The sequence below is a fragment of the Arthrobacter liuii genome, assembly GCF_014639275.1.
GTDB classification, from domain to species: domain Bacteria; phylum Actinomycetota; class Actinomycetes; order Actinomycetales; family Micrococcaceae; genus Arthrobacter; species Arthrobacter liuii.
The window spans coordinates 1-56,472 of record NZ_BMFW01000022.1 but is presented as its reverse complement, the minus strand read 5'-3'; the positions used below and the strand labels follow the sequence as shown (position 1 = coordinate 56,472).

Sequence of the window (56,472 nt, the reverse complement as noted above, 5' to 3'; positions counted from 1 at the left end):
CGAAGGACAGTAACCGACATTGAACAACTGTTCAATACTTTTTTGAACGCTTGTTCAATGTTAATTTCGGGCTGCCGTTTCTTGCGGCAGCTGTTTTACGGCTTCTTCGCGCTGCCGTCCCCGCTGTTGCCAGCCGGTGCAGGGGCGAACGCAATGTCCTCCGTGCGGGCTATGCTGTGCTGGATCGCGGCCTTGTCCACCCCAAGCAGGGATGTCAGCCACATGCCGTTCTGGATGACGACGATGTCGGATGCCCGTTCCCTGCACCCGTCCCAGGAGAGCTCGGGTTTGGCCGCGGACACCAGTGCCGCGAGCCCGTCGATGTACCGGTCGAAGGCTGCCGCGTTGATCTGGGCGTAGTCCTCGTCCGCCTGGGCGAGGGCCCAGAGGTGCAGGCGCAGGGACAGGTAGCGCGTGGTCAGCAGGTCAGCGCCTGCCACCCGCCGGAGGGCTTTGCGCAGCTGTTCCTCCGGGGCCACCGCGGGGTCCGGGGCGACGAGTAAAAGGTCATGCTCATCCACACGGCGCAGGGCAGCGCGGATCAGGGTGGTCTTGTCGTCGTAGTAGTAGTTGACCAGGCCCAGCGCCACGCCGGCTTCCCGCGCCACGGCACGCATGCTCACTCCCGAGATGCCGTGGCGTGACAGCAGATCCATTGCCGCCTCGAGAATGCGCGTCTGTCGGTCAATCTGTTCGCCGGAGTTCACGGCACTGGTCCCCATCTGGCCAGACTATTGCCTAACCGGTGGGGAGTGCACTTTACATGTCTGGGGGAGACTGCGATGGGGTTTCAGCCGCCGTGGGTTCGGGGCGGCTGCCACCACTTAGCCAGCCGGGCACGTCAGGGTTCAATTGCTGTCAGGCAAGTACTTTGTCCTTGATCCTGTCGAACTCATCGGTGCTGATGGTTCCAGAGGCCAGTAGAGCCCTGGCTTTGGCGATCTCCTCGGTTGGGCTCGCTGTAGCGACGCTGCGGATGTACGAGTCCGCGGCCTCCCTGTTCATCTGCGCCCGTTGCATGGACCGCTCGGTCATGCCCTTACCGCGTGCGATCAAATAGACCAGCAGGCCCAAGAACGGCACAAAGGCCAGGAAGACGATCCAGAGGGCCTTCCACCAGCCATTCAGCTTGTCATCGCGGAACAGGTCCCCAAAGACGGCGAACAATGCCCAGAGGAAGGCAAAGAACGCATAGAAACAAAAGAACCACCACACAAGGTTCCAGAAGTTTTCCCAGAAACTCATTTTGACTTCCCTGCTTTCAATTGAAGCGTCTGGCGCGGAGCGATGGGGGTGCTAGGCCAGATGCGTGTTTTTCCGGAGGTTTCCGGGTCTTAGCACTTGGCCGCCGTCTGAAGGTCGCTGAGCGCCGCCTGGACGTTAGCTGCTTCATCCCGCAAGGAGTTGACCGCCTGGGCCAGGGTGGCGTCGTCCGGAACAGCTTTGACTGCGCGGACGAACTTGGCTTCGGCCGCCTCAACGGCATTCACCTCGTCCTTGGTGACGTCCTGGCTCGCCTTGATTAGATCGTTGTAAGTCTTCACGACCTGATCCTGGGCCGAATTGACCTGACCCACCGTGGCATCCGGCTTAAGCGTCTGCTTGAAGTTTGTCAGGGCTGCGGCATAGGCGCTGGCGGCAGCACAGGCCTGCGAAACGTTCTTCTCCGCTTTGGCGCTGCTGACGCTCGTGCCGGGGCTGGAAGGACTGCAGCCCGTGAGCAGTGTGACAGCTGCCCCGAGTGCGATCGATCCTGCCAGGATCGGGTGCGGTCTCGACATTGGAGCCTCCTTTCCGAAAATAAGTACCTGCCAGTGGCCCTGCCACCGGCAGGTACGACCATTTTGTGTCCGAACCGGGGGCGCGGACCTCATTCGGAAAAGATGATCCGTGGGGGCTAACACCGGGATCTAACCGCCATAATTTGCGTGCCCGCGCGGGACCCGCGCCAGCTTCCGGTACCCGGCCTGGGCCTGCTGCCGGTGCGCCGCGAGCCGCGGACCGGTCACCCGGTGCGGGTGAGGCGCCGCACCCCACCGGGAGCAGAGGATGGAATTGTGGCGGTCCGTCCGATCGCCTTGTCCCAATGAGAAACGGAGGTCATCAGCATGGCTGAGACGATGGATGAACTAGGGCCGTGGACTGGCTCGTCGTGGAGTTTCCCGGGCCCGACTTCGGCAAAGGCCAGATCGCGCCATTTCTGGAGGACCTGGTCAACCGTGAGCTGATCAGGGTGCTCGACATGGTGTTCCTGCGGAAGACCGAGGACGGCACGCTTGAAACGGCGGAGATCTCCGACCTCGATCCGAGCGAACTCGGCGAGTTGCGCACGGCCGAGGCGGACCTGGCCCTGGTGCTCTCTGAGCAGGACGTCATGGACCTGGCCGAGACGATCCAGCCCGGCCACTCCGCCGCCGTGCTCGTCTGGGAGAACCAGTGGGCTGCCCCGTTCGGCACGGCCGTCCGCAAGGCCGGCGGCCAGCTCGCCACCCAGGCCGTCATCGCCGCCTTCGAGGCCGACGCCGGCGCCGAAGCCCAGTCCGCTTAAGGAATGAAGGAAGGAACCTGACATGCCACTGGCAGCACGACGCAGGCGCAGGACCGTCGCCGCAGTGGGCGGGGCCGTTGTAGTCGCCCACGGGATTAACCGTCGCATGGACCGCCGGGAAGACCGGCGGGACGACCGCGACGAGCGCCGCGAGGAACGTCGCGACCGCCGCGACTGAAGACCACGGAGCCGGATACCTGCTCTCCACCGGTGTGCATGACCCTGTGGGGGTCATGCACACCCAAAGCCCCAAGACCTCTTGATGAGCGCCTGCGTCGGCAGCTTGTTTACTTCTTGGGCAGGCCCGCCGGGTTCAGTTCGGACTTCTGGATGGCCTCGGAGGAGAGGCCCCAGCGGTCCAGGATTTTGGCTTAGGTGCCGTCGTCAATCAGGTGGTTCGGGGCGGCCTGCGCCGCGACGGCCAGGCCGTTGCCTTTCTTGGTGGTGAACGTGATCTGTGCCGTCAGCGGCCAGCCACCGTTCAGGGTGCCTACCTGCTTTGTCTTTCCGTCCTGCGCGGCCTTGTACGCGGCGGCGGCGTTGGCCCCGAAGGTCAGGTCCGCCCGCCCGGACTGAAGGACCAGGCCCGAGGCGGAGTCGTCGTCGTAATACTGGAACTGGACTGCGACGGTCACATTCCGGCGGCATCTTACGGACCGCCTCAGAGGCGTGCGTGGTGCGTGGGCTCCAGCAGGCGTGACACTCCGTAGCCGAGGACCAGGCCCCAGAATGCCGGATGGATGTTGAACAGGCTCAGGCCTGAGATGGTCACCACGAACGTCACCAGCGAGCCCAGGGTGAAGTCGGTGGCGAACGCGGACACGAAGGCCTGCTGGAGTGCCCGCAGCATGGCGATGCCACCCAACGCGAGGATGAACTCCTTGGGCGTGGCGAGCATGAACCGGGTGAAGGTGGGGGCCAGGAGGGCAAAAGCCATGGCAAGGAGGCCATAGACGGCGGCGGCCGTGTACTGCCGCTGCCTCCTGCCCGAGGCGGTCATCAGGGCGTTCGTGGGGCCCGTCACGCACGCTGAGACGGCTCCGCATGCGGCATTGACGAGGGAAAACACGCCCGAGACGATGGCGAAGGCGTTGACAGGGGGCCGGTGCCCGGCGGCACGGAGGACGGCGATGCCCTGGCCGTTCTGGACGAACAACACGGTGAGGGCCAGGGGAATGACAAGTTCCACCTGCGCGGCCCAGGTGAATTCCGGCATCGTGAACACCGGGGTGGCCAGGACGGGGCCGGCTTCCCCCAGGGAGAACTGCCCGCTGGCCGCCACGGCGATGCAGCCCACTACCAGCGTGCCCAGCACCGGGGGAAGGAACCTGCCCAGGGCAGGCACGGCGGTGAGGAGCAGGAAGGCTGCCACCATTGGCGCCGCCACCACGGGATCTGCCTGGGTCGCGGCGACGATGTCGGTGCCGAATTTCAGGAACACGGCCGCCACCATGGCCATCACGATCGGCATCGGGACTAGCGCCATGGCCCGGCGGACAAGTCCGCTGGCGCCCAAGGCGAGGATCAGGAGGCCGGACGTGAAGAAGGCCCCCACCACCTCGGGAAACGACAGGTGCTGCAGCGAGGGGCCCAGGAGGACGGTGCCCGGAATTGACCATGCGAAGCCCAGCGGCTGGCGATAGAGCAGTGACATCAATACCGTGGCGGCTCCGCCCGAGAACAGGATGCCGAACACCCAGGACGCGAGTTGCCCCTGGGTCAGTCCGCCAGCCGCCCCCACGGCAAGCGTTACCGCGATGGGGCCGGAGGCGGCAAAAATCAGGCCGATCAGGCCGTTGGAAACATAAGGCAGGCCAGCATCATGGAAGAACCGGCGCGCCGTGGCGGGAGGAAGCTGCGGACGCTCCAGGAGGGGCTGTGGGGCCGTGGCCACGGCAGCTTCCGGAAGGGTGGATGGGTCCTGGCGTGGTTGCGGCATGGGGGCTCCTGGCAAGTGGCTGCATCAGTATAGGCGTTCCGGGTTTGCACCCGGAACGCCTATTTGCCGGGCCGGTACGGCCGCCGGCACTGCTGAACGGGAAACGCCTACTTGTGCTGGCCTTCCTTGGCAAGGACGTAGTCGTAAGCAACCTCTTCGCCTGCGCCGCCGTCCGTGCGGGGCCGGGGGTCCAGCATCAGTTCAGGCTTGACGGCCGAGGCGATGTCGTCAGCGTTGTGGGGGTCGCCGGGGAAGTACAGCTGCTGGGTGACGGGCTGGTAACCGGGCGCGGACACCTTGATGTGGATGTGGGCCGGCCGCCAGGCGTGCCACCCTGCAGCGTTGATGAGCTGGCCGCAGGCCCCGTCCGTGGGGATCTGGTACGGGGCCGGGCGCATGGTGTTGATTTCGAACCGGCCATCGTCGCCTGCCTTGACGGTGGCGCGGAAGAGCCATTCGGGCAGCCCGGGGGCGTACTGGGAGTAGAACCCTGCGCTGTCTGCGTGCCAGATCTCCACCTGTGCACCCTGGATTGCGTTGCCGTCCGTGTCAGTGAAACGGCCGCCGAAGCGCAGGGGAGTGCCCTCCTCGTCCTCGCGCATCTCCACGGTGGCGGGCGTCTGGAGTTCCGGGGAATTGGGAACGTAGTAGGGGCCCTCAATGGTGCCCACGGTGCCGGGGCGGTCCTGGGAGTTGACGTCCTCAACGGTGTGCTCAATCCAGACGTCAAGGAACAGCGGCCATTCGCCGTCCGTCCCAACCTTGATCAGCCAGGCTTTGAGCGCGTTGTATTCCTCGTAGGTGACCTGGTGTTCCTCGACGATGTCGTTGGCGGCCTTGATCAGCGCTCCGGCAAGCAGGCTCACCCGTTCCTTGGGCACTTCCACCTTGGAGAGCTTGCCCGACGCTGCGAACCGCTCGGTTGCCTTGGTCCCTGCTTCGACGGCGGTGCCTTCGTTTTCCGTGCGGCTGTCCGTTGGGGTTTGGGTCATGACGATTTCCACCTTCCTCATTGAATGGGGACAGGAAGGGCTCCTGTACCCGACGCGGGCTGCGGGGCCAGTCGTTGTGTCCTGCGCCGCACCGCGTGATGTCGGTCTCAATCGTAGGCCCCGGATAAGGACGCTACAAATATCAACTAGGCATCTTTTGAGTCATTATCGGTACATAAAGACACCCTTGGTGAAACCTAGGTATTTACCTGATGTGAGGCCAATCACGAGCGGCAAGAATTGCTGGACAACGTCCGCTGCCGAAGCCTCTTCCCGAGTGGACCTCCGCCCATCCGTCCAGCAATCTCCAATGAGGGAGCACGCCATGACCGAGAACCTGATCCATGCCCGCGAGGTCCTTGCCGACGCCGTGATCGACGACCGCGAGAACGGCGTCATCCGGGCAAAGCGCGAGATCTTCACCGATCAGGAGATCTTCGAACTCGAGATGAAGCACATCTTCGAAGGCAACTGGGTGTACCTCGCCCACGAGTCGCAGATCCCCAACGTGGGCGACTACTTCACCACCTACATCGGCCGCACCCCCGTGATGATCACCCGGGACAAGGACGGGAAGCTGAACTGCCTGGTCAACGCCTGTTCGCACCGCGGCGCCATGCTGTGCCGCCGCAAGACGGACAACCGCACCACCTTCACCTGCCCGTTCCACGGCTGGACCTTCAAGAACTCCGGGGAGCTGCTGAAGGTCAAGGACTCCCGGAACGCCGGCTACCCCGAGACCTTCAACAAGGAAGGCTCGCACGACCTCACCAAGGTGGCCCGATTCGAGTCCTACCGCGGCTTCCTCTTCGGTTCGCTGAAGGCCGACGTGCTCCCGCTCGAGGAGCACCTGGGCGATGCCACCAAGGTCATCGACTCGATCGTCGACCAGTCACCGGAAGGCCTGGAAGTCCTGCGCGGCTCCTCTACCTACACCTATGACGGCAACTGGAAGGTCCAGGCCGAGAACGGCGCGGACGGCTACCACGTCACGGCCGTGCACTGGAACTACGCGGCCACCACGGCCCGCCGCAGCGCCGGAGACTCCGCCAACAAGACCAAGGCCATGGATGCCGGCAAGTGGGGCAAGGTCAAGGGCGGCTTCTACTCCTACGACCACGGGCACCTGCTCCTGTGGCAGGAATGGACCAACCCCCAGGACCGCCCGCTCTGGGACCGCCGCGACGAACTTGTGGCCAAGTACGGCGAGGAGATGGCCAACTTCATGATCAACATCTCCCGCAACCTGTGCCTGTACCCGAACGTCTACATCATGGACCAGTTCTCGTCGCAGATCCGCCACTTCCGGCCTATTTCCGCTGATCAGACGGAGGTGACCATCTACTGCATCGCCCCCAAGGGGGAGTCCCAGGAGAACCGTTCCAAGCGCATCCGCCAGTATGAGGACTTCTTCAACGCCACTGGCATGGCCACGCCGGACGACCTTGAGGAATTCCGCTCCTGCAACAAGACCTACTGGGCCACCAGCGCCCCGTGGAACGACATGACCCGCGGCTCCACCCACGAGATCGTCGGCCCGGACGAGCAGGCGCAGGCCCTGGGCATGACCCGGGTGATCGCTTCCGGCGTGCGCACCGAAGACGAAGGGCTCTACCCCATCCAGCACGGGTACTGGAAGGAAGTCATGGACCGGGCCCTGGCGGAGCAAGAGGAGCGTTCGGCGCTGGAATCCGTCCCCGTCACCGCCTGACAGAGCCCACCCGGAACTACAGAGAGCGCAGTACCCATGACCAACCTGACCCACACCGCCCCGGTCCCAAAGACTCCGGAGGACATTGCAACCCTCGAAACCGTCCGGGCGTTCCTTTACCGGGAAGCCCGCCTGCTGGACGACCGCCAGTTCGATGAATGGCTGGAGTGCTACCACCCGGACTCCGAATTCTGGATGCCGGCCTGGGACGTGGATGACCAGCTGACGCAGGATCCCCAGAACGAGATCTCCCTGATCTACTACGACAACCGCGGCGGCATCGAGGACCGGGTGTTCCGGGTCAAGACCGACAGGTCATCAGCCACCTCCCTCCCGGAGCCGCGCACGGGCCACAACATCACGGACGTCGAGGTTTTGGCGAACGACGGCGGAAAGGTGGAGGTGCGCTTCAACTGGTTCACGCTCTACTTCCGCTACAACACGACGGACACCTACTTCGGCACCAGCTACTACACGGTGGACCTTTCCGGTTCCCAGCCGGTGATCCTGAAGAAGAAAGTGGTCCTGAAGAACGACTACATCCACCATGTGGTGGACGTCTACATGATCTGACCTGCCTGCAGCCGGCGCCCAGGACGTACGGGCGCCGCACGGCAGCTCCCACCCCGTGCCCGCCGGGCACGCCACAACTTTTACCGGGACGCGACGACGCGCCCGGCCAGTCAGGAGGACCCCATGGGCCACAAAGTAGCCCTCAGCTTCGAAGACGGCGTCACCAAAGTCATCAAGGTCGGCGACTATGAGACCGTCATGGACGCGGCCTACAAGGCGCGCATCAACATTCCGTCGGACTGCCGGGACGGCGCCTGCGGCACCTGCAAGGCCTTCTGCGATTCCGGCTCCTTCGACCCCGGTGACTACATCGACGACGCCATGACCGAGGAGGAGCTTGAAAAGGGCTACCTGCTGACCTGCCAGGCCGTTCCGGAGTCCGACCTGGCCATCCAGATCCCGGCCACGTCCGAATCGGCCAAGACGGCGGCCGCCACCTTCAGCTCCACCATCAAGGAGCTCAACCGGCACACGGACACCACGGTGTCCTTCACCCTGGACGTGGCCAACCGGGATGCGCTGGCTTTCCTCCCCGGACAGTACGTCAACCTCAAGGTTCCCGGCACCGACGCCGAGCGCTCCTACTCCTTCAGCAGCGGCCCCGACGTCCAGGACGCATCCTTCATGGTCCGCGTGACTCCGCAGGGCGCGATGTCCGAATACCTGCGCGACCGCGCCGCAGTCGGCGACGCCATCGAGTTCACCGGCCCGTTCGGATCCTTCTTCCTGCGCGAACCGAAGCGGCCCCTGCTGCTCCTGGCCGGCGGCACCGGACTGGCCCCGCTGCTGTCCATCCTGGAAAAGCTCGCCGAAAACCCGCCGTCCAGCCCGGTCCACCTGATCTACGGGCTCACCCGCGAAGCCGACATCGTGGGCCTGGACTGGCTCCGCGCCTATGAGGCGAAACTGCCGGGCTTCACCTGGGACTACATCGCCTCCGAACCCGGCACCTCCGCCCCGCACACCGGATACGTCACGCAGATCATCGAACCGAAGCACCTCAACGACGGCGACGTGGACATCTACCTCTGTGGCCCGCCCCCCATGGTCAACGCCGTCTCCAAATGGCTGGACACCGAAGGCATCAAGCCCGCCAATTTCTACTTCGAACGTTTCGCGCCGAAGGAGACCACCGGAGGCGACGCCGAAACCGGCGCCCCGGCACCGGCCGGGAAGATCCAGGCCGAAGGCGACACCATGACGCGCGGCGAGGCTGTGTCCTCGCTGGAGACCGGCCGGCTGGATTTCCGCAAGGAGGACAGCTTCGCCCAGCTCGATGCCCGCATGGGCCTGGAGCTTGCGGTCAGCGAACTGCTGCTGGGAAGGCTCAGCGAGGAGCAGCTGCGCCAGTTCCGCCGGCTCGCGGAGGCCACCACCGGTTCGGTACAGGGCGGGAACATCACCGATCCCGACGTGTTTGCCCGCACCAACGAGGAATTCCACGAGTACCTCTTCACGATCTGTGACAACCCGATGCTCCTGGAGTCCTACCGCCGCCTGGACGTCCACGCCCAGATGGCCGCGGCCTTCGAAGCCGGCACGCCGATCTTCGAGCGCGTCACGCAGGACCACCTTGACGTCGTCGACGCCTTTGAACGCGGGGACAAAACCAGGCTGCGCGAAGTCATCATGGCCCACGCCCAGGATGCCAAGGGGACCATGGTCGGTGCCATCGACGCCAAGGCCGCACACTGATGGCTGCGCCGTACGCCGGGCAATACGTGACCCCGGGCAGGTTCGGCGGCAAGGTCGCCGTCGTCACCGGTGCCGCCCAGGGTATCGGCCAGAAAGTGGCCGAACGCATCGGGGCCGAGGGCGGCGCAGTGGTCCTGGTGGACCGCGCGGACCTGGTCCACGACGTTGCCCGCGGCATCGACCAGGCCGCCAAGGTGTCGGGTTCGGGCGGCTCGGCCACGTCCGTGACCGCGGACCTGGAGACCTTCGCCGGTGCCACCCGGGCCGTCAAAACCGCGCTCGCGGCCCACGGGCGGGTGGACGTCCTGGTCAACAACGTGGGCGGGACCATCTGGGCCCGGCCCTACCAGGAGTACGACGAGGACAAGATCGAGAAGGAAATCCGCCGCTCGCTCTTTCCCACGCTCTGGACCTGCCGGGCGGTCCTGCCGACCATGATGGAGCAGGGCTCCGGCACGATCGTGAACGTCTCCTCGGTAGCCACCCGGGGAATGCACCGGGTGCCCTATGCCGCGGCAAAAGGTGGCGTGAACGCCCTGACCCAGTCGCTGGCCATGGAGGTGGCCGGGCGCGGCATCCGCGTGGTGGCCACCGCCCCGGGCGGCACGGAAGCCCCGCCGCGCAAGGTCAAGCGCGGGCCGGAAGCCGAATCCGCCACCGAGAAGGACTGGTACCAAACCATCGTTGACCAGACGGTGGAGTCCTCGTTCATGAAGCGCTACGGCACCCTGGACGAGCAGGCGGCGCCCATCGTGTTCCTTGCCTCGGACGAGGCGTCCTACCTGACCGGCAGCATCCTCCCGGTGGCCGGCGGTGACCTGGGGTAAGGGTCTGTGCTGGACGCGGGGCGCCCGCGCCGCTCCGGTAGGATTGCGGCCATGACAGCGGGCTCCACCCAGGGCGAAATGGCGGAGGACTTCCCGCTGGCGGGCCGGGCCGCGGCGTTCGAGCAGCTGCTGGAAATCCTCCGCACCGTCCGCAAGGGCAAAGTGGGAACCGTGGTCCTCTCCGGGCCCTCCGGCTCCGGCAAAACCGCGCTCCTGGAACTCTTCCTTGACCACTGCCGGACTGCCGCCCGTGGCGTCCGCGTGCTGTCCGCCATGGGGGACGACTGGGAGGCGCAGTTCGCCCTGGCAGGCTACTCCCAGCTCATGCGGACCCTGCCGCTCCGGACGGCAAAGGATTACGACGGCGGCCCGGCCCTGGCGCCGGGGCCCGTCGCCTCCCTTACCCCGGACCAGGTGGTCAACTACGCCTCCACCCTTAGCACCCATCTCGAAGGCCTGCAGACGCACGGCAGCGTGGTGGTCGCCGTCGACGACGTCCACAAGCTCGACGAGGCGAGCCTGCGCATCCTCACCTTCGTCATGCGCAGGCTGCACGACAAGCGGGTCCTGTTCCTGCTGACCCTCAACCCTGTGGACGCGCCCCGTGTCCCCGCCGGCGTGCTCGACTTCCTCACCGGCCACCAGGTGGTCCGCATTCCGCTGGAACCCCTCTCGCCGCAGCAGGTCCAGGACATGGCCCGAAACCTGTTCGGCCTGGACCTCAGCGCGACGGCGGCCCACGGCCTGGTGACGCACACCGGCGGCATTGCCCAGTCCATCGTGGAGCTGCTCCGCGAGCTGCCGCCGGAGACGTGGCAGTCGTGGTTCCCGTCCCTGCCGCCCACCTCCCGGGTGCGCGCCAGGGTCCGCAGCGTCTTGGCCGCCGCGTCCCCAGCCTTGGTCGCCGCCGCGGAGGCCGCAGCGGTGCTCGGGCCCGGCGCTGGCCTGGCTGAGGTGGCCACGGTGGGCGGCCTGGAATCCGCCATGCCCGCACTCGATGAGGGGCACCGTGCGGGGCTGCTCGGACTGTCCGTAGACCAGTCCCGCTCCGCCGTCGCCTTCCTGGAACCCGGAACCGCGGAAGCCGTCTACGAACAGATCGTCCCAAGCCGGCGCATCGCCCTGCACAGGAAGGCCGCCGAAGCCGTCCAGTCCGAGGGCGAACAGCTGGGCCACCGGGTTGCCGCCACCCCGGCCGCAGACGAAACCCTGGCCGCGGAACTGGAAGAGTTCGCGCGGCGGCAGGCCACGGTTGGGGCGTGGCAGGATGCCTCCACCGCGCTGTTCTCCGCCTCGCGGCTGTCCCCTGATGTCCGCGCCCGGAACCTCCGGCTCCTGAAAGCCGTCGACGCCCTGGTGGGCTCCGGCAATGTGGCGCAGGCACAGGCCTGGGCCGGGGCGGTGGATGCCCTGCCGCCGTCGCCCCTGCGCTCCTCGGTGCTGGGATACCTGTCCACGGTGTCCGGCCAGAACGACAGCGCCCAAAGCCAGCTGGAAATGGCCTGGCGCACCAGCAATCCGCAGCATGAACCCGCCGCGGCAGCGCAGGTGGCCCAGCGCTTCGTCCTCCACGGGGTGGCCTCCTGGGACGGTCCAATGATTACCGGCTGGGCCGAACGCGCCATGGCGCTCACGGAGCCCGGAACTCCGGCGCATATCGAGTCCGAGGCCATTTACGGCCTGGGTCTTTATGCCCAGGGCCGGATAGCGGACGCCGAGGCCTCCTACCAGCGGGCCTCCGCCCAGGCCGCCGAGAATGCCCAGAAGCAGCGCGTGCAGATGGGCGCCGGCTGGCTGGCCTTGCGCCTGGACAACGCTGAATTCGCGCTGGTGAATTTTGAGTCGGCCGCCCCTACCGAGTACCGCGGGGGATCGCTGCGGATCTCCCTGTGGGCCGAGGCCTGGCTGGCCCGCACCCACCTAGTGCTGGGCAACTGGGACGCCGCTGCCGCCACCATCTCCCGGGCAAGCGTCCGGCTGGAGACCTCGCGGATGCCGCTGATCCGGCCGCTGCTGTACTGGACGGCCGCCGAGCTGTGGTCCATGCGGGGCGACTGGGACCGCGCACGCTACTACGTCTCGCAGGCCGCGGTGCAGCCGGGAACCTACCGCGCCATGCAGGTCCCGGCCAGCCTGGCGCGCGCCCGCTTCCACGAGGCACGGGCGGACTACGAAAGTGCCCTGGCTGCCATGCAGCCGCTGGCGGAACTGGACCCCTGGACCGATCAACGGGTGTCCTTCTGGCCCTGGCAGGACACCTACGTCAACGCCCTGGTCATGACCGACAAGCTGGATGCCGCCAATACGTTCCTCACCGCGTTCGAGGCAGTTCACCGCGAGCGGGAGGTCCCCTCCGACCTGGCCCGCGTGGCGTGGGCCAGGGGCCGGCTGCTGGCCGCGCAGGGGGACCCGGACATGGCAAGGGAGTACTTCGAGGCGGCGCTGGGGCACCTCCGCGGGCTCAACCGCCCCTATCTGCGGGCACGGATCAGTTTCGCGTTCGGGCAAAGCATGCGCCGGGCCGGAAAGCGCCGCCTGGCCTCATCGGTGCTGCGGGCGGCGCGGGACCTGTATGACACCCTTGGCGCGGCCACATACGTGGAACGGTGCGACCGCGAGCTGAAGGCCACAGGCCTGGACGTGGGGAACCTGCCGGACCCGGCTGACCCGGTGCTTTCTGCGGTGGGCAGCCACCATCAACAGCTCACGGCACAGGAACAGGCCGTGGCCGAGCTGGTGGCTGCGGGGGCAACCAACAAGGAGGCGGCCCGGGCCCTGTTCCTGGCCGAAAAGACGGTGCAGTACCACCTCACCAGGCTCTACCGGAAGATGGGAATCCGGTCACGCAGCGAACTAGCGGCCGCGTTCCGGGCCAAGGACTGAGCCGGCTACTTCACGTCCGAAGGGTGCTTGGCCAGCGGGACCACGGTGATGTCCATGTACGGGAACAGGGGAAGGCCCTGCAGGATGCCGTGCAGCTCATCGTTCGATTCGACGTCGAAGATGGAGTAGTTGGCGTATTCGCCTACCACCCGCCAGATCTCAGGCCATTTGCCGGAGCGCTGCAGTTCCTGGGAGTAGGCCTTCTCCTGTGCCTTGATTTCGGCGGCTTCTTCGGCGGGCATGCCGGCGGGCAGGTTGACGTCCATATGGACCAGGTACTTCATGGTGACCTCTCGGTGGAAGGGATGGGTGTCAGTCGGTGCGGTAGTGGGCGAGCTTGTCGTCGTCCACGTCGGTGCCCGCGCCGGGACCCTCGGGAACATGGATCCGGCCGTCCGTGATGGCCAGTGGCTGGGCCAGCAGGTCATCGGTCATATCGAGGTAGTTGGACAGCTCCGCCGCACGCTTGGCGGTGTGGGCGAACGCTGCGCCGAACACCACGGAGGCGACGGTGCCCACCTGGGTGTCGATCTGGTTGCCGATGTAGACATCGATGCCCATGCCCTCGGCCATGCCAACGATCTTGGCGGCCTCGGTGAAGCCGGACCGTGCGGTCTTGACGGACAGCAGGTTGGCCCCCCCGGTGAGGATTTCGCGGGCCGCCTCGCCCAGGTTGGCGGCGGATTCATCCGCGGCAATGGGAATGGGGGAGTTCGTGACCAGGCGCCGGCGGCCCAGGACTTCGCGGGCGTCGTCCGGTTCCTCAAGGAACTGCAGGCCGAGGTCGGCGGTGCGGCGCAGCACCTCGGCGGCCTCGTTGGCTGTCCAGCCGCGGTTGGCGTCCATGTACAGCTCGGCGTCTTCGCCCAGGCCTTCCCGCAGCACCCTGGCGGCCTCGATGTCCAGGTTCAGCGGACGGCGGCCGGTCTTCAGTTTGAAGGTGTTGATGCCGTAGGTTTCCCGGAACTCCAGGGCCAAGGCCAGGAGTTCCTTGGCGGGTTTGAATCCGAGCATGTGGGAGACGCGCAGCGAGTCGGTGTAGCCGCCCAGCAGCTTGGTCACGGGCTGCCCCAGGGTCTTGCCGATGACGTCCCAGACGGCAATGTCCACCGCGCCCTTGGCCGTCTGGTTGTGGATGGTCCGTGCCATCACGGCCTGGATCTTTTCCCGGTCAAAGACGTCAACGCCCACCAACTGCGGGGCGAAGACATCCTGCACCACCGCGACGATGGATTTCTGCGTCTCACCGTAGGTGTACGGGCGGGGCGGGGTGTCTGCGGTTCCCACCACGCCGTCGTCGGTGTGGACACGGACCAGGACGTGGTCGGCCTCGTGGACGGAGCCGGAGGCGAAATGGAGCGGGTGCCGGTACGGGATCGAGTAGGGGATCGCCTCGATGGCTGCGATCTTCATGATGGGAGGAGCCTTTCATCAGCGGGAGCGGGGGTGGTGGCATCAGCGGTTGCCGTGGCCACGATGTCCAGGAAGTTTTGCAGCAGTGCGGACCGGTGGCCGCGCAGCCACGCGACGGCGAGTTCCACAGGGGGAACATTGTCGATTTCCCGGTACGCGACGCCCTCGAGCTGGAAGGCGCGCACGCTGGACGGCATGACGGCGATGCCGCCGCCCGCGGCCACGAACGCCAGCATTGTGGAGGTCTCACCTACCACTTGCGTGATCCGCGGCTGGAAACCTGCCTGGCGGCAGAGGTCCGAGGTGATGCGGTTCAGCACGGACTCCGGTGCGTAGGCGATGAAGTCCTGGTCCTGCAGTTCGTGCATGGCCACGGGCCGGTCCACCGCCAGTGCGCTGAAGGAGGGAAGCGCGACGACGAGTGGTTCCTGGGTGACCACGCGGTAGTCGATCTCCTCGGACGCCACGGGGGGACGCAGCAGTGCCGCGTCCAGGGTTCCGTTCCGCAGGCCCGCTTCCATGGACGGCGTCAGCATCTCTCCGTTCAGCGCCAGCGACAGGCCGGGAAGGACCTGTTTCGTGAGCCGCGCGATCCGGGGCATGACGCCGTAGGTTGCCGAGCCCGAGAACCCCACCCGGAGGACGCCGGTGGCGCCCTTGCCCACCTGGTAGACATCCGCGCGGAGCGTCTCGACGTCGTTGACGATCTGGCGGCCGCGGTCCAGCAGGAGCTGGCCCGCCGCCGTCAGGTCCACCCGGCGGGTGGTGCGGTTGAGGAGCTGGACGCCCAGCTGGTCTTCGAGTTGGCGGATCTGCTGGGAGAGCGGCGGCTGCGCCATGTGCAGACGCTTGGCCGCCCTGCCGAAATGCCGCTCCTCCGCGACCGCAATGAAGTAGTTCAGCTGCCTGATCTCCATTGCGCTGCCACCTCTCCGACGTGCGGGTGAGGCGCGGTGCGGCCTCATTGATTCATAGAATAACCATAAAAAGCCTTACTTAGATACTTTTTCGACGTAATCTTGAGGCTCGTCGACGACGGGCAGGGCTTCCTCCAGCCGATGCTGGCGCGGTACCAGGATGGTGACGGCGCCGCCGAGCAGGGCCACTGCGCCGTAAATGTAGAAGGCTGTTGCCCCGCCGACCCCCGCCGCTGCAAGCCAGCCGCCGATGATCGGCCCCAGGACCCCGCCCAGCCGGCCCACGCTGGCGCACCAGGCAACGCCGGCTGCACGGGCATTGGTGGTGAAGAAGTTCGACTGGAAACCGTAGACCAGCACCTGGGTGCCCAGGGTTCCCACCCCTGCGGTGGCGATGAAGGTAAAGAGCAGCGGCAGCGGGAAGCTGAAGGTCATCAGTCCAAGGGAAATGGTGGCGAGGGCAAACGTGGCAGCGATAACCCGCTGCGGTCCGTTCCGGTCGGCCATCCGGGAGGCTACCAGTCCGCCCACCACGGCGCCGAGGTTCAGGGCCAGCGGGAAAAACAGGGCATAGGTCCGGCCGTAACCGTAGCCCTCCATGATCTTGGGCAGCCACGTGTTGAGGCCGTAGGTCAGGAGGAGCCCGCAGAAGGACATCAGTCCCAGCAGGATGGATGCCACGGCGAACTGGCGGGAGAAGACGGCGGCGAACCCGGATTTCCGGGGGGCGGCGCCGGCCTCCCGGGTCACCTGCTCTTCGGCGAGCGGCACCCCGGTGCGCCATGCCGCGGCCAGGGCTTCTTCTTCCCGGCCGCGGGCCAACAGCCACCGCGGGGATTCCGGAAGCTTCCGCCAGGCAATGGGCAGGATGACCAGGAGGGGCAGGGATCCGATGATGAAGAGGCCGCGCCAGCCGATGCTGTCCAGGAATGCGATGCCCAGGACGGAAGCCAGCACGCCGCCCGCGGGGACCCCGGAGTACACGATGGCGTTGTAGAACTGCCGCCGTCCCGCTGGTGCGAACTCGGCCATGGTGGCGCCGGCGCTGGCGATGACGACGCCCAGGCCCAGCCCGGTGGCAAACCGGAGGGCGCCGAAGGCAGTGACGTCCGTGGCCAGGGCGGTGGCGAACATGCCCAGGGAGAACCAGGCGATGCCCGCGAGCATCAGCCGCCGGCGGCCGAAGAAGTCACCGATCGCACCGCATGCCAGCGACCCCACCAGTACGCCGATGAGGGCCCAGGACCCCAGGAGCCCGGCGGTAGCTGCATCGAAATGACCGATTTGGCCCGCGTCTGCGAGCAGTCCCGGAAGGACGGTGCCGTAGACCACCAGGTCGTAGCCGTCGAACAGGAGGGCGGCGCAGATGACGAATGCCACCCAGTTGGCTGTCCGGGTCTCCTTTCCCGGGTTTCCGGAGATCGTGGATTGGGGGTGCGGCAGTGTCATGGCGCAAGTCCTTTCAGGGGGCGGGTGAGGAGGCGCCGCGGCATTCGGGTGGATCCGCGCCGGGGCCACGGCAACCCAGCCTGACAGCCAATGTGACGCGCGGCATATGAGGGAAATACCCGGTTTCCCGCCGGGGGTGCATTGTGCTGTTCCTGCGTATCAAAGGGGCAGATTTCGCGATGGATGCCGCAGTAGCAGGCCAAACGTGCCCGGAGGCAGGGGGCATTCCGACGGCGGTGGGACGGCGGGTCTTAGTCCATAGGCGGCCGGTATGAACCAGGCGGCCCGTAACCATAGCTGGGGAGATGGCGCCGCCGTTAGGCTGGCGTGATGATCAATCCAGCACGGCTGCACTCAGACCTGTCCCGCCTGGGCCGGGAGACGGACATGTTCCTGGCCACGGTATCCTCCTTGTCCGATGAAGAGCTGGCTGCTCCTTCGCTGTGCGAAGGGTGGACCCGCGCCCACGTCATCGCCCACGTCGCATCCAGCGGACGCGCCCTGGTGGGGCTGATCGACTGGGCCACCTCCGGGGAGGAACGACAGCTGTACGCGTCCCCTGAAGCGCGCTCTGAGGCTATTGGGGCCCTTGCCGCCCTGCCGCGGGAGGAGCTCCTGGCCGAAGTGCGGGACTCGGCCGCCGCTTTCGCAGGTGAAGCCCAGCGGCTGACCGGAGAACTTGCGGCACCGGAAGTAAAGATCGGGGGGCGGGACCTGCCGGCCACGTCGATTGTGGCGCTGCGGATTGCCGAGGTGGTGGTGCACCACCATGACCTGGAAACCGCCTGGACCATCGAGGAGGCCGACCCCGATTCGCTGTTGAACGCCATCGAGGCCGTGGTACGCGCCATGCGGGCCAAGGGGGCGCCCGGGATGACGCTGGTTACCGAGGAACGCGACGAGTGGGTCATCGGTGACGGCGGCCTGCGGGTTGAGTCGGACCGGGAGGGCCTCCTGAAATGGCTGGCACGCGGCGACGCCGAAGATGTTGAGGTGGCAGGCCAGGTGCCCGTGCTGCCGGCCTGGTAAAGCCAAAGAAGAATCCCCGCCGGGCACCCGGCGAATTGCTGGCACACCCGGCGGGGATTCCTTCGTCGGCAGGCTGTTTACTTCTTGGGCAGGCCCGCCGGGTTCAGTTCAGACTTCTGGATGGCCTCGGAGGAGAGGCCCCAGCGGTCCAGGATTTTGGCGTAGGTGCCGTCGTCAATCAGGTGGTTCAGGGCGGCCTGCGCCGCGACGGCCAGGCCGTTGCCTTTTTTGGTGGTGAACGCGATCTGCGCCGTCAGCGGCCAGCCCCCGTTCAGGGTGCCTACCTGCTTTGTCTTTCCGTCCTGCGCGGCCTTGTACGCGGCGGCGGCGTTGGGCCCGAAAGTCAGGTCCGCACGCCCGGACTGAAGGGCCAGGCCCGAGGCGGAGTCGTCGTCGTAATACTGGAACTCGACCGGCGCCAGGCCGTTCTTCTTGTTCTCCTCGTCCCAGCGGACCAGGATGGCTTCCTGGTTGGTGCCTGAGCCCACGATGATCTTCTTGCCCGCCACATCCTTGGCTTCCTTGATCTCACCGATGCCGGAGTCACTCTTGGCGTAAAAGCCCAGCAGGTCGTTGCGGTAGGTGGCGAAATCGAACTTTTCCTTGCGCGCCTCGGTGACCGTCACGTTGGAGAGCACGGCCTCGTACTTGGATGACTCGATGCCCAGCGGCCAGTCGGCCCACGCCACGGGAAGGACGTCCACGTCCAGTCCCAGCGACTCTCCCACGGCGTACGCGATGTCCACCTCGCTGCCGATCAAGGTCTTGTTGTCCGTGGCGAACAGGCTCAGCGGCGCCGCGCCGCCTGTGGTCACCACGGTGAGCTTGCCGTCGGCCTTGATTGCTTCCGGTACCAGCGCTGCCGCGGCAGGATCGGCTGAGACCTTGAAACGGTCCTGTTCCGGGGACAGGTTGAAGGTCTTACCGGCTGAGTTGGTGGCGGACGACGACGGTGCTGCCGCCGAGGCGCCGGGATCGGCGCAGGCAGCCAGTCCCAGCAGCGCTGAGATGGCAAGGGCCACGACGGCGGCCAGCTTGGTTTTGGGGGCCATGGTTCCTCCTTGAGGGGGGTGGGGATGCAGCGGAATGTGCGGCTTGCAGCAACTATCCGGCAGGCCCGGAGGGGGAATCAAAGGCCCGCGAAACCCGGAGATACAGGGAGTAACGGCGGTTCACCGGAGGACTGCGACGGTCATATTCGCCTGCCCGGGGACGTCAGGCCGACGGTGCTGTCACAAATTCAGCAGAAAGCGAGTACTCGCGCCAAAAAGACAAGTGGTGAGTACGCGTGTCCTCCCCGGGGGCCGGAACATACCGTTATCCAACGAGGCGGCCGGAGTTGGCCGCTGCAAGGTCTCACCAGGAGCTCGCATGCGCACTTCCCCGTCCAAATCCGTGCGGTCCCGCCGTCTCGCGGCTGCCGTTGTCCTTCCCGGTCTGCTCGCCACCAGCCTGGTGTTGGTGCAACCCGCGGTTGCCGCAACAACCTCCGCCACCGGCATCTGCAACGGCGTGGTCAACCAATTGGCGCACCGCGGCGCCGTCCAGGAGAACCTCCTCAAGGCCGCGGCCAGGAAGAACGCCGACGCGATCGCAGCCCTGCAGGCGGAGAGGGCCAAACTCCAGGCCCAGGCAGATGCGTTGGCCGCGCAGAAGGCTGCCGCGGACCAGGCGTTGGCTGACCTTGCCGCCCAGGAAACACAGCTGGACAGCCAGCAAGCCACGGCGCAGGCAGAACTGGACAAGCTGACTGCCGCCCAAACAAACCTGAACTCCCAGATTGACGCCGCGAACGCCGCCCTCACCGACCTCCAGGGTCAGCGGGCAAGCGTGGCGAGCCAACTGGCGCCGCTGCAGGATGAGCTGGCGGCGGCCCAGGCTGCCTCTGCAGCCCTCAAGGAACAGGCGGACACGCTGGGCGCAGAACTGGTAGCCAACAGCCAGGCCATTGCGGCCGCCCAGACCGAGCTTGCCGCGCTGCAGCAGGCAGCAGGGCAGGCTGCCTCCGACTTCGCTGCCAAAGACGCGGAGATCCGGGCAGCCAAGGACCAACTGGCAGCCCTGACCTCACAGGCCCAGCAGGCTGCCGATGCCGTGACCGCTGCACAGGCGGCAGTGACCGACGCCGAAACCCAGCTGAAAGCACTTCAGGACGCCGGAACCGCCGCGGCAGCACAACTGCAGGCCCAGAAAGACGCAGTTGCCGCCGCCCAGCAGGCGTTGGCCGACCGGCAGAACACTGCCGCTGCCGCAGATGCCGCAGTCACGGCCAAGAAGGACCAGATCACCACGGCGCAGGCTGCGCTCACCGGGCTGCAGGCCACGGCTTCCACCACCCAAGCTGCCCTCGACGCCAAGAACGCCCAGATCGCCGCAGCCCAAACGGACCTGATGACCCTCCAGGCCAGCGCTGCGGCAGCTGCAAAGGCCGTCACCGACAACAACGCGCAGATCGCTGCCGTGAACGCTGACATCACCAACCTCCAGAACCAGGTCTCGGGCGTTAACAGCCAGATTTCCGCCAAGCAAGCGGCGCTGACCCAGGCCCAAAAGGACCTGGCCGCGCTGCAGGCCCAGAAGGACACTTTGACTCTGCAGATTGCCGACCTGACCACGCAGATCGACGCGATCAACGGCAACTCCATCAAGAAAAGGAACCTCCAGGCCCAGCGCGACGGCCTCCAGGTCCAGTTGAACAGCGTGAACAGCCAGATCGCCGACAAGAACGCGACCATCTCCGGCCTCCAGGGCGACCTGAAGACGCTGCAGGGGCAGGTTGATGCGCTGAATTCGCAGCTTGCCGCAAAGCAGCAGGAAAGCAGCAGCCTGCAGCAGAAGGCAGCCCCGCTGCAGGCATCACTGGATGCCGCCAATGCAGCAGTAACCGCAAAACAGAACGACATTGCCACCCTTAAAACGCAGGTGCCCGGGCTGCAGGACGCCCTCAACCAGGCCAACGGGGCTGTTGCCGGCAAGCAGGCCGAACTCGCCACCCTGCAGGGCCAGCTCCCGGCACTGGAACAGGTGGCAAAAGACGCGGCAGACGCGGTGACGGCCCAGCAGCAGGTGGTGGCGGACCTCGAGGCCGCCATCCCGGGCCTCACCGAGAACGTGGCGCAGGCCCAGCAGGCCATTACGGACCAGCAGGCCGTCCTCGACGCGAAGAACGCCGCCCTGAGCCAGGCTCAAGGGGCGCTCGCCGCAGCTAACGCAGCAGTAGACGACAAGAAGGCTGAAATTTCAACGCTCCTGGATCAACTCCCGGCACTGCAGGCCACTCTTGATACCGCGAACGCTGCCGTTGCCACGAAGGCGGCGGAGATCGCATCGCTCAACCAGCTCGGCGACGACCTGGTGGCCCGGATCTCTGCGCTCAATGCCCAGATAGCCGACGCTGAAGCCAACGTCCTTGACCTGCAGGGACGGGTGAAGCCGTTGCTGGACCAGCTCAACAGCCTCAACGGGCAGATCAGCGCAGCAGAAGCCAACCTGGCATCCCTGCAGTCTCAGCTGACTACTGTCGACAGCCAGCTCACCGCTGCTCAGGAAACTCTTCGGACCCTCCAGGCGAAGAAGGGGAACAACACGGACGCGATCAAGGCACAGAAGTTGCTGGTGGCTGGCCTGCAAACCCAGCTGGCTGACATCCAGAAGCAGATCGCAGTAATCGATCCCACCATCGCGAAGGGGGGTTGCGCCGCCTGACTCCAACGCCTGGCATTAAGACCGGCGTCCAACGGCGTGCGCCGCAAGGAGGGGACCAGTTCATAACGAACTGGTCCCCTCTGTCTTATGCGGTTCGGAGTAGTGCGTGGGGACCTAGCCCAGGGCCTTCAGGACTTCCTTGGCCACGTCCTCGCTGGACTGCGGGTTCTGCCCGGTGATGAGGTTGCCGTCGCGCACCACGTTGGAGGTCCAGGCCGCAGCGTTTTCGACGACGGCGCCCTTCGCCTTGAGCGCGTCCTCCACCAGCCACGGGGTGTTCTCGCCGGTCCCGCCGCCAAGCTCCTCCTCGTTGGTGAAGACCGTAAGGCGCCGGCCCTTGAAAGCGAACCCGCCGTCGTCGTCCGTTGCACTCAGCAGCCCGGCGGGACCGTGGCAGAACGGCGCAATGATCTTTCCGCTCCGGTCCGCTGCCACCAGCAGGCGGCCCAGGTCGGCGTCCTTGTAGAGGTCCGCCATGGGGCCGTGCCCGCCGGGCATCACCACGGCGTCGTAAGCGGCGATGTCGACGTCGGCCAGGACCAGCGGGTGCGCCAGCTCGCCGTCGATCTTTGCGATGTAGTCACGGAAGCCCTGCGCGCGTTCCTCGCCGCCTGCCGACTCTGCGGCCAGGCTCACCTGGTCAACGGTGGGCTTCCGGCCGCCGGGGGTTGCGATGTGGACCGAGTTGCCGGCCTCGGTCAGGGTCTGGTGTGACACCACCAGTTCCTCCGCCCAGTAGCCGGTGGGGTGTTCACTGCCGTCCTTCATAGTGAGGGAATCTGCGGCCGAGACGACCATCAGGATGTTTGCCATGGTGTTGCTCCTGTCGTTGCTGACGTGAGTGGGGTGAAGCCGTTTGCTACTTGCCGGCCGCTTCGAGCTCGGCGTACGTGTCGTCGTCGAGCGTGATGCCGGCGGCGGCCATGTTCTCCTCGAGGTGCTGCACGGAGCCGGTGCCCGGGATGGGCATCATCACGGGGGAGCGGCGCAGCAGCCAGGCCAGGGCCACCTGGGAGGTGGTGGCCCCCAGGCGCTTGGCGGCCTCGTCCAGCGGTCCGCCCGGCTGCGCGAGTTCACCCGCCGAAATGGGCGCCCAGGGGATGAAGCCGATGCCGTTCTCCTCGGAGTAGCGCAGCACGTCCTCCGAGCTGCGGTCGGTCAGGTTGTAGCGGTTCTGCACCGTGGACACGGCGAAGTGCTTTCCGGCCGCTTCGAGTTCCGCCACGCTCACCTGCGACAGGCCCAGGGCGCGGACCTTGCCTTCGTCCTGGAGCTCCCGCAGCACGCCGAATTGTTCGTCGGCGTCCACCTTGGGATCGATCCGGTGCAGCTGCAGCAGATCCAGCGTGTCCACCTTGAGCTTGCGCAGGCTCAGTTCGGTCTGCTGGCGCAGGTATTCCGGCCGCCCGACGGGGACCCATTTGTTCGGCCCCGTGCGGGTGAAGCCCACCTTTGTGGCGATCTTCAGCCCCTCCTTGTACGGATGGACGGCCTGGGCGATGATTTCCTCGCTGATGTTGGGGCCGTAGGAGTCGGCGGTGTCGATGAAGTCCACACCAAGCTCGACGGCGCGGCGCACCACGGCCACCGCGGCCGCCCGGTCAGCGGGCTCACCCCAGACACCGTCACCCACAATGCGCATCGCACCAAAACCAAGCCGGTGCACGGTTCCCAGGTCCTTGAGATCAATCGTTGCGGACAGTTCCAGCTGCTTCGTTGAATCATGGCTCATAGGGGCGGCAACATCATCAGCCTGCTGAGTATTCCGTGAAAGAAGAAATAAGCCGGGGTCCGCTGCCGTTATGCATCAAGTGCCTGCCGTGATCCGGCCGGCGACTCTTACGAAACGTTCCTGAAAGGCCGGCACCCACGTGACTCTTCCGCTTTCCATCCTTGACCTGGCAACCATCGGCAAAGGCCAGACGGCGGCGGAGAGCTTCGCAGGCAGCGTGGCCATGGCGCAAAGTGCCGAAAAGCTGGGCTACCGGCGCATCTGGTACGCCGAGCACCACAACATGTCCTCCATCGCCTCCTCCGCCACCAGCGTGCTGATCGCCCACGTGGCCGCGCATACCGAAAGTATCCGGCTGGGTGCCGGCGGCATCATGCTGCCCAACCACTCCCCGCTGACCATCGCCGAACAGTTCGGCACCCTGGAAACCCTGCACCCCGGCCGGATCGACCTGGGCCTGGGCCGGGCGCCGGGCAGCGACCAGAACACCATGCGCGCACTGCGCCGCGACCCCATGTCCGCGGACAGCTTCCCGCAGGACGTCCTTGAACTGCAGGGCTACCTCACCGGCCCCACCCGCATCCAGGGCGTCGAGGCCACCCCGGGCAAGGGGACCAACGTTCCGCTGTACATCCTGGGCTCGTCCCTGTTCGGCGCCCGGCTGGCCGCGCAACTGGGCCTGCCCTACGCCTTCGCGTCGCACTTTGCCCCCGCCGCGCTGCAGGAAGCCGTGGCCATCTACCGCCGCGAGTTCAAGCCCTCCGCCCAGCTGGATGCCCCGCACGTGATCGCCGGCATCAACGTCATCGCCGCCGACTCCGCCTCGGAAGCGCAGGAGATGATGCAGGCCACCAAGCGCGCCCGCGTCTCCCTGTTCTTCGGCGGCGGCCGCGAATTCACCGACGACGAGGCGGACCTGATCCTGGACTCGCCGCAGGGACGGCACATGGCACAGATGATGACGTACTCCGCAGTGGGGACGCCCGACGTCGTTATCGACTACCTGGACAGCTTCGGCAGGCACGCCGACGCCGACGAACTCATTGTGGCGCACCAGAGCCCCGGCACCGGGGCCCGCCTGCGGTCCGTCGAGCTGCTGGCCGAGGCCGCAGGATTGGTCCGGGTCTGAGATGGCGGACGCAAAAGACGGTGTAGGGTTCCGGTCCGAACGCGGGCCCATCCTCATCGCCCTGATGCTGTCCACCGGACTCGTGGCCATTGACTCCACCATCGTGGCCACCGCGGTTCCGTCCATCGTCAAGGACGTCGGTGGCTTCTCCTCCTTCCCCTGGCTCTTCTCCGCCTACCTGCTGGCGCAGGCGGTGTCCGTGCCCATCTACGGCAAGCTCTCCGACATGGCAGGCCGGAAGCCGATCATCCTGACCGGTATCGGCCTCTTCCTGCTCGGCTCGGTGTTCTGCGGCGTGGCCTGGAGCATGCCTTCCCTGATCGCCTTCCGTGCCCTGCAGGGACTCGGCGCCGGCGCGGTGCTGCCGGTCTCCGTCACCATCGCCGGTGACATCTACACCCTGCAGGAGCGCGCCAAGGTCCAGGGCTACCTGGCCAGTGTCTGGGCCATCTCCTCGGTGGTGGGCCCCAGCCTGGGCGGTGTCTTCTCAGCCCTGGGCATCTGGCGCGGCATCTTCCTGGTCAACGTGCCGCTATGCCTGCTGGCGGCGTGGATGCTCATCCGCACCCTGCACGAAAACGTGGAACGGGCCAGGCACAAGGTGGACTACGCAGGTGCCGTGCTTCTCGCCGGCTCGCTTGGCCTGCTCATTCTCGGCGCCCTCCAGGGCGGCCAGGCGTGGGCCTGGAACTCGCCCATCAGCATTGGCGTATTCGTCGTCGGCGCAGTCCTGCTGGCCGCGTTCCTCCTGATGGAGCGGCGGGCGGCGGAGCCCATCCTCCCGGCCTGGGTGGTGTCCCGCCGCCTGCTGGCCACCACCGCGCTGGTGTCCTTCGGCGTGGGCGCCATGATGATCGGGCTGACCTCCTACGTGCCCACCTTCCTGGAGGGTGCGCTGTCCTCCTCACCCCTGGTGGCCGGCCTGGCGCTCGCGGCCCTGACTCTCGGCTGGCCGCTGAGCGCCTCACAGGCCGGAAAGTTCTACCTGCGGATCGGGTTCAGGTCCACCGCCCTGATCGGCATCGCCATTGCGGTGGCGGGCCTGCTGATCCTGTCGCTGACCGCCGCCTCGCCCAACGTGGCGCTGATCGCGGTCAGCTGCTTCGTCGTCGGGCTCGGCCTGGGCCTGCTGGCCACCCCCACCCTGATATCCGCCCAGTCCAGCGTGCCCTGGAACGAGCGCGGCGTGGTGACCAGCACCAACATGTTTGCCCGGTCCATCGGCAGCGCCCTGGGCGTAGCCGTGTTCGGTGCCGTGGCCAACTCCATCTACGGGGGCAGCAGTGGCGGCAACGCCGATGTGGCCACCGTGATCAGCGCGTCAGGGGCCGTGTTCCTGGCGGCGCTGGTGGCAGGGCTGCTGACCGTTGCGGCGGTCCTCGCCATGCCCGCCGTGAAAGCCGATGACGCTGGCCGGTCCGATGCACACCCGGTGCCCACCAGCGCGGAGGGCAGCACCAGCTAGCGGGACGCCCGGAAGATCGACGGCGCGGGCCTGGTCCCGGTGGCGAGGTCGGCCAGGATCCGCCCGATCACGGGTGTGAACTTGAAGCCGTGCCCGGAGAAGCCCGCGCCGATCACTACGGGTCCTATGCGGTCCAGGATGAAGTCCTCGTCCGGGGTGGTGGTGTAGGTGCAGCTGATGGCCTCAAAGGAATCAGGGTCCACGCCGGGCAGCCACTCCCGGGCGTACTCCTGCAGGGCCGCGAGCTGTGTTGGTTCCGGCAGGAAGTCGCGGTGGTCCGGGTCCACCACGGGTCCCAGTCCGTGCCAGCCGGCCTTGATGCCCTCGCCGGGGGTCTGCATCCCATAGACGGGGGAGTACCAGCCCCGGTAGTCCGGTCCCGGGTAGTGGTTGAAGCCGGGCCACACTGCACCGTCGTCAGCCATCGCGAAATGTGCCGGCTGCTCTTGCGTGACCCTCAGCTTCGGGATCCTGATTGCGGCATCGTTTGTGCCTGTGATTCTGGCCAGCAGCTTGTCCGTCCAGCCGCCGGTGGTCACCACTGCCTGGGCTGCGGTGACCACCTCGGTACCCGCAGCGGATTCGAGCGTCAGCCGCACGCCGTCGTCGAACACCTGGAAGTCCGCCACCCTGGTGTGGTGCCTGATCTCCACGCCGCGGGCCGAGGCCAGCCGCTGGAACGCTGGAAGCGCGGCTTCCGGATTGAGCTGGCCGCCGTCGGGCATGTGCAGGACCTGCTGGTCGAACCGGATGCCGCGCCACCGTTCGCCGGCCTCGGCCGGGTCCAGGAATTCGGCGCTGATGCCCGCATCGGTGAGGGCCGCGGCGACCTTCTTTAGGTCGCCGCCCGGGCCGTGGTTAACGATGCCTGTGCGCGCCAGGAGCTGTTCCCCGCTTTCCTGCTCAAGCTCCTCCCACAGGGCCAGCCCCTCGGCCAGCATGGCCACGTAGTCCGGCCGGTGGTAGCCCGGGTTCAGGTTCCGCGTGGCACCGTGGGATGCGCCGATCGCGTGGCCGGGGCCGAACTGCTCCACCAGCGTCACCTGCCGGCCGCGGCGCGAGAGCGCCCATGCCGCCGCAGAGCCCATTGCTCCGCCGCCGATCACCACGGTGTCAAGAACAGTATTCATCAGCCCTCCAGGGTGCGGTTGGCGCGGCGGTCAATCATGCCAACAGAAGTGCGACGCCGATCATCGCCGGCACTGCCACCACCGTAGTGATCAGCACGGTGTCCTTGGCTACGGTAAGCCCGGTCTGGTAGCGGCTGGCGGCGACGAAAACATTCTGTGCGGTAGGCAGCGCCGATGTGACCACCACCGCGAACAGTGCATGCCCGTCCATCCCCAACGCGAAGCGGGCGAAGACGTACGCCAGCGCCGGCTGGATGACGAGCTTGAAGCCGCTCGCCAAGAGGGTGTCCACCCGGCGCCCCGCTGAGGCCTGCAACGGGCGCGTACCGTTCAGGCTCATGCCGAACGCGATCAGCATGGCCGGGATGGCGGCACCGCCGATCAGGTGGATGGGCTCCATCACCAGCGCCGGGACCTGGAAGCCGGTGCCGGCCACCAGCAGCCCCAGGCCCGAGCCAACAATCATGGGATTCCGCAGGATCATCAGGAAGAATCCCAGGACAGTGGTGCGGTGCGTGCTGGTGCTCGAGTCCAGGATCATCAGGAACATCGGGGTGAAGAAGGCGAGCTGGAAGATCAGCAGCGGCGCTACGTAGCTGGCGTCGCCCAGGACATATACCGCGATGGGAATACCTAGGTTCGCCGAGTTCGCAAGGGACGCGGACATGGCAGACATCAGCGATTCCGGGAGCGCGCGCTTAAGCCAGAACCTGACAAGCGCGAAAAAGATGGTGGCCGTGGCAATCGCAGCCACCGCCGTGACCAGGAGCGGTTCGGCGAACACTTCCCGCAGGCGGGCCTTGCTCAGGGTTTCGAAAAGCAGCGCCGGGCTGGCGACGAAGAACGTGAGCCCGCTCAGCACAGGCCGGGCGTTATCGCCCAGGATCCTCTGCCGGCCCACGAACCAACCCACCAGGATGATGCACCAGACCACGAAGAATCCCGCCAACACCCCTAGCAAGGATCAACCTTTCGGGCAGGCCGGAGGCAGGGACCGGGACGCACGCTCCGGTTACAGGGTGGCGTTGTTAAGCGCGAAAGGGGGGCGCATCATGCCTGGCGTAAGGCCCTCGGCGGGATCGTTGCCCAGCTGGATCACCCGGTTGTTTTCGTCCACGTGGACCACGCGCGGTTCGTAGGCCTTGGCCTCTTCGGTGGTCATTTCGGCGTAGGTGATCAGGATGACAATGTCGTTCTCGTGCATGAGGTGCGCCGCTGCACCGTTAATGCCGATCACGCCGGAGCCACGCTCGCCGGCGATGGTGTATGTCTCAAGCCGCGCGCCGTTGGTGACGTCCACGATGGACACCAGCTCGCCGGGCAGGATGTCGGCGGCTTCGAGCAGGTCAAGGTCCACGGTGACCGAGCCTACGTAGTGCAGGTCGGCGTGCGTGACGGTGGCCCGGTGGATTTTGGACTTGAACATTGTTCGATTCATAACGGATCCAGTCTAGACCTGCGGCCCCCTACCCCGCAGTGACGCACGAAACACGGCGTCGCTGCTCCTAAGGACGAGTACGACGGCGGCCGGTCACCCGGCGTCGTTCGTCGCCACCGCCGCGGCGGCCGCAGCGAGGGTCTCCCGGGCGGCCAGGATCGCCGGGCGCTGGGCGCTGGAGCGGCGGACCGAGGTGAAGATGGTGCGGTGCGGCTTGCCCGGAAGCTCCAGCAGCTCCGCGGTGGTGCCGCGGCCGGTCCACACCAGGTCCGGCATGAGCGCCACCGCGTTGCCGGACTCGATAAGGCGCGCCTGCGCCTGGAGGTCGGCGGTTTCAAAGCGCACGTCCGGTTCGAAGCCCGCACTGCGGCACGCCTGTTCCGCCCAGTGGCGCGATGCGGCACCCCGCGGTTCCATGACCCAGGCGAGCTCCGCCGTGTCCGCCAGCGAACGGATGGGGGCCCCGCCGTCGGACGCCCGGGGAACGGCGAGCCGGATGGCATCAGTGGTCAGCTTCACCCGGTCCAGCTCGGGGTAGCGCGGGGCCGCATGGCCGGGGTACTGCTCGGCGATCACCAGGTCGAAGTCACGGGCCCACGTTTCATGCAGCGCCGTCTCGGGCTCGCGCTGGATCATTTCGATCCGGACCTCGGGGTAGGCGGTGGCCATGCGGGTCAACACGTCCGGCATCAGGGCAAGCGCCGCTGACTGGAATACCGCGATCCGCACCGTTCCCGTCACCGTGGTCAGGGACGCTGCCAGGTCCGCCTCGGCCTGTTCCATGGTTTCCAGCAGCTGCGCCGTGTGCGCCACCAGCACTTCGGCCTGGGGCGTCAGCTGCACCCGCCGCCCGGTCTTCCGGAGCAGCTCAACGCCCACTTCCTTCTCCAGGAGGGCCAGCTGCTGCGAAACGGACGAAGGGCTGTACTGCAGCGCTTCTGCCACCTCCGCGAGCGTCCCGCGGATGCTTAGCTCACGGAGCAGCCGGAGCCGGCGGACGTCAAGCATGGTGGATTCCTAATTGAAACTAATGAATATTGGTTAGAAGTAGCCACTTTATCTAACGCAACCACGCACGCATACTGTTGGGACCGAGTTACCCCCGTCACAGCCAGGTTCCTTGGCGTGCCGCGGCGGGGTCGCACCCCAACCAGGAGTTCCTGATGAGCAGCAAAGATCCAAGCCAGTCGATCATGCGGCGCAAGCCCATCGATGACATCGAAGAAGAGAACAAGCACAGCGGACTGTTCAAGTCCCTTGGGCTGTGGCAGCTCACCGCCATCGGCGTTGGCGGCATTATCGGCGTCGGCATCTTCTCCCTCGCGGGACTGGTGGCCGCCGGCAGCGAAGGCAACCCGGGAGTGGGGCCCGCGGTACTGATTTCCTTCCTTATTGCAGGCCTGGCCTCCGCGGCCGCGGCCCTGTCCTACGCGGAATTCGCGGGCATGATCCCGCGCGCGGGCTCCGCCTACACCTACGGCTACGTTGCACTCGGCGAGGTGATTGGCTGGTTCATCGGCTGGGACCTGCTGCTCGAATACATTGCCATTGTGGCTGTGGTGGCCATCGGCATCTCCGGCTACCTGGATGCCTTCCTGGCAGGCATTGGCATCCACCTGCCGGCCTGGATGACTTCCACCTTTGACGAAGGCAAGGGCGGCATCGTCAACATTCCCGCCATCCTGGTCTGCCTCCTGGTCACCTGGATCCTGTCCCGCGGCACCAAGGCGTTCGGCCGGTTCGAACTGGCGGCCGTGGCCATCAAGGTGGTCCTGATCCTCTTCATCATCGGGCTTGGCGTGTTCTACATCGACACCAACAACTACAACCCGTTCATGCCCAGCGGCTTCGGTCCCGTGGTGGCGGGCTCCGCCACCGTGTTCTTCGCGGTCTTCGGGTACGACGCCATGAGCACCGCGGCCGAGGAGGCCAAGGACGGCAAGAAGCACATGCCCAAGGCCATCGTCCTCTCGCTCATCATTGCCATGCTGCTCTACGTGGCGGCCACTCTTGTCCTCACCGGCATGCAGAACTACAAGGACATCGACCCCAAGGCAGGCTTCGCCTCGGCCTTCACGTCCGTGGGGCTGCCGGTGATTGCCACCATCATCTCGGTGTTCGCCGTGCTGTCCATCCTCACCGTGATGCTCACGTTCCTCCTGGGTGTTACCCGCGTCTGGTTCTCCATGAGCCGCGACGGCCTGCTCCCCGGCTGGTTCGCCAAGACGGACCACCGCGGCACCCCGCAGCGCGTCACCTGGATCGGTGGCGTCGCGTCCGCCTTCCTGGCCGGCGTCTTCCCCATCAAGGCGGTTGCGGACCTCACCAACATAGGCATCCTGGCTGCGTTCGTCGTCGTCTGCCTGTCCGTGATCATCTTCCGCTACAAGCGCCCCGACGCCCCCCGCACCTTCCGCCTGCCCCTGATGCCGGTGATCCCGGCGTTCGGCGTGCTGGCCTCGGCCTTCCTGATGCTGCAGCTGCACTGGGAGACCTGGCTGCGGTTCGTGGTCTGGCTGATCATCGGCCTCATCATCTACTTCAGCTACGGCCGGAAGCACTCGCTGATGAACCCCGACAGCCCGCGCCACCAGGAACTCGCCGACCTGCACCGCCCCCTCACCTAACCCAACCCCCGGACGCTCCATCACTTTCCGCCCGTTTTTCCGAAACGCGCCATCAGGTAGTGAGGCGTCCCGGCGAACCCTCCCCCACATTCCGTGGGGGAGGGTTCGCTGCTTTCCGCAAAAGGTGATGCGGCTTTGGTGGTTTTGGGGCATCAGGTGATGGCGCGTTCCAAGATGCAAAACATTGGTTTTCCTAACCTGTATTGGTTGGAAATGATCGCTTTATCTTATGTGATTCGAAGCTCATACTGATGGAAAGACTCCTCCCCACAGTAAGAAAGATCGGGAAAACCATGACCCACGTTGCAATGGAACCGTCAGCTGCCAAAGCGGCCACCCCGCAGACGGTCGACGTCGACGTCCCCCAAGCCAAGGCCCTCGCCGATGAAGCAGTCGTCTTGGTCCGGCGCTGGCTTACCGAGGCCGCGAAGGTTCCGGTGGACGCGTCGGCCGAGCAGCTTGCCGGCGTCCTGAAGGACCCCAACGGCCTGGACTTCACCGTGGGCTTCGTGGACGGCGTGGTCCGTCCCGAGGACCTGAACGTTGCCGCCCGCAACCTGGCCGCGCTGGCTCCCAAGGTCCCGGCCTTCCTGCCCTGGTACATGCGCAGCGCGGTGGCCCTCGGCGGCACCATGGCCCCGGTGATGCCGCAGGTGGTCATCCCCATCGCCCGCAAAGTGCTGCGCGAAATGGTGGGCCACCTGATCGTTGACGCCACGGACGCCAAGCTGGGCCCCGCCATCGCCAAGATCAGGAAGGACGGCATCAAGCTCAACGTCAACCTCCTCGGCGAGGCGGTCCTCGGCGAGCACGAGGCTTCCCGCCGCCTCGAGGGCACGCACACACTGCTGGCGCGTCCCGACGTCGACTACGTCTCCATCAAGGTCTCCTCCACCGTGGCCCCGCACTCAGCCTGGGCCTTCGATGAAGCCGTGGAACACGTCGTCGAGAAGCTCACACCGCTGTTCCGGCGCGCCAATGCCTTCGCGGCCAGCGGGCGCCGGGCCAAGTTCATCAACCTGGACATGGAGGAGTACAAGGACCTGGACATGACCATCGCAGTCTTCACCCGGATCCTGGACAAGCCCGAATTCAAGGACCTCGAGGCCGGCATCGTGCTCCAGGCCTACCTCCCGGACGCGCTGTCCGCCATGATCCGCCTGCAGGATTGGGCCGCCGGGCGCCGCGCCGACGGCGGTGCCGGCATCAAGGTCCGCGTGGTCAAGGGCGCCAACCTGCCCATGGAACAGGTGGAAGCCTCGCTGCACGACTGGCCGCTGGCCACCTGGGGCTCCAAGCAGGACTCCGACACCAGCTACAAGAGCGTCATCAATTACTCGCTGCACCCTGAGCGGATCAAGAACATCCGGATCGGCGTCGCCGGCCACAACCTCTTCGACATCGCCTTCGCCTGGCTCCTGGCCAAGCAGCGCGGCGTGGAATCCGGCATCGAGTTCGAGATGCTGCTGGGCATGGCGCAGGGCCAGGCCGAAGCCGTGAAGAAGGACGTCGGCTCCCTCCTGCTCTACACCCCGGTGGTTCACCCGTCCGAGTTCGACGTCGCCATCGCCTACCTGATCCGCCGCCTGGAAGAGGGCGCCAGCCAGGACAACTTCATGTCCGCCGTCTTTGAACTGAGCGAAAACGAGGGGCTGTTCGAGCGCGAAAAACAGCGCTTCCTCGCCTCGCTGGAGGCGCTGGACAACAGCGTGCCGCTACCCAGCCGCCGCCAGGACCGCAGCCTGCCGCCCGTCCCGATGCCCCGCGCCGATCAGGCACAACACAGTTTCCACAACACCCCGGACACCGACCCGTCCCTGCCGGCCAACCGCGACTGGGGCCGGGCCATCCTGGAGCGCGTCCCGTCCTGCACCCTGGGCAATGCCTCCGTTAAGGCCGCCTTCATCAATGACGAAGCGATGCTCGATGCAGCCATCGCCGGCGCAGTGGAGAAGGGCAAGGGCTGGGGCGAACTTTCCGGCAACGAGCGCGCAGAGATCCTGCACCGGGCAGGCGAGATCCTGGAATCCCGCCGCGCCGACCTCCTGGAGGTCATGGCCAGCGAGACCGGCAAGACGATCGACCAGGGCGACCCCGAGGTCAGCGAAGCCGTGGACTTCGCCCACTACTACGCCGAGTCGGCGCGGAAACTGGATGAGGTCGACGGCGCCACGTTCGTCCCAGCCAAACTCACCGTGGTCACTCCGCCGTGGAATTTCCCCGTCGCCATCCCGGCAGGGTCCACCCTTGCGGCACTCGCCGCCGGCTCCGCCGTCGTGATCAAGCCTGCCAAGCAGGCCGCCCGCAGCGGCGCCGTCATGGTGGAGGCACTCTGGGAAGCTGGCGTCCCCAAGGGCGTGCTGACCATGGTGCAGCTGGGCGAGCGTGAGCTCGGCACGCAGCTCATCTCCCACCCGGCCGTGGACCGCGTGATCCTCACCGGCGGGTACGAAACCGCCGAGCTGTTCCGGTCCTTCCGCAAGGACCTGCCGCTGCTGGCCGAAACGAGTGGCAAGAACGCCATCATCGTCACCCCCAGTGCCGACCTGGACCTGGCAGCGAAGGACGTGGCCTACTCCGCGTTCGGGCACGCCGGCCAGAAGTGCTCCGCAGCCTCACTGGTGATCCTGGTGGGCTCGGTGGCCAAGTCCAAGCGGTTCCACAACCAGCTGGTCGACGCCGTCACCTCGCTCAAGGTGGGCTACCCGGAGGATCCCACCAGCCAGATGGGCCCCATCATCGAGCCCGCCAACGGCAAGCTCCTCAACGCCCTCACCACGCTGGGAGACGGCGAAAACTGGGCCGTGGAACCGAAAAAGCTGGACGGCACCGGCAGGCTCTGGAGCCCGGGCGTGCGCTACGGCGTCAAGCGCGGCTCCTACTTCCACCTGACCGAGTTCTTCGGCCCCGTCCTGGGCGTCATGACCGCGGAAACCCTGGAAGAAGCCATCGCCATCCAGAACCAGATCGAGTACGGCCTCACTGCGGGCCTGCACTCCCTCAATTCCGAGGAACTGGGCATCTGGCTGGAGACCATCCAGGCCGGAAACCTCTACATCAACCGCGGCATCACCGGCGCCATCGTCCAGCGCCAGCCGTTCGGCGGCTGGAAGAAGTCAGCAGTGGGCGCCGGCACCAAGGCGGGCGGGCCCAACTACCTGGCCGGCCTGGGTGACTGGACTCCTGCCACCAGCACGGCCACCGCATCCGTGGCCCATGCCGGCGTTCGGCGCGTGCTCAGCGCTGCCGGCGCAGCGCTTCAGCCCGTCGAGCTTGAGTCCGTCCAGCGGGCCCTGGCGTCCGACGCCGCGGCCTGGGCTGACGAGTTCGGCACGGCAAAGGACGTCTCCGGACTGAGCGCGGAACGCAACATCTTCCGCTACCGGAGCCTGCCGGTCACCATCCGGCTGTCCGAAGGTGCGCCGCTGGCGCACCTTGTCCGGACCGTGGCGGCCGGCGTGCTGGCGGGTTCGGCGCTCACGGTGTCCACCGCCGTCGAACTTCCCGCCCAGCTGCGCTCCGTGCTCACCGCGCAGGACATCGACGTGGCAGTGGAGTCCGACGCCGGCTGGCTGGCTTCCGCTGGGCACCTCGCCGCGGCGGGCAAACTGTCCGGCGCGCGCATCCGCCTGATCGGCGGTGACGCATCGGCGCTTGCCGAGGCCACCGGTGGGCGCCCCGACCTGGCGATCTACGCCCACCCCGTCACCGAGGCCGGCCGCGTGGAACTGCTGCCGTTCCTGCACGAGCAGGCCGTCAGCATCACCGCCCACCGGTTCGGCACCCCGAACCACCTTTCGGACGCGCTGATCTAGCTCTTCGCCGGTCCCGCAGCCAAGGGAAAGGCCGGGCAGCCACCTGATGGTGGCTGCCCGGCCTTCTTTTGGTGCCCTGTGATCTGGAGCTTTGTGACTAGCCCAGGTACCAGCCGGGCGGAGCCCAGGTGGCAGGGACGCTGTGGGCGGAGAAATCCTCGCAGCGGGTGCAGGTGTATGCCACCTCGCCGAGGGTGGACACTGTTCCGTCACGCCGGTAGGTGGGCGGAATGTACGACTCGAGGTAGACGAACTCGTCCGTACGGCATTTGTCGCAGGTGGGTTTTCCCACATATCCGGAGTCCACGGACGCGCGTCCGGTTCCGAGGGTGTTCTGGCGGGTGGACGGCCGTGCTGTGTTGTACGGGCGTGCGTGCGCAGAACCGAAATGGATGTTCTTGGCTGTCGTCATTGGCTGCCTGTCCCAAGCGCGGTTTCCGGCATGCGGGTGCGCTTGATTCGGTGAACTGGCCTGCTGCTTGACCTTGAAAAACCAGCATAGGTGATGCTACTTCCCCTATCAATGGACACGGACCCCCTAACTCCCCTAAATGCTGGAAATTAGCCTGCCGGAGAGTTAGGTTTGGCGGTTAATGGTCCTGCCAACAATCGACTGGGTGAGGGCATCGATCACCTCAGCATTCGCCAGCGGGTTGCGGATCAGCGTGAAGTCCACATCCCCCACTGCGGGAAGGTCGAAGCGCCGGGTGATGATCTTCAGGTCTTCAGGTACCAGCGACGTCGGCATGACGGCCACGCCGATGCCTGCCCGGACCGCCGCGAGCACCCCGCTGATCTGGCGGGTGGTGCAGGTGATCCGCCAAGTCCTGCCGTGGGCTTCCAGCGCATCGATGGCCAGTTTCCGGCTGAGGCTTGGGGCCGGGTAGGCAATCAGTGGTACAGGCGTCCCGTGCTCCAGTGCCGTCTGCTCCAGGCCCACCCAGGAGAACGAATCATGCTGGACCACGGTGCCGTCCTTGGCTCCGGCCACCCACTTCACGAAGACCAGGTCCAGCTGGCCGGCGTTGAGCTTGCGGTACAGCTGGTCGCTTTGGCCGACCGTCAGCTCCAGGTTGATCTGCGGGTAGATCTGACGGAACTCACGCAGGATCCGTGGCAGCCCCGTGATGGCCAGATCGTCAGCGGTGCCGAACCTCAGCCGTCCGCGCATGGCTGAGCCGGAGAAATATCGTGCTGCGGCGTCGTGGGCGGACAGGATGTTCCGGGCGAATCCTGCCATGGCGTCGCCGTTGTCGGTGAGCCGGACGTCGCGGGTGTCCCGGGTGATGAGGCTGCGCTTGGCGGCAGCTTCGAGTTTGCGGATGTGCTGGCTGATGGTGGGCTGGGCCAGCCCCAGACGCTCGGCCGCCCGCGTGAAACTGAGGGTGTCCGCCACCGCGAGGAAGGAGCGCAACTGTGCTGGTTCAAACATTGTGGACTCCGGTGTCTCCTGGGCAGCCAACCTATTGCGTTTCACAATACGAGTTATAGGGACCATACCCCTCCATAATTCCCTTCGCCAGCCTAGCGTTAAGGGCATCCCAGACCGCCCGCAATTTTGAGGACACTCCTGTGGCACCCCCACCGCCTTCGTCGGCCTCCGTCTCCCAACCAGTCATCGACGCGGCGGGCTCAGCGCCGCCGGACAACCAGACCCAGCCGCTCGCCGTCGTCGCTGACCGGCTCCCTTGGCGGCACACCTTCATCTCGCTGACGGTGCCCAACTTCCGGATCTTCGCCGCTGGCCACTTCATCGCCGTCATTGCCATCTGGATGCAGCGCATCGCCCAGGACTGGCTGGTGCTGCAGCTCTCGGGATCGGTGACGGCCGTGGGGTTCACCGTGGCGCTGCAGTTCCTGCCGTCCCTGTTGCTGGGTCCGTGGGGCGGCATGATCGCGGACCGGTTCGCCAAGCGGAAGATCCTTATCCTGTGCCAGAGCATGGCTGCCATCCTGGCTGCATCGCTCGCCACCCTTGCCCTCACCGGCGTCATCATGGTGTGGCACGTCTATGCAATCGCCCTGGTCCTTGGCCTGGTGACTGTCCTCGACCAGCCCGCACGCCAGGTGTTCGTCAATGAACTCGTTGGCCCCACGTATTTACGGAACGCGATCAGCGTGAACTCGACGACGTTCCAGCTGGGCGGCCTGATCGGTCCCGCCATTGCGGGCCTGCTCCTGACCGCGGTGGGGGCGGGCTGGGCCTTCGCGGCCAACGCAGTGGCCTGCTGCTCCACGGTGGTGATGCTCCTGGTCCTGCGCAAGGACCAGCTGCACGTCAACGCCCCCACGCCCAAGAGCAAGGGCATGCTCCGGGAGGGGCTGCGCTACGCCTTGAGCAAGCCCACCATCTACTGGCCGTGGCTGATGGCCGGCTTCATCTCGGTATTCGCCATGAGCCTGCCCGTGGTGCTCGCCGCCTTCGCGGACCATGTCTTCAAGGTGGGCGCCGGGGGCTACGGGGTCCTGAATGCCCTGGTGGCACTCGGTGCGCTGTCCGGCGCCATAGCTTCCACCCGCCGTCGTCAACTCCGCCTGCGGTCAGTGGTGTTCTGCGCCGGAATGTACGGCCTGATGCTCTGCCTGGCCGCGCTTGCCCCGTCAATGGTGTGGTTCGGGGTGGTGATGGTGCTCTCCGGGTTCTGGTGCCTCATGTTCCTCACCGGGTCCAACCAGTTGGTGCAGGTCAGTTCCAACATGGGCATTCGCGGCCGCGTAATGAGCCTGTACATCATGGTGCTGATTGGGGGCCAGGCGCTGGGCGGGCCCATGCTCGGCTGGATCGCCGAACATGCCGATCCGCACGTTGCGCTGCTGGTGTCCGGCGGCGTTCCGTCGCTCGCGGCCATGACCGTGGCAGCGATCCTGGCGCGGAAGGGATCGCTCCAGCTCACGGTGGACTGGCGGGACCGGCGGCATCCAGTGCGGATCGCCCGGCGGGTGGCTGCGTAAGGCGCCGTTACTGCTCCTGATGCGGGTATCGCGGGTTGCGGCCCTGAAACTCGAGTACGGCTTCGTTCCGGATCACGCCGTCGCGGATCTCGATGGCCCGCGCTATGGTGTCGTTTTCGCCCCACGCCGAAGTTCCGGCCATGACCGTTTCCAGGAACGGCAGGAGTGCCTGGCTGATCTCCCAGGTCGCGGAATTCCAAAGGTAGGACGGGCTATGGTCCACCGCGTAGTAGTTGATGTGGTCGCCCAGCGTAAAGATGGGATCGGTGAAGGTGGTGGAGCGGGCCCAGCTGAAACCCATGCCCTCATCGCACGACACATCGACAATGAGGCTGCCCGGGTTGAAGGCGCCCAGGTCCTCCTCGCGCAGATAGGTCAAAGGGTGGTTCGGGTCCTGCAGGGTGCAGTTGACCACGATGTCGCTTTCGGCCAGGAAGGGCGCCAGCGGAACCCGGCCACGTTCCGTGATGACCTGGCTCAGGAACGGGGCTTTCTGGTCATGGTCGAACTGGACGATATTGACCGAGTGGATCGGTGCGCCCACTGCGGCCACTCCGCGGTTGGTCAGCACCTGGACGTCATGGATGCCGTGTGCATTCAGAGCCGTGACCGCGCCGCGGGCGGTGGCGCCGAAACCAATCACGACAGCGCTCAGCCGGCGCCCGTAGTCACCGGTGGAGCCAGTCAGGGCGAGGGCGTGCAGGACGGAGCAGTACCCGGCCAGCTCGTTGTTCTTGTGGAACACGTGCAGGCCGAAACCGCCGTCCGAGGCCCAGTGGTTCATCGCCTCAAACGCGATGAGGGTGAGCCTTTTGTCAATGGCCAGCTGGGTGATGGCCCTGTCCTGGACACAATGCGGCCAGCCCCACAGAACCTGCCCGTCGCGCAGTTCTGCCATGTCTTCGGGTTGCGGTTTGGGGAGGAGTACCACGTCGGCCTCCGCCAACAGGTCTTCCTTGGCCGCGATTTTTCCCACCAGGGTACGCAGGTGGTCATCTGAGACGCCGAAGCGTTCGCCGTAGCCCTGTTCGACGATGATGCTGCGCCGGAGTTCGGGTGCGATACGCGGGAAATGCATCGGGTGGATAGGCAGGCGGCGCTCGTCCGGTTTTCGGGTCGATGCCAGCACGCCAAGGGTAAGGTGCGGCTCTTGCCCACTCACTTCTTTTTGGTGGCCTTGGTGGATGAGGTGTCCAGGGAGGATGCGGGCGCTCCAGCGGCTTTTTTGTCTGCGCGCTTTTCCTTGATGGACTTACCGGACTTTTTTGATGCCGTTTGACGCGGGGACTTGTCAGCCATGATTGCTCCTGTAGCGGAGCCGAATAGGCTCCTCACTACCGACGCTACACCCTGCCACCAAACGGACCCGTGGGCGGTGGCAGCCGGGGCGAGAGAGCGGCTGACGGGAATCGAACCCGCGTATCAAGCTTGGGAAGCTAGCGCTCTACCATTGAGCTACAGCCGCGTCGCCGCCACTCGCGCGGGGCAGAACTTAGCTTAGCGCAGATCTGCGGGCTCCCCGCCAACCTTGGCGAGCGGTGGTTCCGTGTCCTGCAACACGGGACGTCATCCAGTAACTCTTCAATAACGTCCGTGGTGCCGTCTAGGTTTGGGCGTTGGGCGCTGGCTAACCTGATGCGGGTAGCCGCCGCGTGGGGGAGGCAGCTATTGCGGAAGCCGACGTCAACCACAGGAAATTTCTTCATGGCAATCGCAGAGCACGAGGTCCTCATAGAGCGCGACGCCGTGGGCGTGTACCAATACCTCCTTGACGCAACCAATCTTCCGTCGTGGCGGAACGATGTGCGCAGCGTGAAGCTCGTGCAGGGGCCGGCCGAAGCCAAAGGTGCCGTGTACCGCAAAATGGTTGCTGGACGCTCCGGGCTGAGCATCCCCGCGGACCTGGAGATCACCAACGTGCGGCCCGGCGCTGAAATCCAATTCCACATCGTCTCCGGGCCCGCAACCCGCTGGGGCGGTTACTACCTCAGCACCGAAGACGCCGGAACGCGCGTACGGTTCGCCATGGAAGCGAAGCGCGAGGGACGGTTCGGGTTCCTCAGCAGCTTTTCCTTCCTGGACGGGATGCTGCAGCGCCGTGTCAGCTCCGACGTTGCCCAGTTGGACAAGCTGAAGCACGTGCTGGAGCTCCAGCCGGCCGTCTGACGCCGCTGGCCGTCTCAAGCCGCCGGCCCGGCCCTTGCCTTACTGGGCCAGCCGCTGCCCGGTCCAGGGGCCGGGGATGTTCGACGGCGATGCCAGGCTTCCGGCGCTCAGGTCCCAGTACTGCACGACGTCATTGGCCCGGCGGAGCGCCACGCCCGTGGAGTTCAGCCCGGTCACATTGCGCAGTGGCCGGATTCCCGTGACGTCGGTCCATCCGGTTGCGATGGTGGGCCGCGCCTCTGCGCGGAGGGCGGTGGTTCCCCACCCGCGGTAGAGCAGTACGCTGCCGTCCGTCTTCAGTCCCAGGATGTCCTGGAAGCCGTCGCTGTCGTAGTCCACCATGGACAGCCGGGAGGCGTAAACGCCGGTGGCTACGGTGACCCGCTCCGCGATGTCGCCGGTCCCCTTGTTGCCGTAGAGGAACAGGTTCCCAGCCCCGTCGAGGGCCAGGATCTGGGGCATCCGGTTGTTGGCACACCAGCCGCCTACTGCCAGGGTCAGGGTGTCCCAGCCGCCCGCGCCGAGGGTGATGGGGGCCTCGAAGCCGCCGCTGGAGATGCCCCGTTGCAGAGTGAGATTGCCGGTGGTCCATTGGGTCAGGACGTCATAGGTGCCGTCGCGGTCCCAGTCGGTGACAAAGACTTCCTTGGCTCCGCCGAAGCCCGAGCCGATGACCTTGGCCGCTGCATAGGTGCGGGGCCCGGTGGACGCCCGGTTCAGCAGTTGGCCGGCTGCGTCGACGGAAACGAGGTCGGCCGGCCCCGTGATCGCTGCTGCGGAAAGGTTAAGGGTGGGTGGCATGTGCCTGACAGGTGCATCGCACAGACTTGGCGGCGGTGGCGGGAAGGCACCGCCGGATCCCGCGCCGCCCGGGGAGTCGAGAGTGCCCGCCGGCAGCGTGGTGTAACCGAAGAAGTCCACCACGCCCCAGATCTGGTAGGTGGAGTTGGTGTAGGAGATGCCGGCGCCCATCACGTTGAAGCGCGGATCGAGGAGCATGGCATTGTGGCCGGGCGATCCCTTCCACCACTCCACAAGCTGGGCGGCGTCGCGGTCGGTGCGGATGGCAATGACCTCGCCGGCGCCATTATTGGGACTCAAGGCGCGGGGATCTGTCCAGAAACTCGCCCTGTGCTCGATCACCTCGCGCGTGGCGATGTTATCCGACCAGTCCTGGGCCAAAGCGGCCACAGTGGGGTGGTACTTCACCTTGTTCAGGCCGTTGGCCACCCGGTACTCGTTGATCTTGGTGAACACGGTAAGGATGGCCGCTGAATTGCTGTCCGGGACCAAGGCTTCAGTGGCAGGAAGGGCGGCGGCAGACTCGGGAGCAGCCAGCCGCGTAGTGGACGGTGACGCCAGTTCCTGGTCGGGTGCCCACAGCGGAGGAATGGAAGCTGTCTGGGGAACCGGGGCTGTAGAGACGGCCGGTGCCGGCGCTGACAGCGGTTCCGTGGCGGGTGCGACCGCAACCGTTGAGGGAGCGGGCGCCACAGGCGCGGACGTGGGAGCCGGTGCGGCGGTGGCCTCCGGCAGGGGCGATGCGACCCGGATGGCCGGGTCCACTGCGGGGGTGAGGCTCCCGGCGGAGCCGTCCCCCTTGCTGGACGTTCCGGCGTCGCGCACCAGGGGAGCCGCCAGCGAGATGCTCGCGGCGCCCGCCTGTCCCAACGGCAGGGGCGCGGAAGGTGCGGTGGCGGAGGAAGAGACCAGCGCCAACGCACAGAGCACGCCAACAAAAGACGGTGCCACTAATTTATTCACAACATCCCCAGCTCTGTTACGCCATCCGGGAGACCATTCCGGCGGCTTTCATTCGCAACATTAGCCCCAGGAGGCCACAGCAACAACGGGTAAGTGCAGTTGTGGATAACCGATACGGTAATTTGGGACGGTGCTGATCTCTGACCGCGACATTCGTGCCGAAATTGATTCCCAGCGGATCGTGCTGGAACCGTACGATCCGGCGATGGTCCAGCCGTCGTCCGTGGATGTCCGGATCGATAAATTCTTCCGGTTGTTCGACAACCACAAGTACGCGCACATCGATCCAGCGCAGGAGCAGCCCGAGCTGACACGGCTCGTGGAAGTGGAGCAGGACGAGGCATTTATCCTGCACCCGGGGGAGTTCGTCCTGGGTTCCACCTACGAAACAGTGACGCTGCCTGACGACATTGCGGCCCGCCTGGAAGGCAAGTCGTCCCTGGGGCGGCTGGGCCTGCTGACGCACTCCACCGCAGGCTTCATCGACCCGGGCTTTTCCGGACACGTGACCCTCGAACTGTCCAACATGGCCACGCTGCCCATCAAACTGTGGCCGGGCATGAAGATCGGCCAGCTCTGCTTCTTCCGGCTAAGCTCCGCCGCGGAGTACCCCTACGGCCAGGGGGAGTACGGCAACCGGTACCAGGGCCAGCGCGGTCCTACTGCCAGCCGCAGCCACCTGAATTTCCACCGCACCAGCATTTAGCGCGCCGGAAACGGGCACCCGCCGCCGGTGCCCGCCACACCGCCGCGGCCTAAAGCTGCGGGGCGACTGCCGGCCGGCGGATGAACGGCCGGGCCAGCGGCTCCACGTAGCGTGCGGCCAGCGGCCCCATCACCGCCATCAGCAGCACATAGGCGGTGGCCAGCGCCGCAAGATCGTGCGGAATGGCGCCTGAGGCAACCGCCAGGCCCGCGATCACGATGGAGAATTCGCCGCGGGCCACCAGTGCGGCGCCGGCACGGAAGCGGCCGGGCCGGGCGATCCCGGCCTGCTTTGCCGCCCAGATCCCGGTAACCATCTTGGTACCTGCCGTGGCCAAGGCCAGGACCAGCGCCCACCCCAGGACCGGGGGAATGGAGGCGGGGTCCGTGTTGAGCCCGAACGCCACAAAGAAGATGGCCGCAAACAGGTCCCGCAGCGGCTCAAGGATCCGGGTGGCGTTGTGGGCCGTCGAACCTGAGATGGCGATGCCCAGCATGAAGGCCCCCACGGCCGCCGACACCTGCATGGCGGACGCTGCGCCGGCCACGAGCAGGGCCGCCCCGAGAACATTGAGCAGGAAGACCTCCGAGTTCTCGCTGTGCACCGCCTTGGAGACATGGTGCCCGTGCCGCAGCGCCACCTTGAGGACCACGGTGACCACGGCCAGGGCAATCCCCACCGTGGTGAGCCCGCCGAGGAAGCCGACGCCCGCAAGCGTGGCCGTGAGGATGGGCAGGTAGACGGCCATGGCCAGGTCCTCGAACACCAGGATGGACAGCACCACGGGGGTTTCGCGGTTACCAAGGCGGCCGAGGTCCGTGATGACCTTGGCAGCGATGCCTGACGAGGAAATGTACGTGACGCCGCCCATCACCATGGCGCCTACCGCACCCCACCCCAGGAGCAGGGCAAGCCCGGCGCCGGGCAGGAAGTTCAGGACGAGGTCGAGGATGCCGGCCTGCCACGAACGGCGCAGGCCGGTAAAGAGCTCGGCAGCCGTATATTCCAGTCCGAGCATAAGCAGCAGGAGGATCACGCCGATCTCGCCGGAGAGGTGGGCGAACTCGTGCATACCTTCAAGCTTGATGATGCCGCCGGCGCCGAATGCCAGCCCGCCCAGTAGGTAGAACGGGATGGGTGACATGCCGATCCGTCCTGCCAGCCTTGCCAGGAGGCCGAGGCAGAACACAACGGCCCCCAGTTCAACGAGGGTCTGGGCCAACGGGTCCATGGGAACTAGCCGTGGCGCAGGATATCGGCCGCAGAGTCGAGGCCTTCCTGGGTGCCCACCGCCACCAGCAGGTCACCTGCGTGAAGGACGACGTCGGGCCCCGGCGAAGGCAGTACCTCACCCTCGCGCATGATGGCCACGATGGAAACACCGCACCGCGTGCGGATGGACGCCTTGCCCATGGGCTGGTTCTGGAACGGGGAGTCCGCCGCGATGGAGAACTGCCGGGTGACGATGCCCGGGACGTCCTTGTGCTCCTCCGTGAGCTTCATGGCCAGGTGCATGCCGCCCAGGAGATTGCCAAGCGTGGCTGCTTCGTCGCTGGTGAGTGGAATGGAAGCCTGGCAGGTGTCGGGGTCGTCCCAGGTGGAAACGATGAGTTCCGTTTGTCCTTCCCGCAGCTCCACCACGCCGATGCGGCGTCCGGAGGCGGTCATGAAATCCTTCCGGCGGCCAAGGCCGGGAAGATTCGTTTCGTCCACGTTCATGACTCCAGCCTAGTCTGCCTGGCAACACTTGGGCGGGGCCCTGGACAGGACGGGAAGGGGTATCAGCCGGCAGGGACCACGGCGATCGGTGCCTTCTCCGGGGACTTCACCGGCAGCAGCACCAGGAGCCCTGCCAGGAGGACCACCATGATGCCCACGATGCCCCATCGCTGTGCCTGGCCGGCTGGCACGAGCGGGGTGGCCAGGGTGATGCAGAGCGTGAACAGGGCCGGAGCCAGGAAGCTGACGGCCCGGCCGGTGGTGGCATACAGGCCGAAGAGTTCGCCTGACTCACCGTGCGGTGCCAACCGAGCCAGGTAGGCGCGGGACGAGGACTGGGCGGGCCCGACGAACAGGCAGAGGAAAAGACCGAACACCCAGAACGTGGTGCTGCCGGCCCATTCCATGCCGAAGAAGGCATAGTTGCCGTTGCCCAAGGCCAGGATCGCGGTCCCGGCAACCAGGAGCCCCACCAGGGACCCGGTGATCACGGCCTTCGGACCCACCTTGTCATCCAGGAAGCCGCCGATCACCGCGCCGATCGCTGCCACCACGTTGCCGAAGATGGCGAAGAAGATGACCTGGGACAGCGCAAAACCGAAGGTGCCGGCAGCGATGATGCCGCCGAACGTGAAGACGGCGGCGAGGCCGTCACGGAACACTGCGCTGGCCAGCAGGAAGTAGATGGTGTGCGGGCTGGTGGCGTAGATGGCCTTGATCCGCCGCAACAGCAGCCCATAGCTGGCAAGGAATCCCAGGCGTGCCGCTTGGCGGGAGCGGGGCAGCTCAGGGACGACGAACAGGACGGGGAGGGCGAAGACGAAGAACCACAGGGCGGAGAAAACGGCCACCAGCCGGATGTTGAGGCTGTCCTGCGTGGATGCGCCGAACCAGTCAAAAGCAGGCTGGACGAACAGCTGCAGGACGATCAGGAGGGCCACGATGCCGCCCAAGTAGCCGGCGCCCCAGCCGAAGCCGCTGACCTTGCCGATGTTCCGGGGCGTGGAGACCTGGGCCAGCATGGCGTTGTAGTTGACGCCGGCGAATTCGAAGAACACATTGCCCAGCGCGATCAGGGATGCTCCGAGGAGCAGGAATTCCGGGTGCGGGAACACGAAGAAGCACAGGGCGGTGAGGATGGCGACGGCGGCCGAGTTCACTCCCAGCCACAGCTTGCGCCGGCCGCCTGCGTCCGATCGCTGGCCGGTCACGGGTGCCAGCAGCGCGATGGCGAACCCTGCAACGGCCAGTGCCGCGCCCAGGACGGCAGAGGCGTTGTCCTCGCCGCCGAAGGCGTTGGATGTCAGGTAGACGGTGAACACGAACGTGGTCATTACTGCGTTGAAGGCCGCGGAGCCCCAGTCCCAGGAAGCCCAGGCCAGGACGCGGCCCTTGCTGGAGGACCGGGTTCCGGTTTCGAGTTCGGAGGCAGGCTGCATTGCCCCCGGAGCGCTGGCGCTGTTCATACGATGCATCGTATCCGCCGGTGGCGAACACCTTGCGGACCGCGCGCCCTTGTTGCCGGGGTTTTCGCCCGGTGTGTCGCCATATAACCGGAAGGGCGGGGGAGGGGTCTTGGTAAACTGAACCTTCCCGAACCTTACTTTTTGCCGCCTGCTCCAACTTTTGACAATCGAATTCCTGACGTTGCGGAGAATCCAGTGATAACAGTCCTTGCCGTGCACTTTTCGGTGGCTGTCCTGGCGCCCTTCCTCTTCAGGCTATGGGGCCGCAACGCGTTCTACGCGCTGGCTGCTGTTCCGGCTGTTTCCTTCGGCTGGCTGCTGTTCCAGCACAACCCCATCTACACCGGATCCGGCGCGGTCACGGAGGACATCGAATGGATCCCCAGTCTTCACCTGGAGTTCGCCTTCCGGATGGACGCGCTGGCCTGGGTGATGTCCCTGCTGGTGCTCGGCGTCGGCTCCCTGGTGCTGGTCTACTGCGCGCGGTACTTCAAAAGGAAGGACCAGGACCTCGGTGCCTTCGGCGCCCAGCTGCTGGCCTTCGCCGGCGCCATGTTCGGCCTGGTGGCAGCGGATGACCTGCTGCTGCTGTTCATTTTCTGGGAACTGACCACCGTCCTGTCCTACCTGTTGATCGGCTTTGCCCGGACCCGGCTCGCCGCCCGCCGCTCGGCCCTGCAGGCGCTGATGGTCACCACCGCGGGCGGACTGGCCATGCTGGTGGGCCTGATCATGCTCGGCGCCACCGCCGGAACCTACCGCATCTCCAGCATCCTGGACCAGGCCTCCGCGCTGGCCGCCGGGACATCCGGCGGCGTGGTGAGTGCCGCCGTCGTACTCATCCTGGTGGGCGCCATCACCAAGTCCGCGCTGGTCCCGTTCCACTTCTGGCTGCCGGGCGCCATGGCTGCGCCCACCCCCGTCAGCGCCTACCTGCATGCAGCGGCGATGGTGAAGGCCGGCATTTACCTGGTGGCACGCCTTGCGCCGGGATTCTCGGACACGGCGTATTGGCAGCCCGTGGTCCTGGGGCTGGGCCTGGCCACCATGCTGGTGGGCGGTTACCGGGCGCTGCGGCAGAGCGACATCAAGCTCATCCTCGCCTACGGCACCGTCAGCCAGCTGGGGTTCCTCACCATGGTGGTGGGCCTGGGAACGCCTGACGCCGCGCTGGCGGGCCTGGCCATGCTGCTGGCCCACGGCCTGTTCAAGGCCACGCTCTTCCTGGTGGTGGGCATCATCGACCACCAGTCCGGCACCAGGGACGTCCGCAAACTGTCCGGCGTTTTCCGCTCCTCCCGGGCGCTGGGCATCGTGGCCGGGATCGGCGCCGCGTCCATGGCGGGAGTTCCCCTGCTGGCCGGGTTCGTTGCCAAGGAATCGGTGCTGGAGGCGTTCGTTCACCATGCTGCCGACCCCCATTCCGGCCCGTGGGGCATGGTGGTGCTGGTTGGGCTGGCGGTGGGGTCGATCCTTACCTTCGCCTACAGCGCCCGCTTCATGTGGGGTGCGTTTGCCGTCAAGCACGGCGTGGACGCCACCCCTTTCAAAGCGGTCAGGCCCTCCTTCCTGGCCGCCCCGGCAATCCTCAGCATCCTGACCGTCGCCTACGGGCTATGGCCGGTTCCGGTGGATGCCTGGATCCAGCCGTACGCGGCGCTGTTCGCTTCCACGGCGCCCGACGCCGGCACGCCAGTTGAGCAGGCAGGGCACCTTGCGTTGTGGCACGGTTTCACCCCGGCGCTTGGGCTGACGGCCGTCACCTTCGTGCTGGGCCTGGCGATGTACTTTGGCCGCAACGCCGTGGCCCGCGCGCAGTCCCTGGTCCCGGGCTGGGTGGACGGCGACCGTGCCTACCAGCTGACCATCGGCGCCCTGGACGACGCGGCCGTCTGGATCACCGGCCGGACGCAGCGCGGTTCGCTGTACTTCTACCTTGCAGTGATCCTCAGTGTTGCGTTCGTCCTGCCGCTAGCTGCCATCCTGCTTGGCGGCAACGCCCTGCCCCAGGACATCTACCTTGTGGATCCGAACTCGCCGCTGCAGCTCGTGGCCGGGGTGGGCATCGTGATTGGCGCCCTGGCCGCCGTCAAGGCCAACAAGCGCTTCCTTGCCGTGCTCATGGTGTCCGTGACCGGGTATGGCATCGCGCTGGTGTTCGCACTGCAGGGCGCCCCGGACCTGGCCCTGACCCAGATGCTGGTGGAGACCATCATCCTGGTGGCGTTCGTCCTGGCCATGCGCAGCCTGCCGCCCGAACTACGGGACCGTACCGGCGGAAAATACCGGGTGGTGCGCGTGATCATCGGGGCGGGGTTCGGCGTGACCATGGTGTTCGCTGCGATGTTCGCCATGGGTGCCCGGACCGCGATTCCCGTATCACTGCAGTTTCCGCAGCTTGCCTATGAAGGCGGCGGCGGCCTGAACGTGGTCAACGTGACCCTGGTGGACATCCGCGCCTGGGACACGTTTGGTGAGATCAGCGTCCTGGCGCTCGCCGCCACCGGTGTTGCCAGCCTGATCTTCGTGCGCGGCCGCGGCGAACGCCTGCAGGCATCCGCGTCTGTTGCCGCGGGCACCGTGGGACGCTTCCACGGCGTGGATCCAGGTTCCCGGGACGGCGCTGCCCTGGCCATCAGCCGGAGGTTCGCGGCGGCCGCCCGCGACCCCTGGATCGTGGCGGGCCGGACACTCGCACCGGAGCGCCGGTCCATCATCTTCGAGGTGGTGACCCGCCTGATCTTCCACTCCATGATCATCTTCTCGCTGTACCTGCTGCTGGCCGGCCACAACCTGCCGGGCGGCGGTTTCGCCGGTGGCCTCACTGCGGGCCTGGCCCTTACCATCCGCTACCTGGCGGGCGGGCGCTTCGAGCTGCGGGAAGCGGCGCCCCTGAGCGCCGGCGCACTGCTGGGCATCGGCCTGGCCCTGGCCGCCGCCTCCGCCGTGGTGCCCCTGCTGTTGGGCGGCCAAGTGTTCCAGTCCGCCATCATCCAGGTGTGGCTGCCCGTGTTTGGCGACATTAAGTTCGTCACCTCCACCATCTTCGACATCGGCGTGTACATCGTGGTGGTGGGCCTGGTGCTTGACGTGCTGCGCAGCCTCGGGGCAGAGATTGACGAGCACCTTGAGGAGCGGTCCTTGGACGCCGGGCAGGAACCGGACCAGGAGGAGCAGCGCCAGGACGAGGAAGAACAGGAACCGGACGGGCTTCCTGCCGAGACCACCGCAAAGGGCCACGCATGAGCGTCAACCTGACCCTGCTGATCGTCATGGGAGCCCTGTACGCCTGCGGCATCTACCTGATCCTGGAACGCAGCCTCACCCGGGTACTGCTGGGACTGATGCTCCTGGCCAACGCCACCAACCTGTTGATCCTGGCCACCGGAGGCTACGCGGGGCTGGCTCCGCTGTTCTCCAAGGACACGCCGGCCCAGGACTACAACGATCCGCTGCCGCAGGCCCTGATCCTTACCTCGATCGTGATCTCCTTCGCGGTCACGGCGTTCATGCTGGGCATCATCTACCGCACGTGGCTGCTGGCGCGCCAGGACGAGATCCAGGACGACGTGGAGGACCGGCGGGTGGCGGAAACCCCCAGCTTCGATGCGGAGGATGACGCCGAAGTTCCGGTGGAAACATCCGAGTTTCCGCTCACCATGGTCGGTTCGGACGGCCGGGACGTCTCCGACCGTGGGGCCCCGGGCGCGGATGCGGACCAGGAGGCGGGCCGGTCGGTGGCCACCGTCGTGGCCGGTGGCCGGGAAATGCCTGCCGAACATGCTGCCGCGGAGGAAATGCCCGGCTCACTCAACATTGACCCCAGCCCGGAAGGAGGCGGAAAGTGAACATCGCAAGCTTTGCCCCGCTCGCCGTCGTACTTCCCATCCTGGGCGCCGCCCTCACCTTCCTGCTGATCCGGCACTCCCGGGCCCAACGCGCAGTGAGTATCAGCCTGCTGTCACTCACCCTGGCGCTCGAATGCCTCCTGCTGGCATCCGCGTGGAACAGCGGAGCCGCCGCGGTGACCATCGGCGGCTGGCTGCCGCCCTTCGGCATCGTCATGGTGGTGGACCAGTTCTCCTCGCCGATGCTGGTGGTGTCCTCCGCGGTAAGCCTGGCCGTGCTGGTGTACGCCACAGGCCAGGGCATGGCCGACGGCGATGAGGACGCCCCGGTCTCGATCTTCCACCCCACCTACCTGATCCTGGTGGCGGGGGTGTCCAATGCGTTCCTGTCCGGCGACCTCTTCAACCTCTACGTGGGCTTCGAAATCCTGCTCACCGCAAGCTACGTGCTGATGACCCTGGGCGGCACCGGACCGCGCATCCGTGCCGGCGTCACCTATGTGGTGGTGTCCGTGGTGTCCTCGGTGCTGTTCCTGATCGCGATCGCCATGGTGTACGGGGCAACGGGAACGGTCAACATGGCGGACCTGGCCATCAAGCTGGGTGAACTGGACCAGGGCACCAAAACCCTGCTGCACGTGATGCTGCTGGTGGCGTTCGGCATCAAGGCCGCCGTCTTTCCCCTGTCCTTCTGGCTCCCGGACTCCTACCCCACCGCGCCGGCCCCGGTCACCGCGGTTTTCGCCGGCCTGCTGACCAAGGTGGGCGTGTACGCGATGGTCCGGACCGAGACCCTGCTGTTCCCCGGCGACACCCTGAACACGCCACTCATGGTGGTGGCGCTGCTGACCATGGTGGTGGGCATCCTGGGTGCGCTGGCCCAAAGTGACATCAAGCGACTCCTCTCGTTCACCCTGGTCAGCCACATCGGCTACATGGTCTTCGGGCTGGCCATGTCTTCCGTGGCAGGGCTGGCGGCGGCGGTCTTCTACGTGGCCCACCACATCACCATCCAGACCAGCCTCTTCCTGGTGACGGGCCTCATTGAACGCAGGGGCGGCAGCTCCTCAGTGGACCGGCTGGGCGGCCTGGCCAAACTGTCGCCCATGCTGGCGTTGCTGTTCTTCATCCCCGGCATGAACCTGGCCGGCATCCCGCCGTTCTCCGGCTTCCTGGGCAAGGTGGGACTTATGCAGGCCGGCATCGAACTGGGCACCCCGCTGGCCTACGCGCTGGTGACCGGAGGGGTGGTGACCAGCCTCCTGACGCTGCTGGCCATCGCCAGGGTATGGAACCGCGCGTTCTGGCGCCGGCCCACCGACGCGGAACATCCGGATCCGGTGCTTCTTGCCACTCCCGCGGCGAGGGTTTCCGGCCCGGGTGCCAAGGTCAACAACACTGTGACGCTCCTGCCGCGCACCATGGTGGGACCCACCGCCGGCCTGGTGGTGCTCGGTGTTGCACTGACCGTCTTCGCCGGGCCGCTCTTCGGACTTTCGGACCGGGCCGCCAGGGACATGCTTGACCGGGCACCGTACATCCAGGCGGTGCTGGGCGACGGCACCGCCGTTCCGGGGACCACTGCCATGGGAGGTGGGCGATGAGCCGCAAACGCATTTCCCTTCGCCAGGAGCTGCCACTCCTGGTCTGGCTGGTGATTGTCTGGGGCGCCCTGTGGCAGGACTTCAGCCCCGGCAACCTGCTCTTCGGAGCCCTGCTGGCGGTAGGCGTGGCCCGGTTGTTCTACCTTCCGCCGGTGGAGCTCAGCGGCCGCTTCAACATCCTTTACGCCGGCCCCTTCGCCCTGGCGTTCCTGTGGAAGGTGGTGGTGGCCAGCGCCCAGGTCCTGTACCTGGCCACGGTCCGCGGGCCCAAGGTGGCCAATGCCGTCGTCGCCGTACGGCTGCGCAGCCACCAGGACCTCATCGTCACCGCCACCGGCCACGTGATATCCCTGATCCCGGGGTCCCTGGTGGTTGAGGTGGACCGCTCCACCTCAACCCTGTACCTGCACGCGCTCAACATCACCTCCACGCAGGACGTGGAGGCCCTGCGGAACGAGGTCCGGTCCATGGAGGCCGGCCTGATCCGCATCATGGGCAGCCCGGAAGAACTCAAAGCCGTCCTAATGGAGGCCGCCGCGTGATGCACGTTGTCCTGGCTGTCACAGCCGTCATTTTCTCGCTGGCAGCCGCCGGCGCCATCATCCGGATTGCCCGGGGTCCGTCGCTGCTGGACCGGGTGCTCGCTGCGGATGTGCTGCTCGCCATCCTGGGCGGCGCCCTGTGCATCGACATGGCCGTGAACCGGCACCTGAACAACCTGATGCTGGTGGTGGCAATCTCCATCATCGGCTTTATCGGGTCCGTGACGGTGGCCCGCTTCGTGGCGGACCGGAGGGTGAAGCCCAATGAATCCTGACTTTTCCGGACCCGATGCCTGGATCGACACTGTCTCGGCCGTGTTCATGGTGGTGGGGGCGCTCATGTCCCTGGGCGCCGCCGTCGGCCTGCTCCGCTTCCCGGACCTGCTGAGCCGCATGCATGCCGCCACCAAACCCCAGGTCCTGGGCCTGTTCCTGCTGCTGGCAGCCATTGGGCTGCAGATGCGGACGTGGTGGGTGTGGCCGGTCCTGGTGGTGGCATGGATCTTCCAGCTGCTAACCGTGCCCGTGTCCGCACACATGGTGGGCCGGGCGGGGTACCGCACCAAACACCTGCACCGGGAGCTGCTGACCGCGGACGAGCTGGAGGCCGTGGTGCAAAAAGCCGCCGCCGAGGCTGCCCTGAAGGACAACCGCGACGACGGCCGGCAGTGCTAGCCCGGGCGGCTAGACGATGTCCTGCGTCTTGGCGAAGCGGGTGATGGCGCGCTGGGTACCGCGGTTGGCCAGGACCTGGATGGTGGCGCTGACCGACGCCGAGACCAGTGCGAAGATCAAGGCCGAACGCAGGCTGGTGGGGACATCCTCGTTCTTCCCGGTGGGCGCTTTCTGCCCGGTGGTCTTTTCCCAGATGGTGTTAACCAGATTCGTGCTGGCCAGGCCTGCGCCGAGGCTCACGGCGGTCCCGAGCAGCTTGATGAGAAGGTTCATTCCTAGTACTCCTTGCAGTCGGAAAACGTACTCCCTCCAGCCTAGCCGCACACCCGCGCGGTCAGGGCAAGTGCGGCCTGCCAGTTGCCGGGGCCCTAATCCCTCAGCGCAGACCCCAGGATGTCGCGCAGCGCCTCCACCACCAGGTCATGGTCCTGCAGCTGGGGCAAACCCCGTGGAGCTCCCGGACTTCCGCTTCGATACGCGCGATCAGCGTCTCCAGCGATCCCTCGGGCTGCACGTCGCCGGAATCAGGATCGAAGCCGGTCACATCCGGTGGATTGGCGGTCATGGCCCTCAATCTACCCCTGTCCGGTGTAAACTTGACCACGCCCGGATGGGCAAACAACAAGCCTTACCCAACAAAAAGCAACACTAAAAACGACAGGGGAGCGCCGCCGTCGGGCATCCTGGCAAGAGCCGGGGACCGCAGGTGGGCGCTGAGAGTGCGGACAGCCGCAGACCCTCGAACCTGATCCGGTTAGTACCGGCGCAAGGGAGTCGAGTTCTCAAAGTGTCGCGGCTGCACGGCAACGGGCCGGCAGCCGGGTCCACTTTCCCCTCCTGTTTCCCAGGAGGATTAAATGAGTACTGCAGCAATCAAGAAGACCACCAGTAAGTCCTGGCGCGTCGTGGACATCGTTGTCGCCGCGCTGGTGGCCATCGCGGGCGGCGTTATTTTCTGGGCCTGGGACCAGGGGGCCGCCGCGCTCTCTGCCCCCATGAATGCCGCCTACCCTCCCCTGACCGGACTGCTGGCAGGCGGCTGGATGCTCCCGGGCGTTCTCGGAATGCTCATCATCCGCAAGCCCGGAGCCGCCCTGTTCTGCGAAACCGTAGCCGCCACAGGAGAGCTGCTCATGGGCTCCCAGTACGGCGCCTCGGTCCTCTTCTCCGGGTTCATCCAGGGCCTGGGCGCGGAAATCATCTTCGCCGTCTTCGTCTACCGGAAGTTCAACCTGCCCGTGTCCCTGCTGGCAGGCGCCGCGGCTGGGTTCTTCTGCGGCCTGAATGACTCATTTGCGCCGTGGGGCTGGAACATCGCCTACTCCGGCGCGGATAAGCTCGCCTACATCGTCCTCACCACCATTTCCGGCGCCGTCCTGGCCGGCGGCCTGTCCTGGCTTGCCACCCGGGGCCTGGCGCGCACCGGCGTGCTGAGTTCCTTCGCCTCCCGCAAGGCTGCCACGGAGCCAGTCTTCTCCTGATGGCGCCCTCCCAGGACGCCGCCGGGACGGTCCGCCCTGCCGCTGTCACCGCCCGCGGCTGGGGCTGGCGGCACGCCGGCAGGGCCACACCCGCCGTCCATGCCCTTGACCTGGACATCAGCCCCGGCGAGCGGGTGCTCCTGCTCGGCCCCTCGGGTGCCGGGAAGTCGACACTGCTGCATGCGCTCGCAGGCGTGCTGGGGGATATCAACGACGACGGCGAGGCCGGCGATGCCGACGAGTCGGGTTCGCTGCTGGTTGACGGCGCCCTGCCCCGGGCCCGGCGCGGCCGCGCCGGGCTCATGCAGCAGGACCCCGAGACGCAGGTGGTCCTGTCCCGGGTGGGGGACGACGTCGCCTTCGGGGCCGAAAACCTTGCGGTGCCCCGGGACGCGATCTGGGCGCGCGTGCACGAGGCGCTTGCCGACGTCGGACTGTCCCACCTCCCGCTGGACCATCCGACGTCGGCCCTGTCCGGCGGGCAGAAGCAGCGCCTGGCGCTGGCGGGCATCCTGGCGATGCGTCCGGGGCTGATCCTGCTGGACGAACCGACCGCCAACCTGGACCCGGACGGTGTGCTGGAGGTCCGCGACGCCGTGGGCCGCTGCCTGGACAAGACCGGGGCGACGCTGGTGGTGGTGGAGCACCGGGTGTCCGTATGGAAGGACCTGGTGGACCGGATTGTGGTCCTGCAGCCGGGCTCCGCAGCCGATCCTGCCGTGCTCCTGGACGGTCCGCCGGACCGGGTGCTCAGTGAGGCACGGACGATGCTCGCCGCGGCGGGCGTCTGGGTGCCAGGGTACGTGCCCGAAACCCGCAAACGGTCCGCCGGCCAGGCTTCCGGCGCAGGCAACCTCCTGCTGGCCGCCGAACAACTGGGCGTCTCCCGCGAACGTGGCCGCCGCAAAGGCCTCAGGAAGGTGCCGGCGGTTCCGGTACAGGAAGGCCTCACCGCGCAGGTCCGGGCCGGGCAGGCGCTGGCCATCACCGGCCCCAACGGCGCCGGAAAGTCCACGTTCGCGCTGACCCTCGCCGGGCTGCTGGAACCGGTGTCTGGAAAGGTCTCCGCCAGCCTGGACCTCAGCCGTGGCGCCGGCATCGATCCGTACAGGTGGAAGGCCGAGCAACTGATTTCGCGCGTGGGGACGGTGTTCCAGGAACCGGAGCACCAGTTTGTGACCGGCAAGGTCCTTGACGAGCTGCTGTTCGGCCCGCGGCACCTGGGCCACGGCGAGGACCGGGTAGACGAGCTGCTGGAGCGGCTGCGGCTCACCCAGCTGGTGAACGCCAACCCCTACACGCTCTCGGGCGGTGAGAAGCGGCGGCTGTCCGTGGCCACCGTCCTTGCCGCCAGCCCGCAGGTCCTGGTCCTGGACGAGCCCACATTCGGGCAGGACGCCAACACCTGGGCCGAGCTGGCCTCATTCCTGTCCGAACTCCTGGACGCCGGCACGGCCGTGGTGTCCGTGACCCACGACGCCGAATTCACGGAGGCACTGGGCGGGGCAGAGCTGCGCATGGCGGCGGCGGAAACGGTGGCGCCATGAGGCAGGAACTCACCCTGCACGGCAACAGGGCCCTCCTGGCCCGCGCCAACCCCCTGAGCAAGTTCGCCGCAGTCCTGCTCATCACGGCCGTCCTGGCGCTGTCCATCGACTGGGTGTCGGCCTCAGTGGCCCTGGTCTTCGAGCTTCTGCTGTTTCCCCTGGCCGGGCTCACCCTGTCCCTGTTGTGGCAGCGCGGCTGGCCGCTGATCATCGCCGCCGCCGTGGGTGGCTGGAGTACCTCCATCCTGGCGCCGGGCAGCGGAAAGATCCTGCTCGACGCCGGCATCTGGACCATGAGCGAAGGTTCCCTCCAGCTGGGCATCGGCTTCCTGCTGCGCGGCTTTGCCATCGCCCTCCCGGCGGTGCTCCTCATGAGCTGCACAGACCCCACAGACCTCGCGGACGCGCTGGCGCAGAAAGCCCGCCTGCCGCACCGGTTTGTCCTGGGAACCCTTGCCGCGATGCGGCTGGTGGGGCTTATGGCCGAGGAATGGCAGATCATCGGCATGGCCCGGCGTGCCCGCGGCGTGGGCTCGCGCGGCAGCCTGGTCCAGCGGGTGAAGGCGACGCTGGGGCAAAGTTTCGGGCTGTTGGTGCAGGCAATACGCCGCGCGTCGCGGCTCGCTGTGACCATGGAAGCGCGGGGTTTTGGCGGCGGGAAGCGGACCTGGGCGCGCGAATCCACGTTCAGCCTGCTGGATCTGGGCGTGGTGTCCGGCGGCGTCCTGGTGGCCGGGCTTGCCCTTTTTGCAGCGGTCACCGCCGGCACCTGGAATATGGTGTGGCTGGGGAGCTGAACCCGTTAGGGAGCTTCGTAGGCTTACCTATCGCACATACTGGGTAAAACCACTCGATGGGCCCCTAGGGCGTGTCTCCTAAAGCTGTCAGCCAGATGCTGATTGCTCGGAGGACTGCTCCGCCGCGGTAGGTGAGGGCGAGTTTGTCGTAGCGGGTTGCCAGGGCCCGCCACTGTTTGAAGGTGTTG

The 56,472-nt window shown here is 66.5% G+C and carries 50 protein-coding genes, 1 tRNA gene, 2 pseudogenes and 1 riboswitch; of the genes and pseudogenes, 25 read left to right on the top strand and 28 right to left on the bottom strand.

The features are described 5' to 3' along the window. Positions 1-95: 95 nt before the first annotated feature. The 3 genes from IEW19_RS17315 to IEW19_RS17305 form a co-directional block, all read right to left on the bottom strand. Entirely contained in the window at positions 96-722 is a 627-nt protein-coding gene (locus IEW19_RS17315) for a TetR/AcrR family transcriptional regulator (protein ID WP_188572840.1), read from the bottom strand. 136 nt (positions 723-858) lie between these two features. Beyond that, complete coding sequence (locus IEW19_RS17310) at positions 859-1,245, bottom strand: SHOCT domain-containing protein (RefSeq protein ID WP_188572839.1); 387 nt, start codon at positions 1,243-1,245, stop codon at positions 859-861. A gap of 89 nt (positions 1,246-1,334) precedes the next feature. After that, positions 1,335-1,781: a hypothetical protein gene (locus IEW19_RS17305; protein ID WP_188572838.1), complete on the bottom strand. Its 447-nt coding sequence runs from the start codon at positions 1,779-1,781 to the stop codon at positions 1,335-1,337. 356 nt (positions 1,782-2,137) lie between these two features. On the opposite strand from IEW19_RS17305, the gene IEW19_RS17300 reads away from it, so the two are divergent. Both IEW19_RS17300 and IEW19_RS17295 read left to right on the top strand, forming a co-directional pair. Further along, complete coding sequence (locus IEW19_RS17300) at positions 2,138-2,548, top strand: DUF6325 family protein (protein WP_229748544.1); 411 nt, start codon at positions 2,138-2,140, stop codon at positions 2,546-2,548. Between the two features lie 22 nt (positions 2,549-2,570). Continuing rightward, entirely contained in the window at positions 2,571-2,726 is a 156-nt protein-coding gene (locus tag IEW19_RS17295; RefSeq protein WP_188572851.1) for a hypothetical protein, read from the top strand. A 109-nt stretch (positions 2,727-2,835) separates the two neighbouring features. Here IEW19_RS17295 and IEW19_RS17290 read toward each other — a convergent pair. The 3 genes and pseudogenes from IEW19_RS17290 to catA form a co-directional block, all read right to left on the bottom strand. Continuing rightward, positions 2,836-3,171: pseudogene (locus IEW19_RS17290) on the bottom strand (type 2 periplasmic-binding domain-containing protein); the annotation flags it as partial. Between the two features lie 38 nt (positions 3,172-3,209). Next, positions 3,210-4,487 (bottom strand): benzoate/H(+) symporter BenE family transporter, encoded by a 1,278-nt coding sequence (locus tag IEW19_RS17285; RefSeq protein ID WP_188572837.1) that lies wholly within the window; start codon positions 4,485-4,487, stop codon positions 3,210-3,212. A gap of 107 nt (positions 4,488-4,594) precedes the next feature. Next, the gene (catA, locus tag IEW19_RS17280) at positions 4,595-5,479 is read right to left on the bottom strand and encodes a catechol 1,2-dioxygenase (RefSeq protein ID WP_188572836.1); all 885 of its coding nucleotides are present in this window, start codon (positions 5,477-5,479) and stop codon (positions 4,595-4,597) included. A gap of 325 nt (positions 5,480-5,804) precedes the next feature. On the opposite strand from catA, the gene benA reads away from it, so the two are divergent. From benA to IEW19_RS17255, 5 genes are all read left to right on the top strand, one after another. Then, positions 5,805-7,190: a benzoate 1,2-dioxygenase large subunit gene (gene benA / locus IEW19_RS17275; RefSeq protein ID WP_188572835.1), complete on the top strand. Its 1,386-nt coding sequence runs from the start codon at positions 5,805-5,807 to the stop codon at positions 7,188-7,190. A gap of 36 nt (positions 7,191-7,226) precedes the next feature. Beyond that, positions 7,227-7,763 carry a benzoate 1,2-dioxygenase small subunit gene (gene benB / locus IEW19_RS17270; protein ID WP_188572834.1) on the top strand — a complete coding sequence of 179 codons (537 nt, stop codon included), beginning with the start codon at positions 7,227-7,229 and terminating at the stop codon, positions 7,761-7,763. 123 nt (positions 7,764-7,886) lie between these two features. Next, the gene (gene benC, locus IEW19_RS17265; RefSeq protein WP_188572833.1) at positions 7,887-9,458 is read left to right on the top strand and encodes a benzoate 1,2-dioxygenase electron transfer component BenC; all 1,572 of its coding nucleotides are present in this window, start codon (positions 7,887-7,889) and stop codon (positions 9,456-9,458) included. Continuing rightward, positions 9,458-10,285, top strand: a complete 828-nt coding sequence (locus tag IEW19_RS17260; protein WP_188572832.1) for a 1,6-dihydroxycyclohexa-2,4-diene-1-carboxylate dehydrogenase — start codon at positions 9,458-9,460, stop codon at positions 10,283-10,285. The genes benC and IEW19_RS17260 overlap by 1 nt, the downstream gene beginning before the upstream one ends. 51 nt (positions 10,286-10,336) lie before the next feature. Then, positions 10,337-13,168 (top strand): AAA family ATPase, encoded by a 2,832-nt coding sequence (locus IEW19_RS17255; protein ID WP_188572831.1) that lies wholly within the window; start codon positions 10,337-10,339, stop codon positions 13,166-13,168. Positions 13,169-13,173: 5 nt separating this feature from the next. On the opposite strand, the gene catC is transcribed toward IEW19_RS17255, so the two are convergent. From catC to IEW19_RS17235, 4 genes are all read right to left on the bottom strand, one after another. After that, positions 13,174-13,452, bottom strand: a complete 279-nt coding sequence (gene catC / locus IEW19_RS17250; protein ID WP_188572830.1) for a muconolactone Delta-isomerase — start codon at positions 13,450-13,452, stop codon at positions 13,174-13,176. 28 nt (positions 13,453-13,480) lie between these two features. Then, positions 13,481-14,581, bottom strand: coding sequence for a mandelate racemase/muconate lactonizing enzyme family protein (locus tag IEW19_RS17245; RefSeq protein ID WP_188572829.1), 1,101 nt, complete (start codon positions 14,579-14,581; stop codon positions 13,481-13,483). Continuing rightward, a complete protein-coding gene (locus IEW19_RS17240; protein WP_188572828.1) occupies positions 14,578-15,498 on the bottom strand; it encodes a LysR substrate-binding domain-containing protein in 921 nt (306 codons plus the stop codon). The genes IEW19_RS17245 and IEW19_RS17240 overlap by 4 nt, the downstream gene beginning before the upstream one ends. A 75-nt stretch (positions 15,499-15,573) precedes the next feature. Beyond that, positions 15,574-16,947 (bottom strand): MFS transporter, encoded by a 1,374-nt coding sequence (locus tag IEW19_RS17235; RefSeq protein WP_188572827.1) that lies wholly within the window; start codon positions 16,945-16,947, stop codon positions 15,574-15,576. A 330-nt stretch (positions 16,948-17,277) separates the two neighbouring features. On the opposite strand from IEW19_RS17235, the gene IEW19_RS17230 reads away from it, so the two are divergent. Next, entirely contained in the window at positions 17,278-17,976 is a 699-nt protein-coding gene (locus IEW19_RS17230; RefSeq protein ID WP_188572826.1) for a maleylpyruvate isomerase family mycothiol-dependent enzyme, read from the top strand. A 77-nt stretch (positions 17,977-18,053) separates the two neighbouring features. Here the strand turns inward: IEW19_RS17230 and IEW19_RS17225 are convergent, their stop codons facing one another. Next, on the bottom strand, positions 18,054-19,028 hold the full coding sequence (locus IEW19_RS17225; protein WP_188572825.1) for an ABC transporter substrate-binding protein: 975 nt from the start codon (positions 19,026-19,028) through the stop codon (positions 18,054-18,056). A 319-nt stretch (positions 19,029-19,347) separates the two neighbouring features. On the opposite strand from IEW19_RS17225, the gene IEW19_RS17220 reads away from it, so the two are divergent. Further along, positions 19,348-21,681, top strand: coding sequence for a coiled-coil domain-containing protein (locus IEW19_RS17220; RefSeq protein ID WP_188572824.1), 2,334 nt, complete (start codon positions 19,348-19,350; stop codon positions 21,679-21,681). Positions 21,682-21,795: 114 nt separating this feature from the next. Here the strand turns inward: IEW19_RS17220 and IEW19_RS17215 are convergent, their stop codons facing one another. Together IEW19_RS17215 and IEW19_RS17210 are read right to left on the bottom strand one after the other, a co-directional pair. Further along, positions 21,796-22,494, bottom strand: a complete 699-nt coding sequence (locus IEW19_RS17215; RefSeq protein ID WP_188572823.1) for a type 1 glutamine amidotransferase domain-containing protein — start codon at positions 22,492-22,494, stop codon at positions 21,796-21,798. 46 nt (positions 22,495-22,540) lie between these two features. Further along, positions 22,541-23,413 (bottom strand): aldo/keto reductase, encoded by an 873-nt coding sequence (locus IEW19_RS17210; protein WP_188572822.1) that lies wholly within the window; start codon positions 23,411-23,413, stop codon positions 22,541-22,543. 139 nt (positions 23,414-23,552) lie between these two features. Between IEW19_RS17210 and IEW19_RS17205 the strand changes: the two genes are divergently transcribed. Together IEW19_RS17205 and IEW19_RS17200 are read left to right on the top strand one after the other, a co-directional pair. Further along, the gene (locus IEW19_RS17205; protein WP_188572821.1) at positions 23,553-24,542 is read left to right on the top strand and encodes an LLM class flavin-dependent oxidoreductase; all 990 of its coding nucleotides are present in this window, start codon (positions 23,553-23,555) and stop codon (positions 24,540-24,542) included. A 1-nt stretch (position 24,543) separates the two neighbouring features. Continuing rightward, positions 24,544-26,007 (top strand): MFS transporter, encoded by a 1,464-nt coding sequence (locus tag IEW19_RS17200; protein ID WP_188572820.1) that lies wholly within the window; start codon positions 24,544-24,546, stop codon positions 26,005-26,007. Here the strand turns inward: IEW19_RS17200 and IEW19_RS17195 are convergent. The 4 genes from IEW19_RS17195 to IEW19_RS17180 all read right to left on the bottom strand — a co-directional run bounded on the left by IEW19_RS17195 (position 26,004) and on the right by IEW19_RS17180 (position 29,583). Continuing rightward, entirely contained in the window at positions 26,004-27,137 is a 1,134-nt protein-coding gene (locus tag IEW19_RS17195) for an FAD-dependent oxidoreductase (RefSeq protein WP_188572819.1), read from the bottom strand. The two genes, IEW19_RS17200 and IEW19_RS17195, sit on opposite strands and share 4 nt — an antisense overlap. Positions 27,138-27,171: 34 nt before the next feature. After that, positions 27,172-28,098, bottom strand: coding sequence for an AEC family transporter (locus IEW19_RS17190; RefSeq protein WP_188572818.1), 927 nt, complete (start codon positions 28,096-28,098; stop codon positions 27,172-27,174). A gap of 51 nt (positions 28,099-28,149) precedes the next feature. Continuing rightward, positions 28,150-28,575: an aspartate 1-decarboxylase gene (gene panD, locus IEW19_RS17185; RefSeq protein WP_188572817.1), complete on the bottom strand. Its 426-nt coding sequence runs from the start codon at positions 28,573-28,575 to the stop codon at positions 28,150-28,152. 93 nt (positions 28,576-28,668) lie between these two features. Further along, the gene (locus IEW19_RS17180; protein WP_188572816.1) at positions 28,669-29,583 is read right to left on the bottom strand and encodes a LysR substrate-binding domain-containing protein; all 915 of its coding nucleotides are present in this window, start codon (positions 29,581-29,583) and stop codon (positions 28,669-28,671) included. Between the two features lie 155 nt (positions 29,584-29,738). Here IEW19_RS17180 and IEW19_RS17175 point away from each other — a divergent pair, with 155 nt between their 5' ends. Both IEW19_RS17175 and IEW19_RS17170 read left to right on the top strand, forming a co-directional pair. Then, complete coding sequence (locus tag IEW19_RS17175) at positions 29,739-31,202, top strand: amino acid permease (RefSeq protein WP_188572815.1); 1,464 nt, start codon at positions 29,739-29,741, stop codon at positions 31,200-31,202. 293 nt (positions 31,203-31,495) lie between these two features. Then, positions 31,496-35,017 (top strand): proline dehydrogenase family protein, encoded by a 3,522-nt coding sequence (locus IEW19_RS17170; protein WP_188572814.1) that lies wholly within the window; start codon positions 31,496-31,498, stop codon positions 35,015-35,017. 97 nt (positions 35,018-35,114) lie between these two features. Here IEW19_RS17170 and IEW19_RS17165 read toward each other — a convergent pair whose 3' ends face one another. Further along, positions 35,115-35,429 (bottom strand): hypothetical protein, encoded by a 315-nt coding sequence (locus tag IEW19_RS17165; RefSeq protein WP_188572813.1) that lies wholly within the window; start codon positions 35,427-35,429, stop codon positions 35,115-35,117. A gap of 165 nt (positions 35,430-35,594) precedes the next feature. After that, positions 35,595-36,449 carry a LysR substrate-binding domain-containing protein gene (locus IEW19_RS17160; RefSeq protein WP_188572812.1) on the bottom strand — a complete coding sequence of 285 codons (855 nt, stop codon included), beginning with the start codon at positions 36,447-36,449 and terminating at the stop codon, positions 35,595-35,597. A 140-nt stretch (positions 36,450-36,589) separates the two neighbouring features. Between IEW19_RS17160 and IEW19_RS17155 the strand changes: the two genes are divergently transcribed. Beyond that, positions 36,590-37,969: an MFS transporter gene (locus tag IEW19_RS17155; RefSeq protein WP_188572811.1), complete on the top strand. Its 1,380-nt coding sequence runs from the start codon at positions 36,590-36,592 to the stop codon at positions 37,967-37,969. 7 nt (positions 37,970-37,976) lie between these two features. Here IEW19_RS17155 and IEW19_RS17150 read toward each other — a convergent pair whose 3' ends face one another. From IEW19_RS17150 to IEW19_RS17140, 3 genes are all read right to left on the bottom strand, one after another. Continuing rightward, the gene (locus IEW19_RS17150) at positions 37,977-39,131 is read right to left on the bottom strand and encodes a N(5)-(carboxyethyl)ornithine synthase (protein WP_188572810.1); all 1,155 of its coding nucleotides are present in this window, start codon (positions 39,129-39,131) and stop codon (positions 37,977-37,979) included. After that, on the bottom strand, positions 39,128-39,268 hold the full coding sequence (locus IEW19_RS17145) for a hypothetical protein (RefSeq protein ID WP_188572809.1): 141 nt from the start codon (positions 39,266-39,268) through the stop codon (positions 39,128-39,130). Before IEW19_RS17145 ends, IEW19_RS17150 begins: the two co-directional genes overlap by 4 nt. 95 nt (positions 39,269-39,363) lie before the next feature. Beyond that, positions 39,364-39,434, bottom strand: a tRNA-Gly gene (locus tag IEW19_RS17140). Between the two features lie 239 nt (positions 39,435-39,673). Here IEW19_RS17140 and IEW19_RS17135 point away from each other — a divergent pair. After that, positions 39,674-40,135 carry an SRPBCC family protein gene (locus tag IEW19_RS17135; protein ID WP_188572808.1) on the top strand — a complete coding sequence of 154 codons (462 nt, stop codon included), beginning with the start codon at positions 39,674-39,676 and terminating at the stop codon, positions 40,133-40,135. Positions 40,136-40,174: 39 nt separating this feature from the next. Here the strand turns inward: IEW19_RS17135 and IEW19_RS17130 are convergent, their stop codons facing one another. Next, positions 40,175-41,887 carry a CAP domain-containing protein gene (locus tag IEW19_RS17130; protein ID WP_229748543.1) on the bottom strand — a complete coding sequence of 571 codons (1,713 nt, stop codon included), beginning with the start codon at positions 41,885-41,887 and terminating at the stop codon, positions 40,175-40,177. A gap of 142 nt (positions 41,888-42,029) precedes the next feature. On the opposite strand from IEW19_RS17130, the gene dcd reads away from it, so the two are divergent. Then, entirely contained in the window at positions 42,030-42,605 is a 576-nt protein-coding gene (dcd, locus tag IEW19_RS17125; protein WP_141161442.1) for a dCTP deaminase, read from the top strand. A gap of 49 nt (positions 42,606-42,654) precedes the next feature. On the opposite strand, the gene IEW19_RS17120 is transcribed toward dcd, so the two are convergent. The 3 genes and pseudogenes from IEW19_RS17120 to IEW19_RS17110 all read right to left on the bottom strand — a co-directional run. After that, positions 42,655-43,836, bottom strand: coding sequence for a cation:proton antiporter (locus IEW19_RS17120; RefSeq protein ID WP_188572807.1), 1,182 nt, complete (start codon positions 43,834-43,836; stop codon positions 42,655-42,657). Between the two features lie 5 nt (positions 43,837-43,841). Beyond that, positions 43,842-44,324: a cation:proton antiporter regulatory subunit gene (locus IEW19_RS17115; RefSeq protein WP_188572806.1), complete on the bottom strand. Its 483-nt coding sequence runs from the start codon at positions 44,322-44,324 to the stop codon at positions 43,842-43,844. 62 nt (positions 44,325-44,386) lie between these two features. Continuing rightward, positions 44,387-45,844: pseudogene (locus IEW19_RS17110) on the bottom strand (MFS transporter); the annotation flags it as partial. 141 nt (positions 45,845-45,985) lie between these two features. Between IEW19_RS17110 and IEW19_RS17105 the strand changes: the two are divergent. Genes IEW19_RS17105 through mnhG form a run of 6 tightly spaced genes read left to right on the top strand, consistent with a single transcriptional unit; the run spans position 45,986 to position 52,459 of the window. Beyond that, entirely contained in the window at positions 45,986-49,036 is a 3,051-nt protein-coding gene (locus IEW19_RS17105) for a Na+/H+ antiporter subunit A (protein ID WP_188572804.1), read from the top strand. Then, positions 49,033-49,638: a Na(+)/H(+) antiporter subunit C gene (locus tag IEW19_RS17100; RefSeq protein WP_188572803.1), complete on the top strand. Its 606-nt coding sequence runs from the start codon at positions 49,033-49,035 to the stop codon at positions 49,636-49,638. Before IEW19_RS17105 ends, IEW19_RS17100 begins: the two co-directional genes overlap by 4 nt. After that, on the top strand, positions 49,635-51,242 hold the full coding sequence (locus IEW19_RS17095; protein WP_188572802.1) for a Na+/H+ antiporter subunit D: 1,608 nt from the start codon (positions 49,635-49,637) through the stop codon (positions 51,240-51,242). The genes IEW19_RS17100 and IEW19_RS17095 overlap by 4 nt, the downstream gene beginning before the upstream one ends. After that, positions 51,239-51,784, top strand: coding sequence for a Na+/H+ antiporter subunit E (locus IEW19_RS17090; protein ID WP_188572801.1), 546 nt, complete (start codon positions 51,239-51,241; stop codon positions 51,782-51,784). Before IEW19_RS17095 ends, IEW19_RS17090 begins: the two co-directional genes overlap by 4 nt. Further along, a complete protein-coding gene (locus tag IEW19_RS17085) occupies positions 51,784-52,059 on the top strand; it encodes an MrpF/PhaF family protein (RefSeq protein WP_188572848.1) in 276 nt (91 codons plus the stop codon). The genes IEW19_RS17090 and IEW19_RS17085 overlap by 1 nt, the downstream gene beginning before the upstream one ends. Further along, positions 52,049-52,459, top strand: a complete 411-nt coding sequence (gene mnhG, locus IEW19_RS17080) for a monovalent cation/H(+) antiporter subunit G (RefSeq protein WP_188572800.1) — start codon at positions 52,049-52,051, stop codon at positions 52,457-52,459. Before IEW19_RS17085 ends, mnhG begins: the two co-directional genes overlap by 11 nt. Before the next feature lie 9 nt (positions 52,460-52,468). Here the strand turns inward: mnhG and IEW19_RS17075 are convergent, their stop codons facing one another. Further along, positions 52,469-52,732 carry a DUF4235 domain-containing protein gene (locus IEW19_RS17075; RefSeq protein ID WP_188572799.1) on the bottom strand — a complete coding sequence of 88 codons (264 nt, stop codon included), beginning with the start codon at positions 52,730-52,732 and terminating at the stop codon, positions 52,469-52,471. A gap of 103 nt (positions 52,733-52,835) precedes the next feature. Further along, a complete protein-coding gene (locus IEW19_RS17070) occupies positions 52,836-53,024 on the bottom strand; it encodes a hypothetical protein (protein WP_188572850.1) in 189 nt (62 codons plus the stop codon). Between the two features lie 84 nt (positions 53,025-53,108). Then, positions 53,109-53,249, top strand: a riboswitch (TPP riboswitch). Positions 53,250-53,316: 67 nt separating this feature from the next. Here IEW19_RS17070 and IEW19_RS17065 point away from each other — a divergent pair. Genes IEW19_RS17065 through IEW19_RS17055 form a run of 3 tightly spaced genes read left to right on the top strand, consistent with a single transcriptional unit; the run spans position 53,317 to position 56,284 of the window. After that, complete coding sequence (locus IEW19_RS17065) at positions 53,317-53,940, top strand: ECF transporter S component (RefSeq protein WP_188572798.1); 624 nt, start codon at positions 53,317-53,319, stop codon at positions 53,938-53,940. Next, on the top strand, positions 53,940-55,487 hold the full coding sequence (locus tag IEW19_RS17060) for an ABC transporter ATP-binding protein (RefSeq protein WP_188572797.1): 1,548 nt from the start codon (positions 53,940-53,942) through the stop codon (positions 55,485-55,487). Before IEW19_RS17065 ends, IEW19_RS17060 begins: the two co-directional genes overlap by 1 nt. Next, positions 55,484-56,284, top strand: coding sequence for an energy-coupling factor transporter transmembrane component T family protein (locus IEW19_RS17055; protein ID WP_188572796.1), 801 nt, complete (start codon positions 55,484-55,486; stop codon positions 56,282-56,284). Before IEW19_RS17060 ends, IEW19_RS17055 begins: the two co-directional genes overlap by 4 nt. Positions 56,285-56,472: the final 188 nt, after the last annotated feature.

Coding starts and splice junctions, on each gene's coding strand:
- IEW19_RS17200 (WP_188572820.1), top strand. CDS start 24,544: ATGGCGGACGCAAAAGACGGTGTAGGGTTCCGGTCCGAACGCGGGCCC.
- IEW19_RS17055 (WP_188572796.1), top strand. CDS start 55,484: ATGAGGCAGGAACTCACCCTGCACGGCAACAGGGCCCTCCTGGCCCGC.
- IEW19_RS17075 (WP_188572799.1), bottom strand. CDS start 52,732: ATGAACCTTCTCATCAAGCTGCTCGGGACCGCCGTGAGCCTCGGCGCA.
- IEW19_RS17175 (WP_188572815.1), top strand. CDS start 29,739: ATGAGCAGCAAAGATCCAAGCCAGTCGATCATGCGGCGCAAGCCCATC.
- IEW19_RS17245 (WP_188572829.1), bottom strand. CDS start 14,581: ATGAAGATCGCAGCCATCGAGGCGATCCCCTACTCGATCCCGTACCGG.
- IEW19_RS17195 (WP_188572819.1), bottom strand. CDS start 27,137: ATGAATACTGTTCTTGACACCGTGGTGATCGGCGGCGGAGCAATGGGC.
- IEW19_RS17305 (WP_188572838.1), bottom strand. CDS start 1,781: ATGTCGAGACCGCACCCGATCCTGGCAGGATCGATCGCACTCGGGGCA.
- catA (WP_188572836.1), bottom strand. CDS start 5,479: ATGACCCAAACCCCAACGGACAGCCGCACGGAAAACGAAGGCACCGCC.
- IEW19_RS17100 (WP_188572803.1), top strand. CDS start 49,033: ATGAGCGTCAACCTGACCCTGCTGATCGTCATGGGAGCCCTGTACGCC.
- IEW19_RS17090 (WP_188572801.1), top strand. CDS start 51,239: ATGAGCCGCAAACGCATTTCCCTTCGCCAGGAGCTGCCACTCCTGGTC.
- IEW19_RS17315 (WP_188572840.1), bottom strand. CDS start 722: ATGGGGACCAGTGCCGTGAACTCCGGCGAACAGATTGACCGACAGACG.
- IEW19_RS17215 (WP_188572823.1), bottom strand. CDS start 22,494: ATGGCAAACATCCTGATGGTCGTCTCGGCCGCAGATTCCCTCACTATG.
- benB (WP_188572834.1), top strand. CDS start 7,227: ATGACCAACCTGACCCACACCGCCCCGGTCCCAAAGACTCCGGAGGAC.
- panD (WP_188572817.1), bottom strand. CDS start 28,575: ATGAATCGAACAATGTTCAAGTCCAAAATCCACCGGGCCACCGTCACG.
- IEW19_RS17170 (WP_188572814.1), top strand. CDS start 31,496: ATGACCCACGTTGCAATGGAACCGTCAGCTGCCAAAGCGGCCACCCCG.
- IEW19_RS17295 (WP_188572851.1), top strand. CDS start 2,571: ATGCCACTGGCAGCACGACGCAGGCGCAGGACCGTCGCCGCAGTGGGC.
- benA (WP_188572835.1), top strand. CDS start 5,805: ATGACCGAGAACCTGATCCATGCCCGCGAGGTCCTTGCCGACGCCGTG.
- IEW19_RS17285 (WP_188572837.1), bottom strand. CDS start 4,487: ATGCCGCAACCACGCCAGGACCCATCCACCCTTCCGGAAGCTGCCGTG.
- IEW19_RS17070 (WP_188572850.1), bottom strand. CDS start 53,024: ATGACCGCCAATCCACCGGATGTGACCGGCTTCGATCCTGATTCCGGC.
- IEW19_RS17065 (WP_188572798.1), top strand. CDS start 53,317: ATGAGTACTGCAGCAATCAAGAAGACCACCAGTAAGTCCTGGCGCGTC.
- IEW19_RS17255 (WP_188572831.1), top strand. CDS start 10,337: ATGACAGCGGGCTCCACCCAGGGCGAAATGGCGGAGGACTTCCCGCTG.
- IEW19_RS17135 (WP_188572808.1), top strand. CDS start 39,674: ATGGCAATCGCAGAGCACGAGGTCCTCATAGAGCGCGACGCCGTGGGC.
- IEW19_RS17260 (WP_188572832.1), top strand. CDS start 9,458: ATGGCTGCGCCGTACGCCGGGCAATACGTGACCCCGGGCAGGTTCGGC.
- IEW19_RS17220 (WP_188572824.1), top strand. CDS start 19,348: ATGCGCACTTCCCCGTCCAAATCCGTGCGGTCCCGCCGTCTCGCGGCT.
- IEW19_RS17060 (WP_188572797.1), top strand. CDS start 53,940: ATGGCGCCCTCCCAGGACGCCGCCGGGACGGTCCGCCCTGCCGCTGTC.
- IEW19_RS17210 (WP_188572822.1), bottom strand. CDS start 23,413: ATGAGCCATGATTCAACGAAGCAGCTGGAACTGTCCGCAACGATTGAT.
- IEW19_RS17085 (WP_188572848.1), top strand. CDS start 51,784: ATGCACGTTGTCCTGGCTGTCACAGCCGTCATTTTCTCGCTGGCAGCC.
- IEW19_RS17180 (WP_188572816.1), bottom strand. CDS start 29,583: ATGCTTGACGTCCGCCGGCTCCGGCTGCTCCGTGAGCTAAGCATCCGC.
- IEW19_RS17115 (WP_188572806.1), bottom strand. CDS start 44,324: ATGAACGTGGACGAAACGAATCTTCCCGGCCTTGGCCGCCGGAAGGAT.
- IEW19_RS17165 (WP_188572813.1), bottom strand. CDS start 35,429: ATGACGACAGCCAAGAACATCCATTTCGGTTCTGCGCACGCACGCCCG.
- benC (WP_188572833.1), top strand. CDS start 7,887: ATGGGCCACAAAGTAGCCCTCAGCTTCGAAGACGGCGTCACCAAAGTC.
- IEW19_RS17310 (WP_188572839.1), bottom strand. CDS start 1,245: ATGAGTTTCTGGGAAAACTTCTGGAACCTTGTGTGGTGGTTCTTTTGT.
- IEW19_RS17120 (WP_188572807.1), bottom strand. CDS start 43,836: ATGGACCCGTTGGCCCAGACCCTCGTTGAACTGGGGGCCGTTGTGTTC.
- mnhG (WP_188572800.1), top strand. CDS start 52,049: ATGAATCCTGACTTTTCCGGACCCGATGCCTGGATCGACACTGTCTCG.
- catC (WP_188572830.1), bottom strand. CDS start 13,452: ATGAAGTACCTGGTCCATATGGACGTCAACCTGCCCGCCGGCATGCCC.
- IEW19_RS17240 (WP_188572828.1), bottom strand. CDS start 15,498: ATGGAGATCAGGCAGCTGAACTACTTCATTGCGGTCGCGGAGGAGCGG.
- IEW19_RS17230 (WP_188572826.1), top strand. CDS start 17,278: ATGATCAATCCAGCACGGCTGCACTCAGACCTGTCCCGCCTGGGCCGG.
- IEW19_RS17145 (WP_188572809.1), bottom strand. CDS start 39,268: ATGGCTGACAAGTCCCCGCGTCAAACGGCATCAAAAAAGTCCGGTAAG.
- IEW19_RS17160 (WP_188572812.1), bottom strand. CDS start 36,449: ATGTTTGAACCAGCACAGTTGCGCTCCTTCCTCGCGGTGGCGGACACC.
- IEW19_RS17235 (WP_188572827.1), bottom strand. CDS start 16,947: ATGACACTGCCGCACCCCCAATCCACGATCTCCGGAAACCCGGGAAAG.
- IEW19_RS17225 (WP_188572825.1), bottom strand. CDS start 19,028: ATGGCCCCCAAAACCAAGCTGGCCGCCGTCGTGGCCCTTGCCATCTCA.